47 protein-coding genes, 3 rRNA genes and 1 riboswitch (2 of these 51 only partly in view) are annotated in these 57,671 nt (G+C 72.4%); of the genes, 20 read left to right on the top strand and 30 right to left on the bottom strand.

Annotation, left to right across the window (positions count from 1 at the left end):
- The 4 genes from uca to I598_RS18095 form a co-directional block, all read left to right on the top strand.
- A protein-coding gene (uca, locus tag I598_RS11735; RefSeq protein WP_068203116.1) for an urea carboxylase crosses the window boundary here: on the top strand, positions 1 to 3,370 show its 3' portion. 242 nt of this gene lie to the left of the window's left edge; only the last 3,370 of its 3,612 coding nucleotides appear in the window; its start codon lies off the left edge, out of view; the stop codon is at positions 3,368 to 3,370.
- A complete protein-coding gene (atzF, locus tag I598_RS11740; RefSeq protein WP_068203117.1) occupies positions 3,367 to 5,028 on the top strand; it encodes an allophanate hydrolase in 1,662 nt (553 codons plus the stop codon). Before uca ends, atzF begins: the two co-directional genes overlap by 4 nt.
- 127 nt (positions 5,029 to 5,155) lie before the next feature.
- Positions 5,156 to 6,337: a ThuA domain-containing protein gene (locus I598_RS18090; RefSeq protein WP_068203118.1), complete on the top strand. Its 1,182-nt coding sequence runs from the start codon at positions 5,156 to 5,158 to the stop codon at positions 6,335 to 6,337.
- 139 nt (positions 6,338 to 6,476) lie between these two features.
- Positions 6,477 to 6,644: a response regulator transcription factor gene (locus I598_RS18095; RefSeq protein ID WP_418268494.1), complete on the top strand. Its 168-nt coding sequence runs from the start codon at positions 6,477 to 6,479 to the stop codon at positions 6,642 to 6,644.
- A gap of 28 nt (positions 6,645 to 6,672) precedes the next feature.
- Here the strand turns inward: I598_RS18095 and I598_RS11750 are convergent, their stop codons facing one another.
- Both I598_RS11750 and I598_RS11755 read right to left on the bottom strand, forming a co-directional pair.
- A complete protein-coding gene (locus I598_RS11750; RefSeq protein WP_068203119.1) occupies positions 6,673 to 10,011 on the bottom strand; it encodes a rhamnan synthesis F family protein in 3,339 nt (1,112 codons plus the stop codon).
- A 1-nt stretch (position 10,012) separates the two neighbouring features.
- A complete protein-coding gene (locus I598_RS11755) occupies positions 10,013 to 13,189 on the bottom strand; it encodes a CDP-glycerol glycerophosphotransferase family protein (RefSeq protein WP_157557222.1) in 3,177 nt (1,058 codons plus the stop codon).
- A 409-nt stretch (positions 13,190 to 13,598) separates the two neighbouring features.
- Here I598_RS11755 and I598_RS17430 point away from each other — a divergent pair, with 409 nt between their 5' ends.
- A complete protein-coding gene (locus I598_RS17430; RefSeq protein WP_083973224.1) occupies positions 13,599 to 14,990 on the top strand; it encodes a polysaccharide deacetylase family protein in 1,392 nt (463 codons plus the stop codon).
- Between the two features lie 10 nt (positions 14,991 to 15,000).
- Here I598_RS17430 and I598_RS11765 read toward each other — a convergent pair whose 3' ends face one another.
- Positions 15,001 to 16,044: a zinc-binding dehydrogenase gene (locus I598_RS11765; RefSeq protein WP_232314142.1), complete on the bottom strand. Its 1,044-nt coding sequence runs from the start codon at positions 16,042 to 16,044 to the stop codon at positions 15,001 to 15,003.
- A gap of 72 nt (positions 16,045 to 16,116) precedes the next feature.
- On the opposite strand from I598_RS11765, the gene I598_RS11770 reads away from it, so the two are divergent.
- Entirely contained in the window at positions 16,117 to 16,698 is a 582-nt protein-coding gene (locus I598_RS11770; protein WP_068203121.1) for a TetR/AcrR family transcriptional regulator, read from the top strand.
- 11 nt (positions 16,699 to 16,709) lie between these two features.
- Here the strand turns inward: I598_RS11770 and I598_RS11775 are convergent, their stop codons facing one another.
- The 3 genes from I598_RS11775 to I598_RS11785 all read right to left on the bottom strand — a co-directional run bounded on the left by I598_RS11775 (position 16,710) and on the right by I598_RS11785 (position 20,094).
- A complete protein-coding gene (locus tag I598_RS11775) occupies positions 16,710 to 17,369 on the bottom strand; it encodes a response regulator (protein WP_068203122.1) in 660 nt (219 codons plus the stop codon).
- The gene (locus I598_RS11780) at positions 17,366 to 19,345 is read right to left on the bottom strand and encodes a sensor histidine kinase (RefSeq protein ID WP_068203123.1); all 1,980 of its coding nucleotides are present in this window, start codon (positions 19,343 to 19,345) and stop codon (positions 17,366 to 17,368) included. The genes I598_RS11775 and I598_RS11780 overlap by 4 nt, the downstream gene beginning before the upstream one ends.
- 65 nt (positions 19,346 to 19,410) lie before the next feature.
- Positions 19,411 to 20,094, bottom strand: a complete 684-nt coding sequence (locus tag I598_RS11785) for a hypothetical protein (RefSeq protein ID WP_068203124.1) — start codon at positions 20,092 to 20,094, stop codon at positions 19,411 to 19,413.
- 297 nt (positions 20,095 to 20,391) lie between these two features.
- Between I598_RS11785 and I598_RS11790 the strand changes: the two genes are divergently transcribed.
- Positions 20,392 to 21,327, top strand: a complete 936-nt coding sequence (locus I598_RS11790) for an SDR family oxidoreductase (RefSeq protein WP_068203125.1) — start codon at positions 20,392 to 20,394, stop codon at positions 21,325 to 21,327.
- A 53-nt stretch (positions 21,328 to 21,380) separates the two neighbouring features.
- Here the strand turns inward: I598_RS11790 and I598_RS11795 are convergent, their stop codons facing one another.
- Positions 21,381 to 21,677: a hypothetical protein gene (locus tag I598_RS11795; RefSeq protein ID WP_068203126.1), complete on the bottom strand. Its 297-nt coding sequence runs from the start codon at positions 21,675 to 21,677 to the stop codon at positions 21,381 to 21,383.
- A 178-nt stretch (positions 21,678 to 21,855) separates the two neighbouring features.
- Here I598_RS11795 and I598_RS11800 point away from each other — a divergent pair, with 178 nt between their 5' ends.
- Together I598_RS11800 and chrA are read left to right on the top strand one after the other, a co-directional pair.
- On the top strand, positions 21,856 to 22,392 hold the full coding sequence (locus I598_RS11800; protein ID WP_068203127.1) for a TIGR03086 family metal-binding protein: 537 nt from the start codon (positions 21,856 to 21,858) through the stop codon (positions 22,390 to 22,392).
- Between the two features lie 61 nt (positions 22,393 to 22,453).
- Positions 22,454 to 23,656, top strand: a complete 1,203-nt coding sequence (chrA, locus tag I598_RS11805) for a chromate efflux transporter (protein ID WP_068203128.1) — start codon at positions 22,454 to 22,456, stop codon at positions 23,654 to 23,656.
- Here chrA and I598_RS11810 read toward each other — a convergent pair.
- From I598_RS11810 to I598_RS17665, 4 genes are read right to left on the bottom strand one after another with little or no spacing between them, the layout of a single operon-like run.
- Positions 23,640 to 23,885 (bottom strand): hypothetical protein, encoded by a 246-nt coding sequence (locus tag I598_RS11810; RefSeq protein WP_157557223.1) that lies wholly within the window; start codon positions 23,883 to 23,885, stop codon positions 23,640 to 23,642. The two genes, chrA and I598_RS11810, sit on opposite strands and share 17 nt — an antisense overlap.
- Complete coding sequence (locus tag I598_RS11815) at positions 23,882 to 24,106, bottom strand: hypothetical protein (RefSeq protein ID WP_068203130.1); 225 nt, start codon at positions 24,104 to 24,106, stop codon at positions 23,882 to 23,884. Before I598_RS11815 ends, I598_RS11810 begins: the two co-directional genes overlap by 4 nt.
- Positions 24,093 to 24,290 (bottom strand): hypothetical protein, encoded by a 198-nt coding sequence (locus I598_RS11820; protein WP_068203131.1) that lies wholly within the window; start codon positions 24,288 to 24,290, stop codon positions 24,093 to 24,095. Before I598_RS11820 ends, I598_RS11815 begins: the two co-directional genes overlap by 14 nt.
- Positions 24,287 to 25,201, bottom strand: a complete 915-nt coding sequence (locus I598_RS17665; protein WP_068203132.1) for a Rho termination factor N-terminal domain-containing protein — start codon at positions 25,199 to 25,201, stop codon at positions 24,287 to 24,289. Before I598_RS17665 ends, I598_RS11820 begins: the two co-directional genes overlap by 4 nt.
- Before the next feature lie 181 nt (positions 25,202 to 25,382).
- Here I598_RS17665 and I598_RS11830 point away from each other — a divergent pair, with 181 nt between their 5' ends.
- Positions 25,383 to 26,606 (top strand): alkaline phosphatase family protein, encoded by a 1,224-nt coding sequence (locus tag I598_RS11830; protein WP_068203133.1) that lies wholly within the window; start codon positions 25,383 to 25,385, stop codon positions 26,604 to 26,606.
- Positions 26,607 to 26,616: 10 nt separating this feature from the next.
- Here the strand turns inward: I598_RS11830 and I598_RS11835 are convergent, their stop codons facing one another.
- The 9 genes from I598_RS11835 to I598_RS11880 form a co-directional block, all read right to left on the bottom strand.
- On the bottom strand, positions 26,617 to 27,459 hold the full coding sequence (locus I598_RS11835) for an alpha/beta hydrolase (protein ID WP_068203134.1): 843 nt from the start codon (positions 27,457 to 27,459) through the stop codon (positions 26,617 to 26,619).
- A gap of 11 nt (positions 27,460 to 27,470) precedes the next feature.
- A complete protein-coding gene (locus I598_RS11840; protein ID WP_068203135.1) occupies positions 27,471 to 28,295 on the bottom strand; it encodes an alpha/beta fold hydrolase in 825 nt (274 codons plus the stop codon).
- 113 nt (positions 28,296 to 28,408) lie between these two features.
- On the bottom strand, positions 28,409 to 31,147 hold the full coding sequence (locus tag I598_RS11845; protein WP_068203136.1) for an AAA family ATPase: 2,739 nt from the start codon (positions 31,145 to 31,147) through the stop codon (positions 28,409 to 28,411).
- 129 nt (positions 31,148 to 31,276) lie between these two features.
- Entirely contained in the window at positions 31,277 to 32,128 is an 852-nt protein-coding gene (locus I598_RS11850) for a hypothetical protein (protein WP_068203137.1), read from the bottom strand.
- 104 nt (positions 32,129 to 32,232) lie between these two features.
- Entirely contained in the window at positions 32,233 to 33,141 is a 909-nt protein-coding gene (locus tag I598_RS11855; protein ID WP_068203138.1) for a M15 family metallopeptidase, read from the bottom strand.
- A 209-nt stretch (positions 33,142 to 33,350) separates the two neighbouring features.
- A riboswitch (cyclic di-AMP (ydaO/yuaA leader) is annotated at positions 33,351 to 33,505 on the bottom strand.
- 197 nt (positions 33,506 to 33,702) lie between these two features.
- A 5S ribosomal RNA gene (gene rrf / locus I598_RS11860) occupies positions 33,703 to 33,819 on the bottom strand.
- Between the two features lie 110 nt (positions 33,820 to 33,929).
- Positions 33,930 to 37,043 (bottom strand): 23S ribosomal RNA (locus I598_RS11865).
- A 530-nt stretch (positions 37,044 to 37,573) separates the two neighbouring features.
- Positions 37,574 to 39,092: ribosomal RNA gene (locus I598_RS11870) — 16S ribosomal RNA — on the bottom strand.
- Together the 16S, 23S and 5S rRNA genes form the textbook arrangement of a ribosomal RNA operon.
- Positions 39,093 to 39,742: 650 nt before the next feature.
- Entirely contained in the window at positions 39,743 to 40,183 is a 441-nt protein-coding gene (locus tag I598_RS11880) for a GNAT family N-acetyltransferase (protein ID WP_068203140.1), read from the bottom strand.
- A 53-nt stretch (positions 40,184 to 40,236) separates the two neighbouring features.
- On the opposite strand from I598_RS11880, the gene I598_RS11885 reads away from it, so the two are divergent.
- Both I598_RS11885 and I598_RS11890 read left to right on the top strand, forming a co-directional pair.
- Positions 40,237 to 40,989, top strand: coding sequence for a sulfite exporter TauE/SafE family protein (locus I598_RS11885; RefSeq protein WP_068203141.1), 753 nt, complete (start codon positions 40,237 to 40,239; stop codon positions 40,987 to 40,989).
- A 95-nt stretch (positions 40,990 to 41,084) separates the two neighbouring features.
- Positions 41,085 to 41,642, top strand: coding sequence for a dihydrofolate reductase family protein (locus I598_RS11890; protein ID WP_068203142.1), 558 nt, complete (start codon positions 41,085 to 41,087; stop codon positions 41,640 to 41,642).
- A 46-nt stretch (positions 41,643 to 41,688) separates the two neighbouring features.
- Here the strand turns inward: I598_RS11890 and I598_RS11895 are convergent, their stop codons facing one another.
- Positions 41,689 to 42,864 carry an AI-2E family transporter gene (locus I598_RS11895; protein ID WP_068203143.1) on the bottom strand — a complete coding sequence of 392 codons (1,176 nt, stop codon included), beginning with the start codon at positions 42,862 to 42,864 and terminating at the stop codon, positions 41,689 to 41,691.
- Positions 42,865 to 43,027: 163 nt separating this feature from the next.
- Between I598_RS11895 and I598_RS11900 the strand changes: the two genes are divergently transcribed.
- Positions 43,028 to 43,504, top strand: a complete 477-nt coding sequence (locus I598_RS11900) for an SRPBCC family protein (RefSeq protein ID WP_068203144.1) — start codon at positions 43,028 to 43,030, stop codon at positions 43,502 to 43,504.
- Here the strand turns inward: I598_RS11900 and I598_RS18100 are convergent.
- Both I598_RS18100 and I598_RS11910 read right to left on the bottom strand, forming a co-directional pair.
- Positions 43,467 to 43,841, bottom strand: a complete 375-nt coding sequence (locus tag I598_RS18100; RefSeq protein WP_083973228.1) for a lipopolysaccharide assembly protein LapA domain-containing protein — start codon at positions 43,839 to 43,841, stop codon at positions 43,467 to 43,469. The two genes, I598_RS11900 and I598_RS18100, sit on opposite strands and share 38 nt — an antisense overlap.
- A gap of 95 nt (positions 43,842 to 43,936) precedes the next feature.
- Positions 43,937 to 45,022: a fatty acid desaturase family protein gene (locus I598_RS11910; RefSeq protein WP_083973597.1), complete on the bottom strand. Its 1,086-nt coding sequence runs from the start codon at positions 45,020 to 45,022 to the stop codon at positions 43,937 to 43,939.
- Positions 45,023 to 45,204: 182 nt separating this feature from the next.
- On the opposite strand from I598_RS11910, the gene I598_RS11915 reads away from it, so the two are divergent.
- Entirely contained in the window at positions 45,205 to 46,005 is an 801-nt protein-coding gene (locus I598_RS11915; protein WP_068203145.1) for a transglutaminase-like domain-containing protein, read from the top strand.
- Positions 46,006 to 46,047: 42 nt separating this feature from the next.
- Here I598_RS11915 and I598_RS11920 read toward each other — a convergent pair whose 3' ends face one another.
- The 3 genes from I598_RS11920 to I598_RS11930 form a co-directional block, all read right to left on the bottom strand.
- A complete protein-coding gene (locus tag I598_RS11920; protein ID WP_068203146.1) occupies positions 46,048 to 46,752 on the bottom strand; it encodes a class I SAM-dependent methyltransferase in 705 nt (234 codons plus the stop codon).
- An 88-nt stretch (positions 46,753 to 46,840) separates the two neighbouring features.
- Positions 46,841 to 47,791 (bottom strand): SDR family oxidoreductase, encoded by a 951-nt coding sequence (locus I598_RS11925; protein WP_068203147.1) that lies wholly within the window; start codon positions 47,789 to 47,791, stop codon positions 46,841 to 46,843.
- Between the two features lie 48 nt (positions 47,792 to 47,839).
- Positions 47,840 to 48,583 carry a DUF3159 domain-containing protein gene (locus I598_RS11930; RefSeq protein ID WP_068203148.1) on the bottom strand — a complete coding sequence of 248 codons (744 nt, stop codon included), beginning with the start codon at positions 48,581 to 48,583 and terminating at the stop codon, positions 47,840 to 47,842.
- Between the two features lie 168 nt (positions 48,584 to 48,751).
- Here I598_RS11930 and I598_RS11935 point away from each other — a divergent pair, with 168 nt between their 5' ends.
- On the top strand, positions 48,752 to 49,597 hold the full coding sequence (locus tag I598_RS11935; protein WP_068203149.1) for a helix-turn-helix transcriptional regulator: 846 nt from the start codon (positions 48,752 to 48,754) through the stop codon (positions 49,595 to 49,597).
- 16 nt (positions 49,598 to 49,613) lie between these two features.
- On the opposite strand, the gene I598_RS11940 is transcribed toward I598_RS11935, so the two are convergent.
- Entirely contained in the window at positions 49,614 to 50,186 is a 573-nt protein-coding gene (locus I598_RS11940) for a hypothetical protein (RefSeq protein ID WP_232314143.1), read from the bottom strand.
- 169 nt (positions 50,187 to 50,355) lie between these two features.
- Between I598_RS11940 and I598_RS11945 the strand changes: the two genes are divergently transcribed.
- Together I598_RS11945 and I598_RS11950 are read left to right on the top strand one after the other, a co-directional pair.
- Positions 50,356 to 50,808, top strand: coding sequence for a hypothetical protein (locus I598_RS11945; protein ID WP_157557225.1), 453 nt, complete (start codon positions 50,356 to 50,358; stop codon positions 50,806 to 50,808).
- 39 nt (positions 50,809 to 50,847) lie between these two features.
- Complete coding sequence (locus tag I598_RS11950; RefSeq protein ID WP_068205249.1) at positions 50,848 to 51,891, top strand: S66 family peptidase; 1,044 nt, start codon at positions 50,848 to 50,850, stop codon at positions 51,889 to 51,891.
- Between the two features lie 123 nt (positions 51,892 to 52,014).
- Here the strand turns inward: I598_RS11950 and I598_RS11955 are convergent, their stop codons facing one another.
- The gene (locus tag I598_RS11955; protein WP_068205250.1) at positions 52,015 to 52,653 is read right to left on the bottom strand and encodes an AAA family ATPase; all 639 of its coding nucleotides are present in this window, start codon (positions 52,651 to 52,653) and stop codon (positions 52,015 to 52,017) included.
- A gap of 146 nt (positions 52,654 to 52,799) precedes the next feature.
- The gene (locus tag I598_RS11960) at positions 52,800 to 53,417 is read right to left on the bottom strand and encodes a TetR/AcrR family transcriptional regulator (RefSeq protein ID WP_068203152.1); all 618 of its coding nucleotides are present in this window, start codon (positions 53,415 to 53,417) and stop codon (positions 52,800 to 52,802) included.
- Between the two features lie 86 nt (positions 53,418 to 53,503).
- On the opposite strand from I598_RS11960, the gene I598_RS11965 reads away from it, so the two are divergent.
- The 3 genes from I598_RS11965 (at position 53,504) to I598_RS11975 (ending at position 56,541) form a co-directional block, all read left to right on the top strand.
- On the top strand, positions 53,504 to 54,028 hold the full coding sequence (locus I598_RS11965; protein WP_068205251.1) for a DnaJ family domain-containing protein: 525 nt from the start codon (positions 53,504 to 53,506) through the stop codon (positions 54,026 to 54,028).
- A 212-nt stretch (positions 54,029 to 54,240) separates the two neighbouring features.
- Positions 54,241 to 55,524 carry an MFS transporter gene (locus I598_RS11970; RefSeq protein WP_068203153.1) on the top strand — a complete coding sequence of 428 codons (1,284 nt, stop codon included), beginning with the start codon at positions 54,241 to 54,243 and terminating at the stop codon, positions 55,522 to 55,524.
- A gap of 33 nt (positions 55,525 to 55,557) precedes the next feature.
- Positions 55,558 to 56,541 carry a DNA polymerase III subunit beta family protein gene (locus I598_RS11975; RefSeq protein ID WP_068203154.1) on the top strand — a complete coding sequence of 328 codons (984 nt, stop codon included), beginning with the start codon at positions 55,558 to 55,560 and terminating at the stop codon, positions 56,539 to 56,541.
- Positions 56,542 to 56,774: 233 nt separating this feature from the next.
- Here I598_RS11975 and I598_RS11980 read toward each other — a convergent pair whose 3' ends face one another.
- Positions 56,775 to 57,671, bottom strand: partial view of a hypothetical protein gene (locus tag I598_RS11980; RefSeq protein WP_083973230.1) — the 3' portion only. Its footprint extends 453 nt past the window's final position; only the last 897 of its 1,350 coding nucleotides appear in the window; the start codon falls outside the window, past its right edge — the gene reads right to left on this strand; the stop codon is at positions 56,775 to 56,777.

The raw sequence follows: 57,671 nt of genomic DNA on the forward strand, positions 1-57,671 counted from the left end.
CCCCGGCTACGGCTTCCTGTCCGAGGACGCCGCGTTCGCCGAGCGCGTCGAGGCCGCCGGGATCGCGTTCGTCGGCCCGACGCCGGAGCAGCTGCGCGTCTTCGGCACCAAGCACACGGCGCGCGCCGCCGCGCAGGCCGCGGGCGTGCCCGTGTTCGCCGGGACCGGTCTGCTGGCCGACGCCGACGAGGCGGTCGCCGCCGTCGAGGCGCTCGGCTACCCCGTCATGCTCAAGGCGACCGGCGGTGGCGGCGGCATCGGCATGGTCGTGTGCCGCGACGCCGACGAGCTGCGGGACGCGTACGAGCGGGTGCGGCGCATGGCCGCCCACAGCTTCGGCTCCACGGGGATGTTCGCCGAGCGGTACGTCGAGCACGCCCGGCACGTCGAGGTGCAGGTGTTCGGCGACGGCGCCGGGTCCGTCGTGTCGCTCGGTGACCGCGACTGCTCGCTGCAGCGCCGCCACCAGAAGGTGCTCGAGGAGGCACCGGCGCCGGCGCTGCCCGACGACGTCCGCGCGCTCCTCCAGGACTCCGCGCGCCGCCTGGCCGCCTCGGTCGGCTACCGGTCCGCGGGCACCGTGGAGTTCGTGTACGACGCCGAGCGCCAGGAGGCGTCGTTCCTCGAGGTCAACGCGCGGCTCCAGGTCGAGCACCCCGTCACCGAGGCCGTGACCGGCGTCGACCTCGTCGCGTGGATGCTGGAGCTCGCGGGTGGCCGGACGGACCTGCTGGACCCGTACGTCGACCCCGCGACGGGGCTCGGTGCCGTGCCGGTGCGCGGGCACGCCGTCGAGGCCCGCGTGTACGCGGAGGACCCGGCGCTGGACTTCCGGCCGTCGGCCGGCCTGCTGACCCGCGTCGACCTGCCGACCGGGCCGGGCGTGCGCGTCGACGCCTGGGCCGAGACCGGCACGGACGTGTCCACCGCCTACGACCCGCTGCTCGCCAAGGTGATCGTGAGCGCCGCCGACCGCGACGCCGCCCTCGACGGCCTGCACGCAGCGCTGGGCCGGACGCGCGTGGACGGCATCGAGGTGAACCTCGGGCTGCTGCGCGCCTCCACCGAGCTGCCCGAGGTCCGGGCCGTGGAGCACAGCACGCGAACGCTCGACGCCGTCGGCGACCCCGAGCCCCGCGTCACGGTGGACCGGCCCGGGCTCATGACGACCGTCCAGGACGCCACCGGCCGCCTCGGCCTGTGGCAGGTCGGCGTCCCACCGAGCGGCGCGATGGACGACCGCTCCCTGCGGCTGGCCAACCTGGCGCTCGGCAACGACGAGAACGCCCCCGGCCTGGAGTGCACGGCCACCGGCCCGGCGCTGCGGTTCACGCACGCCACGACGGTCTGCGTGACCGGTGCCCCCGCCCTGGTGACCGTCGACGGAAGGCCGGTGGCGCAGTGGGAGCCGGTCGCGGTGCCGGCCGGCGGCGTGCTCGACGTCGGCGACGCGACGGCGGGCCTGCGCACCTACGTGGCGTTCGCCGGCGGCCTCGACGTGCCGGACTACCTGGGCAGCGCGGCGACGTTCACGCTCGGGCAGTTCGGCGGGCACGGCGGGCGGGCGCTGCGCCCCGGCGACGTGCTGCGCACCACCGGGGCCGAGGTCGCTCCGACAGGGCCGATCGACCCGGCGCGACGCCCACGGTTCGGCACCCACTGGGACCTCGCGGTGACCGAGGGGCCGCACGGCGCACCGGAGTTCTTCACGCGCGCCGATCTCGACACCCTCTACGGCACCCGCTACGGCGTGCACTTCAACTCGGCACGCACCGGGGTGCGGCTGGTCGGGCCGAAGCCCACCTGGGCGCGGCGCGACGGCGGCGAGGCGGGCCTGCACCCGTCGAACATTCACGACAACGCCTACTCGGTGGGGTCGTTGGACTTCACGGGCGACACCCCGATCCTCCTCGGTCCCGACGGCCCCAGCCTCGGCGGGTTCGTCTGCCCGGTGACGGTGGTCAGTGCCGAGCGCTGGAAGCTCGGCCAGCTCCGCCCCGGCGACACCGTGTCGTTCGTGCCGGTGCGCACCGCCGTCGCGCCGTCGCCCCGCTCTCTCGACCTGCCCGTGCTGCTGCCCGGCGGGGACGGCGACGACGGCGTGCTGCTGCGCCGCGACGGCGACCCGGCGGTCACGTACCGGCGGTCCGGTGACGACAACATCCTCGTCGAGTACGGCGAGATCGTCCTCGACCTGGCGCTGCGCGCCCGCGTGCACGCCCTGCACACCGCGCTCGTGGAGGCCGCACCCGCCGGGATCCTCGACCTCACGCCCGGCATCCGGTCGCTCCAGGTGCACGTCGACCCCGACGTGCTGCCGGTCTCGCGCCTGCTGGGGATCCTCGTCGAGCTGGAGGCCACGCTCCCCGGCGCCACCGACCTCGTGGTGCCGAGCCGGCGCGTGCGGCTGCCGCTGAGCTGGGACGACCCGGCCACCCGCCTCGCCATCGAGCGGTACATGGCGGGTGTGCGCGACGACGCCCCGTGGTGCCCGTGGAACATCGAGTTCATCCGCCGTGTCAACGGCCTGGACTCGGTGGACGACGTGTACGGCACGGTGTTCGACGCCGAGTACCTGGTGCTCGGGCTCGGCGACGTGTACCTCGGGGCGCCCGTCGCGACCCCGCTGGACCCGCGCCACCGCCTGGTCACCACCAAGTACAACCCGGCCCGGACGTGGACGGCGGAGAACTCCGTCGGCATCGGCGGCGCGTACCTGTGCATCTACGGCATGGAGGGCCCGGGCGGCTACCAGTTCGTGGGTCGCACGACGCAGGTGTGGAGCCGGCACCGCACGACGGCGCCGTTCGAGCCCGGGTCGCCGTGGCTGCTGCGGTTCTTCGACCGGATCAGCTGGTACCCCGTCTCCCCGGAGGAGCTGCTCGACCTGCGCGCCGACCTGGCCGCCGGGCGCGGGTCCGTCGACATCGTCGACGACACGTTCTCGCTCGCCGAGCACCAGCGTTTCCTCGACGAGAACGCCGCGTCCATCGAGGCGTTCCGCGAGCGCCAGCAGGCCGCATTCTCGGCCGAGCGGACGGCGTGGGAGGCGGCGGGCGAGTTCGACCGAGCGGAGGCCGCGGCCGAGGCCGTGGTCCCCGAGTCGGTCGAGGTGGAGGTGCCGGACGGCGGCGCCCGGGTCGACGCGCCGTTCGTCGCGACGGTGTGGAAGGTCGAGGTCGCCGTGGGCGACGTCGTGGAAGAGGGTCAGACCCTCGTGGCGCTGGAGGCGATGAAGATGGAGACGGCGGTGACGGCCCCGCGCTCCGGCGTGGTGACGGCGCTCGGTGCGGCGCCCGGCACCCAGGTGGCGCCCGGCGACGCGCTGGTCGTGCTCGGCCCGGTCGACGAGCAGGAGGTGGCGGCGTGAGCGCGCGGCCGGAGGCCTGGATCGCCCGCCGGGACGCGGCCGACGTCGAGCGGGACCTGGTGGCCGCGGCGGGCCCGCTGGCCGGGCTGCGACTCGCGGTGAAGAACAACGTGGACGTCGCCGGGTTCCCCACGACGGCGGGCTGCCCGTCGTACGCGACGGGACCGGCGGCGTCGGACGCCGTCGCGGTGGCCCGGCTGCGGGCAGCCGGCGCGACGGTCGTCGGGGTGACCAACCTCGACCAGTTCGCCACCGGGCTGGTGGGGCAGCGCAGCCCGTACGGCGGGGTGCGGGACGCCCGCCGCCCGGCGTACGTGTCGGGCGGGTCGAGCTCCGGGTCGGCCGTGGCCGTGGCGCTCGGCGAGGCCGACCTCGCGATCGGCACGGACACCGCCGGGTCGGGCCGCGTGCCCGCGGCGTTCCAGGGGATCGTCGGCATCAAGCCGACGCTCGGCGTGGTGTCCACCGAGGGCGTGGTGCCGGCGTGCCGGTCGTGGGACGCGGTGACGATCTTCGCGCGCGACCTCGACACGGCGTCGGTCGCCATGGGCGTCATGGCGGGCGGCCCGGGCACACGGGCGTGGCCGGTGGACGTCCCGCTGGCCGCCCCGGCGGCGGCGCGCGTCGCGGTCCCCGACGAGCTGCCGGGCATGGCGCCGGGCTGGGCGGAGGCGTTCGAGGCCGCGGCCGAGCGGCTGCGCGCCGACGGCTGCGTCGTCGAGGCGGTCCCGTTCACCTCGTTCCTCACCGCCGCGACCCTGCTGTACGGCGGTGCGCTCGTGGCCGAACGGCACGCCGCCGTCGGCGCGTTCGTCGACGCGCACGCCGGCGACCCGGCGCTCGACCCGACCGTCGCGGGCATCATCCACCGTGCCGGGACCCCGACGGCGAGCGCCCTGGTGCGGGACCTGGAGCGGCTGGAGGAGCTGCGGGCCACCTCGATGGCGCTGCTCGACGGGTTCGACGCCCTGCTGGTGCCCACGGCGCCCGGACAGCCGACGGCGGCCGAGGTCGCGGCCGACCCGGTGGGCGTCAACTCGTGGGTGGGGACGTTCACGAACTTCTGCAACCTGTTCGACCTGTGCGCGGTGGCGGTGCCCTCGGGGACGGCGGACGGCGCCCAGTTCGGCGTGACGGTGGTGGCGCGGACGTTCCACGACGCCGTCGCCCTGGACCTGGCGCGCCGGGTCGGTCTCGCCGCCGAGCCCGTCGCCGGCGCGGGGGCCGCGTCACCGCTGCCGGAGCCCGCGTCGCCGTGGCCGGTCGCGGCGGGCGTCGCCACCGAGCGCCTGCTGGTCGTCGGGGCGCACCTGCGCGGGCAGCCGCTCGCGGGCGAGCTCGAGTCGCGGGGCGCACGCTGGGTGGGCCCCGCGTCCACGGCGCCGCGCTACGCGCTGACCGAGCTGGACACCGTGCCGGCGAAGCCCGGTCTGGAGCGGGTCGGCACGCCGGGCGCCTCCGTGGCCGGCGAGCTGTGGGAGGTCTCGACGGGGGCGCTGGGCTCGTTCCTGGCGAACCTGCCGGCACCGATGAACCTGGGCCGCGTGGAGCTCGACGACGGCGAGTGGGTCGTCGGGTTCGGTTGTCACGCCGAGGCGGCGCGGGGCGGCCGGGACATCACGGACCACGGGGGCTGGCTCGCGTGGCTGGGACGGTGACCGGCACCGACACCACTTCTGCCATCGTGAAAACAAAAGATCGCTGGGCAGGTGCTGACATCTGACCCCGACGCGCTTAAAGTGAGTCGTGCCACACCGGCTACCGCCACATGCGCAAGGGAGCGTCATGAGCACTCGACACACCGGCCGTCGCCTCGCCGCGGCCACCGCCACCACCGCCGTCGTCCTCGGGGTCACCGCCCTGGGCGCCGTGCCCGCCACCGCCCACGGCGGCCACGGCGGCCACGGCGGCCACGGCGACAAGGACGACTACGAGATCCTCGTCGTCGGCGAGACCCTCGGGTTCCGCCACTCGCACATCGACGAGGTCACCGAGGCCCTCATCGGCCTCGGCCAGGACAACGGGTTCACCGTGGACGTCTGGGACCCGCCGAACAGCTCCGCCGGCTGGTGGGGCAGCGGCTCCCCCGGACAGCCCGACCTCACCCTGCCCTCCACCCCGTTCACCAGCACCGAGAACCTGTCCCAGTACTCCTCGATCGTGTTCGTCTCCCCCGTGGACAACACCAACAGCCTCAACCCGGCCACCCCGCGGCTCCTCGACGACGCCGAGCTCGCGGCGCTCCAGGGGTACGTGCACGACGGCGGTGGCGTCGTCGGCCTGCACGCCGCGACCGACACGATGCACACCTCCCCCTGGTACACCGACCTCGTCGGCGGCGGCGCCCGGTTCTCCGGCCACCCGCAGCAGCAGACCGCCACCATGCGCGTGGAGAGCCCCGCCCACCCGTCCATGGAGGGCGTCCCGCTCGTCTGGGAGCGCTGGGACGAGTGGTACAACTACACGCTCAACCCGCGCGAGAACGTCCACGTCCTCATGACCCTCGACGAGTCCACCTACACCGGCGGCACCATGGGCGAGGACCACCCGATCGCCTGGTGCCAGAACTTCGAGGGCGGCCGCTCCTGGTACCAGGGCGCCGGCCACGTCGAGGAGTCCTGGACCGACCCGACCTTCCTCACCTCCGTGCTGCGCGGTGTCGAGTGGACCGCCGGGAAGGTCAGCGGCGGCGGCAACTGCGTCACCTGGTCCGAGGTCGACGGCCTCGTCGACGACCTCGGCGACGGCCACGGCCGCGACCGCGCCGCCGCGAAGGTCATCGGCAAGCAGCTCGACAAGGCCGAGCAGCTCGCCGACGCCGACAAGCCGTGGAAGGCCGTCCTCGTGCTCCGCACGTCCGCGGTGCTCGCCGACGCCCTCGTGCGCGGCGACGCCGGCGACGTCCTGCACGACAAGATCGACGACCTCGCCGACTGGCAGAAGGGTCTCGCCCAGGCCGGTCTCTGACCGGTTCGCACCACGGACCGCCCGGCGCCCTCGAGGCGCCGGGCGGTCCGTCGTCAGCGGGTTGCCCACGGGTCGAGGACCCGGACCCCCAGCGGCTCGACGTGCCGCGCTCGACACCCTGACCGCGCGCGAGACGGACGTGCTGCTCGCCGTCGCGCGCGGCCTGTCCAACGCGGAGGTCGCCGCCGCCCTGTTCATCGGCGAGCAGACGGTGAAGTCGCACGTCTCCGAGGTGCTGCGCAAGCTCGGCTGCCGCGACCGCGTCCAGCTCGTCATCACGGCCTACGAGTCCGGGCTGGTCCGCTGAGCCGTGCCGGGCGCGGGCGGGCCGGCGGTCAGGCCATCCGCTCGCCGAACGGCTTCCCGACGCCGTAGACCTCCGTGAGGTCGCGGATCTTCTCGACCGCCCGCGCCGCGCTCGCACCGTCGAGGTGGTCGTGGAACAGGCGCCGCTTGAACGTGTACGTGGCGTCGGGCTGTGCGGTGAGCAGCCCGTCCAGGGCCGCCCACAGCTCGTCGAAGGTCCGGGTCACCGCGCCGGGGAACACGTCCTCCAGGTCGGCGACGCGGCGTCGGGAGACCGGTGCGACGTCCGGGACGAAGGTCAGCACGGGTCGACCGGTGACGAGGAAGTCGACGAACGAGCCCGACACGTCGGTGAGCAGCGCCGTCGCCTCCCGGTACAGCACCTCCGGGTGCGTCACCCCGGACAGGTCGAGGAACGGGATGCCCTCGGGGGAGGACGCCGGCAGGCTGCCGGGCAGTCGCCGGGACCGGATCCCGAGCACGCACCCGTGCTGCACGAACCACTCCCCGAGCCGTGCCCGCTCCTCGGACGAGAGACCGTGGTCGCGCTCGAGGTCGTCGTCCGTCACCAGGAGCAGCAGTCGACGGCCCGCCAGGGTCGCCCGGAGGTCGGCGAGCTCGGCCGCCAGGTCGGCGGGCAGGCTCGGCTCGTCACCCAGGATGAAGTCGGTCCGCGGCGACCCGGTGTTCCACACCTGGTGGAACGTCATGGGGTAGGACGCGGCGGTCAGTGCGAGGGTCTCCACCTTGGACGAGCTGAGGAGCGCGCGGTAGCGGGCGTCGTCCGCCGGGTTCTCACCGTCGGCGACCTCGAGGCGCTTGTCCCGCCCGGAGGAGCCCAGCCGGACGATGTTGTGGAACTCCCCGGAGACCGGGTAGAGGACCTCGGACCGCAGGTCGACGTCGACGAGCACCGTGCCCGCCTGCAGGAGCCGTTCCTGGCCGGCGGGGCTCGCGAGGGCGACGACCTCGACGTTCGCTCCGTCGAGGTCGATCGGCGTGTCACGGCGCAGGACGACCTTGCGGATCGTCGGTTCCTGCCGGACCTGTTCGAAGACCGCCCGGACGTTGCCCGTCAGCTCCTGCGTCGTCGGGTCGACGGGGAAGACCCAGAGCTCCGGCCGTCGGACGGTGCGCCGGTCCGCGACGCGGAACTCGTCGTCGGTCAGCAGGTCGGCCGGGGTCTCGGGCTCGGTGCGGTCCGTGACCGCGGAGACGTCGTCGACCGTGGCTCGCAGCGCCGCCGGGTCGACGACGCGTCGGAGGTTCCGCTCGAACAGGTCGACCTGGGCGTCGGGCACCTTCGCCAGGATGCGCTGCTTCCAGGTGCCCAGATCCTTGACACGGAACGGGTTGGTGGCGAGCAGCTGCCGCTTGAGCAGCGGGAAACCCTGGTCCAGGAGGCGGAAGTACCAGCCGTTGCCGGCGGGATCGTACGGGTAGACGTCGCCCACGAAGGTGTCGAACCGGTGACCGTGGGTCACGAGCCAGCGGCTGAGGCCGATCTCGTACCGGAGGAACAGGTTCGACCTGACAGGCTGCCCGACGACGGTGCCCAGGTAGCGGCGGAACTCCGGGTCGCGGACGACCGGCGCACGGAACGCCATGAAGAAGGACGACACGTGGACGTGGTCGATCTGCTTCGGCTCCACCCGGTCGACCAGCACGTCGAGGGCGGCGCGGGAGATCGGCGCGCGGTGCGGGTCCCACGAGGCGTGCTTGCGGGTGGACGCCTGCAGGCCCCACCAGTCCGCGGGGCGGGCGTCCATGCGCGCGAAGACCTCGTCCAGCGGCCGCAGCAGGTAGCAGCTGTCGTTGACCAGCAGGAGCTCGTCGTAGGTCTCCAGGACGTCCCAGCCCACCCGCTCCGCCAGCCGACGGTACGACCCGAAGTCGTACTCGCCGTGCCGCTGCGCCCAGGCACCCTTCGTCACACCCTCGAGCTTCGCCAGCTCCGACGCCGCCATCGCCGAGTCCGCCAGGTAGTACACGTCCGCGAACCGCGACAGCTCGCGCACGTAGTCCACCACGTAGTCGTCGACGATCCCGTCCACGTCGTACGCCGCGAACAGGCACACCCGGCGCACCGCCCGGTCCGTCGGGAGCACCTGCCCGGTGCCGAACCGCCGCGAGGGGAAACGCTCGGGGCGGGTCGACAGGTTCGCCGACCTGCCGACCTGCTCGTAATGCGTGAGGGGAGCGACGCTCTCGTCCGGCAGCGTGAGGTGCTTCGACCAGTACCACCAGGTGTCGAACTGGGGCGACGGGTTGCGCAGCTCCTTCCAGCCGAACTCGCAGTAGTGGGCGAACGGGTTGACGGCACGGACGTCAGGGTTCGCGCGCCAGTAGTACGTGGTGTCGAACATGGTGGACGGGTCGAGGCCCTGCGCGGCCCCGACGCGGACGTAGTGGTCCACCGGGTCCTCGTCCGGCGCCAGGTCCGGGCCCTGGGCGCGGTAGTGCGCGTCGTCGAACGCCCCGGCGTCCCGGATCACCTCGGCCGCCGTCTTGCGCCGCAGGCTCGCCATGTTCTTGCGGGTCGCGTACGGCGTGCGGGAGTCCGCGCTCGTCACCGCCACGGGGACGTCGTCGGCGGCCACGCGGACGGCGTCGCCCGTCTCACCCTCGTCCGCGACGAACAGGTCGACGACCTCGCCCCCGAAGGCGCGCAGCTGCTCCGTCGTGACCTCGGCCTCCCAGCCCGGGGAGCCGGAGCGGAGCGGGACGCTCACAGCGATCTTCGTCCGCTCGCGGCCCCGGGCGACGAGCCGCGCACCGCGCCGGACGCCGGCACCGTCGACGAGCAGGCGCCACACGCCGTCGACGAAACGTGCACCCGTCAGGGTCGGGCGCAGTCGCGAGGAGCCGACCGGCGGTGCGAGACGGACGCTGAGGTTGCCGTGCTTGGTGGCGTACCAGGTGGCCCCGTCGGTCCCGGCGCCGTCCAACGGCCCGGTGCCGAGCTCCGCGCACGACACCCGACGACGCACCCCCTCGCCCGCGTCGTCGTGCACCCAGAGGTCCACGACCTCCGGCCCGAAGACGGCAAGGTCCTGGCGCCGGACCTCGGCGACCAGCGTGTCGTCGCCCGCCTCCACGGGGAGCGCGAGCCGCGCTCCGCTGGACCGACCGGCCAGGACGACGCCGACCCGGCCCGGGGCGTCCGGGCCGGGGCCCGCGACGGTGACCCGCCAGGTGGCGTCGTCGGCGGTGAGACCGACCGCCTGCCAGACGCCGCCGTCGGTGCCCGCCCCGTCGCCGGTCGCCGACGCCGCCGCCACGTCCTTCTCCTGGAACCCCTGCACGCGCGCCGTCCCGTCCACCTGATCGTTCTCGCCGCCCGCCAGGGCGGTCTCTCGTCCGGGCACGTCACGCCACCCGCTCGCCGGACCACGTGCCGAGCCCGCTCTGCTGCCCCAGGTCACGGATCCGCTCGACGACGCGCGCGGAGCTGTCCGCGTCGACGTGGTCGTGCAGCAGCTTCCGCTTCAGGGCGTAGGTCGGGTCGGCCTCCCTGTCGAAGACGTCCTCGAGGGCCTCGCGCAGCTCGCCGAAGTCCCTCGCGATCGGCCCGGGGAAGACCTGGTCCAGGTCGTAGTAGCCCCCACGCTCGATCTCGTACGACTCGAGGTCGAACGCGAAGCTCACCGCGGGCTTGCCGGTGAGCATGTAGTCGATGAAGGCGCTCGAGTAGTCCGTGATCAGCAGGTCCGCCGCCCGGTAGAGGAGCTCGGGGTGCACGAAGTGCGCGTCCGACAGGTCCAGCACGGGGAGGCCGGCGAGCTGCGTGCCGTAGACGCGGGCCGAGTCGGCCATGTGCTCCCGCAGCCCGAGGACGCAGTTGTTCTCCTCCAGCCAGCGGCCCAGCCACTCCAGCTCGGAGGGCTCGAACCGGTAGTACGCCTCGGCCTGGGCGTTGCGGAACGTCGGCATGAACAGCACGAGCCGGCGGCCGGCCAGGAGAGCGCGCAGCCTGTGCAGCTCCGCCGACAGGTCGGGGGCGAGCTCCTGCTCGTCCTGCAGGACGAAGTCGTTGCGCGGCAGGCCCGTGGTCCACACCTGTCCGTGCGTCAACGGGAAGAACGACGCCGCCATCGCGAAGGAGTCGATCCGGGAGGACGCGATCACGGCGCGGTACTGCGACTGCTCCGCCGCCACGGCGTCGAGCATGTGCTTGAAGTCCTCGGAGGCGTAGGCGATGCGCTTGAAGGGCACGCCGTGCCACACCTGGATGATGTTGTGCAGCTCGGCCGACACCGGGTGCACCGCGTTCCTCGCCACGCTGTGCTTGACGAGGATGACGCCCGAGCGCATCAGCAGGTGCTGCCCCTCGGGGCTCTCCAGCGGCACGACGTCGACGTTCACGCCGTCGACCACGATCTCCTTGCCCCGGGTGAGCACGATCTTGCGGATCGCCGGGTCGTCCTTCACCTGCTCGAAGACGGCACGCTCGTTGCCGGAGAAGTTCTCCGTGAAGGCGCAGACGGGGAAGGCCCACCAGTCGGCGTGCTTGGGGCTCAACCGGTCGGCGACCACGAACTCCGACGGGGTGAGCCGCTGCTCCGGGACGGGTGGGTCCTCCACGCCCTCCTCGGTGCCGATCCACAGGCTCGCGCGGAGCTTCTGCGGGTCGGTGATCCGCCGGAGGTTGCGTTCGAACGTGGCCACGGGGGCGTCCGGCGCGACGGCGAGGACGCGGTCGGTCCAGTCCTTGAGCCGGGGGACGTAGTAGTGGTTCTCGGTGAGGAAGAACCGCTTGAGCAGCGGGAAGCCCTCGTCCAGGAGCGTGAAGTGCCACCGCGAGAAGATCGGGTGGAACGGGTAGAGGCTCGTCACGAACGTGTCGAAGGCGTGGCCGTGATGGACCAGCCAGCGGGTGAGCCCGATCTCGTACTTCTGGATGATCGCGATCTTGCTGCGCTGCGCCGTCACCGAGCCCAGGTAGCGGCGGAACTCGGGGTCGCGGAGCACGGGCGTGCGGTACGCGAGGAAGTAGGACGCGACGTGGAAGTCGTACGTGTCGTCGTCCTCGAACCGGTCGATCATCGAGTACCGGACGGAGTCCATCGGGATCGGTGCGCGGAACAACCGCTCCGCTGCCGTCCGGGTGCGCGCCAGACCCTTGGTCGCCTGCAGCCCCCACCAGTCGCAGGCACGGGCGTCCATGCGGGCGAAGACCTCGTCCAGCGGCCGCAGCAGGTAGCAGCTGTCGTTGACCAGCAGGAGCTCGTCGTAGGTCTCCAGGACGTCCCAGCCCACCCGCTCCGCCAGCCGGCGGTACGACCCGAAGTCGTACTCGCCGTGCCGCTGCGCCCAGGCACCCTTCGTGACACCCTCGAGCTTCGCCAGCTCCGACGCCGCCATCACGGAGTCCGCCAGGTAGTACACGTCCGCGAACCGCGACAGCTCGCGCACGTAGTCCACCACGTAGTCGTCGACGATCCCGTCCACGTCGTACGCCGCGAACAGGCACACCCGGCGCACCGGCCGGTCCGTGGGCAGCCGGTAGCCCGGGCCGAGCTCGCGCGAGGGCGTGCGGGACGGCCTCGTCGACAGCCCGGCGGCACCGCCCGACGCGGCATGGTGGGCCAGCGGGTTCACGTCCTCGACGGCCGGGTCGAGGTGCTTGGACCAGTACCACCACGTGTCGAACTGCGGGGACGGGTTCCGCAGCTCCCGCCAGCCGAAGTCGCAGTAGTGGGCCAGCGGGTTGACCCGGCGGGCGTCCGGGTAGGCCCGGCGGTAGTACCGGGTGTCGAACATCGGCGACGGGTCCAGCCCGTCGGCCGCGCCGCGAGCCACGTAGTGCTCGACGGCGTCCACGGTGGCCGGCAGCCCGGGCACCTGCCGCCGGTAGAACTCCTCGTCGAAGATCCCGGAGTCCGCGATGGTCTCGGCGGGGGTGGCGCGGCGGACGCTCAGGCGTCCTGCCGCGTCGGCCGACCAGCGCCACAGACCGTGCGACGCGCGGGCCGGGTCGAGGTCGGTGTCGACACGCAGCCGGCGCCGCAGGACGGCACCCCCGGGTGCCGGGGTGGAGAGGAAGAGGTCGCCGAGCTGCCGACCGAGCGGGAAGACCTCCGGGTGGGCGACCTCGACGTCGAGGGACTCCGGCACGGGGATCTCGACGGCGAGACCGCTCGTGCGCCCGCGGAACGTCAGAGAGAGCTCGTCGCCGACCACGTCACCGAGCCGGAGCGCGAGCTCGACGGCGCCGGGCGCGTCGGCGAGACGGGCCACCGACGGACCTCCGTCGACCCCGACGCCGGCGCCTGCCACCGCCACGCTCAGCCGGCCGTTCACGGTGCGGTACCAGCGCGCCTCCGCCGTGGACACCGCCGCGAGCTCGGTGTCCCACCCTTCGCGGTCCACGGCGACCCGGCGCCGGACGGGACCACCCTCCTCGGGCATCACCTCGACCCACAGGTCCAGCACCTCGGCACCGAGCAGGGTGAGGGCGGCGGCGGAGAGCTCGGCGGACGCCACGTCGTCGGCGATCGTCATCCGTACGACGAGCTCGTCGGCCGCGGACCGGTCGACCAGCACCAGACGCCCCTCGCCGAAGTCCCGGGAGGCCGGGAGCCGGACGTCGAGCCGCACCGCCCGGCGACGCGCATCGAGGCCCGTGACGCACCAGTCGGACGGACGGGGCGGATCCTCACCCCCGCCGAGGGCCCGTGCGACGCGTCGCGGCGCCCATCGCCGTGTCAGCCTGTGGATGGCTGTCCGCATCGTCCGGTCCTCCTGTAGAGCAATCTGCGCGGCACAGCATAGCCGCCGCCCCGAGCCCGTCCCGGCGCCGCCCAGGACGTCCGGGTCGGCGGCGGCCCGGTTCCCACCGGAATGCCGGGCCTGTCCACCCGGGCGGGTGAAAACCGATTCACGTCGGCCGGATCCCGGCCCGCAGGAGCGGCACGCGTTCGACGCGGCGCCCACGACACCGCAGGATCGGAGGATGAGCACCCCGGGCACGACGCCGACGCCTCGCCACCGGCGGTGGTGGGTCGTCGCGCTGGTCGTGGTGCTGCTCGCGGCGGTGGTCGTGGTGGCGGGAGTCCTGGAGCACCGGGCCTGGGAGGACACGGTCGCTCGGTACGAGGCGGACGTCGCCGCGCAGGCGGCGGAGGCCCAGGGGTCGCGCGCCGCGGCGGAGGCGGCCTACACGGCGGGCCACGACGACCTGACGGCGGCGATCGACGCGGGCGTCCCGGTGCTCGCGGCGAGCGAGGACCAGGTCGCCGACGACGACGTCCGCCGGTCCCTCGTGCAGGCGCTGGACCATGCCGAGACGCTGCGGGACACGCCGGTCACGTACCCGGTGCACACGAGCGTGGTGGCGGCGGTGAGCCGCCCGAACCCGTTGCGGTCGCAGACGCTGCCCGCGGTCGAGGCGGAGGTCGTGGAGGCGTCCGACCCGAGCCCGGACGACCTGGACGCCTCGGCCGCCGCGGTCACCGACGCCACGGAAGCGGTCGTCGAGGCCCGGAGGCAGTGGGCGTACGACGCCCTGGGCCCTGCCGTGACCGACGCCCGGGACGCCCTGACCGACCTGACCGGCGAGTCCGTCGACGCCGCGACGGAGCAGGAGCTGGTGGAGGCCGTGACCGCGGCCGGCACGATCCTCGACGCCGGGCCGGACGCCGTCGACGCGGAGGCCGCCGTCGAGCTGCGCGACACCCTGCTGGACACCACCGAGGCCCTGTGGACGGACCGGATCGACCGGGTCGTCACGGCCCGGCGCGCGGCCGCGCAGGCCGACGGCGTCGACTGCACGGTGGACCGGTGCGTCGCCCTGACCTTCGACGACGGCCCCGTCGCGGACACGCGGCGGCTGCTGCGGGTCCTGGAGCGCAGGAAGGCTCCCGCGACGTTCTTCCTGGTGGGCGCCAACGTCGAGCGCAACCCCGAGATCGCGCGCGCCGTCGTCGACGCCGGTCACCTCGTGGCGAACCACTCGTGGAACCACCCGCAGCTCACGACGCTCGACGACGCCGAGGTCCGCGAGGAGCTGCGCAGCACCACCGACGCGATCGTCGACGCCACGGGATTCCGGCCCTACCTCGTGCGCCCGCCGTACGGCGACGTCGACGACCGGGTGCGCGGCATCTCCCTGCGCAGCGGCCTCGACACCGTCCTGTGGTCCCTCGACTCCGACGACTGGCGCACCCGCGACGCCGAGCAGGTGCACGACGACGTGATGGCCCGCGTCGAGGACGGCAGCAACGTCCTGCTGCACGACATCCACCCGACGACGGTCGACGCCGTCGGGAAGCTGGTCCGCGACCTGCGCAAGGAGGGCTTCACGCTGGTCACGGTCGACCTCCTGGTCGAGCCCGAGCAGTCCTGAGGGTGGACCCTCAGGGGTGCAGGACGAGCTTGCCCACGTGGGTGCGCCGCGCCAGGTCCTCCTGGGCGCGCGCGGCGGCGTCGAGCGGGTAGGTCGCGGCGACGACCGGTCGGACGGCGCCTTCTCGCGCGAGGTCCATCAGGAGCGCGAAGTGGTCCCGGGTGTGCATCGACGAGCCGACGAGCCGGAGGTTGTGCAGGTAGAGGCGACGGACGTCGAACGCCACCTCGTACCCGCCGAGGGCGCCCGCGACCACCCAGCGCCCGCCCTCGGCCAGGAGCGGGAGCCCGTCGGCGAGCAGGTCTCCGGCGACGACGTCGAGCACGACGTCGACGCCGTCGGGGGCCGATTCCCGGACCTGGGCGGCGAGGTCGGCACCGCGGTCGAGCACGACGTCCGCCCCGGCCGCGCGGACGTCGTCGAGCTTGGACCCGCTGCTCACGGCGAGCACCCGCGCACCACGGGCGTGGGCGAGCTGCACGGCCGCCAGCCCGACGCCGCCCGACGCCCCGGTCACGAGGACGGTCTCCCCCTCGGCGAGGTCCCCGCGCTCGATCATCCCCAGCGCGGTCCCGTAGGCCGTCGGGAGGGCGGCGAGCTGGTCGTCGGTGAGCGGTGAGGACTCCATGTCGTGCACCTGGTCGGCGGGAGCGGTGACGTACTCGGCGTAGCCCCCGTCGCGCTCGCTGCCGAGGAGCCCGACGGGATGGGCGGCCGGCCCGTCACCGTCGTAGTCCGCGGGGTCGACGACGACGCGTCGGCCCACCAGGTGCGCGTCGACGCCTGCGCCGACGGCGTCGACGCGTCCGGCGACGTCGGCCCCCTGGATGCGCGGCAGGTCGAGCGGTCCGCGCCAGCCGGCGAGCGCCTCCGGCTCGCCCGGCAACCCGTAGGAGCCTTCACGCGTCCACAGGTCGGTGTTGTTGAGCGCGACCGCGTCGACCCGGACGAGCACGTCACCGGCCGCCGGTGCGGGGACGGCCACCTCCACGAGCTCCAGGACCTCGGGGCCGCCGTGGTGGGCGAAGCGGACGGCCTGCATGGTGCTGCTCACGAGAGATCACTCCTCGGTATACTGATCGGTGAACTTCCGCCCCACCGTAACCCGATCGGCGAAGGACCCGCCATGGCACCGGAGCCCGCCCTCTCCCCCGCCGCCCGCCGCATCGTCGAGACGGCCGAGGCGCTCTTCCACGAGCGCGGCATCACCGCCGTCGGCGTCGACCTCGTCGCCGAGCGGTCCGGCGTCACCAAGCGGACCCTCTACAACCGGTTCGGGTCGAAGGACCGGCTCGTGGCTGCGTGCCTCACCGCCCGCGCGACCCGCTGGCGCACCGACGTCCTCGACGCCGTGGCCGCGGCCACCGATCCCGTCGACGCCCTCCTCGCGCCGTTCGAGGCGCTGCGGGAGTGGACCGCGGCGAGCACCCGCGGTTGCGGGTTCGTCAACGCGCTCGCCGAGCTCCCCGACCCTGAGCATCCCGGGCACGGCGTCGCCGTGGGTCAGAAGGCGTGGCTGCTGGACCTGCTGACCGACCTGGCGGCCGCCGCGGGGTCGCCCGATCCGGGCGCGCTCGCGACCCGGCTGCTGATCGTCCACGAGGGGGCGCTCGCCACCAGGCCGACGGGTCTGGACACCCTGGACGCCGCCGTCGGCCTGGCCCGGTCGCTCGTCCGCCAGGACCGTCCGCCCGCCGCGACCGGCTGACCCGCCAGGGTTCAGCCGCCCAGCCCTTCCTCCCGGGCCCGGACGATGGCGGCGGAGCGGTCGCGGAGGGCGAGCTTGGTGAGCACGTTCGCGACGACGTTGCGGACGGTCTTGGGGCTGAGCGCGAGCCGCCGGGAGATGGCGGTGTTGTCGAGGCCGGCGGCGACGAGGTCGAGCACCTCCCGCTCCCGGTCGGTGAGCTGCGGGAACGGGACGCGGGCGCTCGCGCGGCCGCCGACGACGTACGCCATGGCGCGCTCGGCGACGGTGGGCGACAGGATCATGGCGCCCCCCGCGACGGCGAGGACGGCCCGCTCCACCTCCTCGGGCGACGCGGACTTCACGAGGTAGCCGCGCGCTCCGGCACGGACGGCGGCCACCACCGCGTCGTCGGTCTCGTGCATGGACACCACCAGCACGCGCACGTCGGGCCGGCTGCGGGAGAGGTCACGGGTGAGGTCGACGCCGGAGCCGTCGCCGAGGTCGAGGTCCGCCAGGACGACGTCGACGTCCACGCCACGGTCCCCGTCGAGGCCGAGGAGGGCGCGTGCCGCGGCGACGGACGCCGCCTCCCCGACGACGTCGATCCCGGCGAGCGACCCGAGCAGCGCGACCATGCCGAGCCGGAACACGGGGTGGTCGTCCACGACGACGACCCGCACCGCCGTCACCGCGCCGCTCCGGGCGCGGCGAGCGTCACGCCGCCGGGCACGAGCGGCAGCACGGCGTGCACGCGCGTCCCGGGCCGCGGCTCCCCGGGGTGGACGACGTCGACGGCGAGCGTCCCGCCGAGCTCGGCGGCCCGCTCCCGCATGGACCGCGAGCCCACGCCCGCGGTGGCGTCGTCGCCGAGACCACGCCCGGCGTCGGTGCAGGTCAGATGGAGCACGTCGGCGTGCGCCTCGACCGTGAGGCGGCACTCGCCGACGCCGGAGTGCCGGGCGGCGTTGACCACCGACTCGCTCGCGATGGCGTACGCGGCGGCCGCGACCCGCGGGTCGAGCCCGACGAACGGGTCGCACCGCAGGTCGACGACGAACCCGCCGAGCGCCTGCCGTCCCGCGAGCTCGCCGAGGGCGGCCTCCAGGCCGAGGTCGTCCAGCGCCGGCGGGAGCAGGCTGCGCGACAGCGCGCGCACGTCCTCCATGCGCTGCCCCACCTCCTCGCCGAGCGCGTCGAGCACCTGCGCGGCGGCGACCGGGTCGGCGGCGACGACGTTGCGCGCCCCCTGCAGCCCGAGCCGCAGGCCGCTCAGCCACGGGCCGATGCCGTCGTGCAGCTCGCGGCGGATCACCCGCCGCTCGGCGAGGCGGGCCCGGGTGGTGGCGTCCCGCGCGACCTCGAGGTCGCGCGCGGTCTGCGCGAGCGCGAGTCCCGCGCCGAGCACGGGCAGGAGCTGGTCGAGGGCGTCCTGGGTGCGGCGGTCCAGCCGCTCCCCCGCCCGCGGGGCGACGTGAACCCGGCCGAGGAGCCGGCCGCCGTGCACCACGTCGCGCACGTCGTCGCGCACCGCAGCGGGCGTCGTCGCGTCCGGGGCGGGGGCCGCGTCGAACCGCTCGACCGTCACGGAGTCGAGCCGCAGCGCCTCCCGCACACCTGCCGCGAGCGCCGTGACGAGCTCGTCGGCGTCGGCGGCCGAGGCGAGGTGCTGCCCGAGGCTGATCGCCGCCCGCCCCGGGTCACGACCGTCGCCGTAGACGAGGGTGCGCACACGGCCGCGCAGCCACGCGTGCAGCGGCTGGACGGCGACCGCGACCCCGACGGCGGCGACCACCTGCGCCGCGGGACCGTCGACGACCGTGGTGGCGACCACGACGACCACCGCGTAGACGAGGGCCAGGCCGAGGGCGAGCATCGCGGCGACGGTCGCGCGGGACAGGACGAGGTCGATGCCCCACAACCGGTTGCGCAGGACGCACACGAGGATCGCGGCGGGGAACAGCGCCTGGCAGGCGAGGTGGGTGAGGGGCAGCAGGTAGGTGACCTGCGTCGATGCCCAGGTGGCGAGCAGCGGCAGGAACGACAGCGCCATGAGGGCGACGCCGAGCGCCAGCAGCCCGAGACCGCGGCGGTCGGCGACGGGGCCGCGGCGCCAGCGCCAGGCCGTGGCGGCCGCGGTGACGAGCCCCATGACGACGACGGCGAGGATCGCGGGGCGCGGGTCGTCGGGCGGAGCGAGGAAGAAGGCCGCGATGACGGCGACCCCGCCGGCGACGCCGCACCAGCCGCCGATTCCGGGACGTCCCGACCTGACGAACCACGGCACGAGGACGAACAGACCGATCGTGCCCGGGACCCAGGCCCAGCCGTACGCGGCGGTGAGGGTGTCCAGCGGCGGCAGGCCGGGCCGGGAGGACGCGAAGCTCCGCCAGGCGCCGCCCAGCGCGGCGATCCCGCCGCCGAGCGCGGCGAGCGCCACGAGCCAGCCGACGACGTGCGGCCGCCGGGCGAGGATCACGCCGGCGACGGTGCCGTAGACGATCGCCACGGTCGCGTCGACGACGACGAACAGCAGGTCGCCGAGCAGCATCGTGACGCCGGAGGCGAGCTGCAGCACGATCGCGGACACCCCGAGGGCCCACGCGATCCCGGCCACGGTCCACGCGGTGCGAGGCAGCCCGGCGCGGCCGGGCCCGGGCTCGGCCACGGTCCCACGGTAGGGCCGTGACCAGGCCCGGGCCAGGTCGTCGTCGCGAAGTTCACCCACCGGCGTCAGCGGCGGTCGCCGAGGGCGAAGCCGAGCGCGGTGACCAGCAGCCAGAGCGGTCCGGTGAACCCGGCGAGGTACTGCAGCGGGGACACGCCCGCGAGCAGCGTGATGCCGCCGAGGACGAGGCCGACGATCCCGATCCACGTCGGGGCGGCACCGTGCTTGAGCGCGGCGACGCCGAGGGCGACGCCGGTCACACCCGCGCCGACCCACAGCCAGGGGATGGTCGCGACCCAGTCGCTGTAGAAGGCGCCGGACGACGCGACGAGCAGGTCGGGCTCGGCGAAGCCGAAGATGAACTGCGTGTCCAGCCCGGTGCCGAGCAGTCCCGCGACGGAGACGAGCACGAGCCCCCACCCGGCGATCGTCGGGACGAGCGACCCGGCCGGCGCCTGCGCGTCGAGGCGGCGCTTGAGCCCGGCGGCGAAGACGAGCACGAGCAGCGCTGCGGCGATCGTGGCGGTGTGGAAGACGAGGAGCTCGGTGGTGCGGGTACCGAGGTCGGCGACGATGGCGTCCGGGTCCCCGGCGACGGCCTCCCAGTTGACGCCGACGGCCATGGACGCCTGGATGCCGGCCATGGCGAGCGCACCGGCGGCGACGCCGGTCCACGCCCAGGCGCGGGGCGTGCGCGGGCGGGGGGTGCGGGTGGGCGGGGCCGGTGCGGTGGCGGGTGTGGTGTGCACGGTGGTTCCTTCCGGTTCGGCCACGGCCGGTGCCGTGGTGCTGGGAGGAATCTGCGCCGGGCGGCGTCCCGGGCACCAGGGACGGGTGTCCCGGGTCGTCGGGCGGTCTCCGGACGGCCGTCCACCCCCGCCGAGCGTCTCTGAACGTCGCGACTCCCGGCCTGACTCCCGACCTTCAGAGACGCTCGGCGAGGTGTCAGCCACGGATCGTCAGGCCCTGGATCAGGGGGCGCGGGTGCGAGACGGTGGACCCGGGCGCCGTGCCGGCGACCCGGCCACGACGACAGGAGCGACCAGATGGCACCCCGGCAGCACGACGTCGAGATCCCCGGCCTGGCGGGACGGAGGGCGTTGGTCACCGGCGCGAGCGACGGCGTCGGGCTCGAGATCGCCGCGCGGCTCGCCGCCGCCGGGGCCGAGGTGCTGATGCCCGTGCGCAACCAGGCCAAGGGAGCGCACGCCGCCGAGCTGATCCGTGGGCGTACCCCGGACGCCGAGCTCGTGCTGCACGACCTCGACCTCTCGTCGCTGGCGTCGGTCGCCGCCCTCGGCGGCAAGCTCGTGGCGGACGGCGCGCCGATCCACCTGCTCGTCAACAACGCGGGCGTCATGACACCGCCGACCCGGCAGACCACGGCCGACGGGTACGAGCTCCAGCTGGGCACGAACCACCTCGGGCACGCCGCGCTCACCGCCCACCTGCTCCCGCTGCTGCGGGCCGGCCGGGCACGCGTCGTGTCGCAGACGAGCATCGCGGCACGGCGCGCGACGATCGACTGGGACGACCTGGACGCGGAGCGCTCGTACGACGGCATGCGGGTGTACGGGCAGTCGAAGCTCGCCTGCGCGTTGTTCGGGCTGGAGCTGTCCCGGCGCAGCCGGGCCGCGGGCTGGGGGATCACCAGTGCCGTGTCCCACCCCGGCGTGGCCCCGACGAGCCTGCTCGCCGCCCGCCCCGAGGTGGACCGCGCGCAGGACACCCGTGAGGTCCGGGTCATCCGGTGGCTCTCCGCCCGCGGGCTGGTCGTGGGGACCCCCGCGACCGCGGCCCTGCCCGCGGTGCTGGCCGCCACCGCCCCGGACGCGGACGGCCGGTTCTACGGACCGCAGGGGATCGGGCACCTGGGCGGTCGTGCGGGCGAGCAGAAGCCGTGGGCTCCGCTGCACGACGTCGAGGATGCGGCCCGCCTGTGGACGGTCACGGAGGAGCTGACAGGGGTCCCGTTGGCCTGACCGCGCCGGGGACGCCGTCGGGACGTGCCCGACGGCGTCCCGGTCGTCCGTCGTCAGGCCGTGCAGCCGGGCGTGACCGTGGCCGACGCGGTGACGACGTGCCACTCGCCGATGCTCTGGCGTCCGGTGATCACCTTGTAGGTCGAGCCCGACCTGAACGAGGAGTAGACCGTGCCCGGGTTGGACGTGAAGTAGACGCGCACCGAGAACGGCTTGGCCGAGCTGAAGGACACGACCCGGCCCGACGGGCACGTGAAGCCGGGTGCGGCGTTCGCCGCGCCGACAGGGGTGACGACGGCGCCGAGCGCCAGGACCAGGCCGACCAGGCCGCTCAGGAGCTTCTTGTTCATGCTTCCTCACCTTCGACGGGCCGCCCGTCGTCGGACGGCGTGCTGCGATCGTGGCAGCGGCGGCCCTTCGCCGGAAGGGGTTTGTCAGGTTGTCTCACATACTGATTGCCCGCACAGCGATGAGCACGGCACGGGCGGGCGGTCCACCTGGGAGAACCCACGACTCCCCGGAGGGCCCATGTTCGACCTCTCCCCTGCGACCCACGAGATGCTCCGGCTCGTCACCGGCGTCCGCGACGACCAGCTCGACCTGCCCACGCCGTGCGCCGAGTGGTCGGTCGCCGAGCTGCTCGCCCACGTCCATCAGCTCGCCGCCGTGTTCACCGCCAACGCCCGCAAGGCACCGGCGCGCCCACCGACCACGCTCGTCGACGGCTGGCGCGCCGCCGTCCCCGTGCAGCTCGACGCGCTGGCGTGCGCCTGGCGCGAACCGTCCGCCTGGGAGGGCCGGGTGACGGCCGGCGGCGTGCCCATGGCGGCACGGGACAACGCCGTCGTCGCCGTCGAGGAGCTGACGGTGCACGGCTGGGACCTGGCCCGGGCCACCGGGCAGGAGATCGTCGTGGACGACGACCGGCTCGACCACGTGGACCGGTTCTTCGAGCTGTTCGGCGACGACCCGTTCGGTCCGGCGGTCCGCGCGCCCGACGACGCGTCCCGCCTGCAACGGGTCGTCGCCCGCACCGGCCGCGACCCGCGGTGGTCCCCGGCCTGACCGAGCGGCTCCGGCGACGACGCCCGCTAGGGTCGGTGCCGACCGCGACACGGAGGCCACGATGGACGATGCGACCCCCGCCCGACCGGGCACGCCCGGCGAGGTGCTCCGCGCCTTCCTCCGGCTGGGGGTGACGTCGTTCGGCGGCCCGGTCGCGCACCTCGGGTACTTCCGCGACGACCTGGTGGCCCGACGGCGCTGGGTCGACGACCGCGCGTACGGCGAGCTGGTGGCGCTGGGCCAGTTCCTGCCGGGGCCGGCGTCGAGCCAGGTCGGGTTCGCCCTGGGCCTGACGCGGGCGGGGTGGGGCGGCGCGCTGGCGGCGTGGACGGCGTTCACGCTGCCGTCCGCGCTGCTCATGGTGGCGTTCGCCCTGGGCGCCCCGGCGTTCGGCACGACCGTGGGCGCGGGGCTCGTCACCGGCCTCAAGGTGGTGGCGGTGGCCGTGGTCGCCCATGCCGTGCAGGGGATGGCGCGCACGCTGGCCCCCGATGCGCGGCGCGCGACGATCGCGGTGGTCGCCGCCCTGGTGGTGCTCCTGACGGACGGGCCGGTCGCCCAGGTGGGCGCCGTCGTGCTGGGCGTCCTCGCCGGTCTGGTGTGGTGCCGCACCGCCGACGCGGCACCGCCCGCCGACCTGCGCACCCCGGTCTCGCGCCGCACGGGCGCCGTCGCGCTCGCGCTGTTCGTCGGCCTGCTGGTGGCGCTGCCGGTCGCGGCGGCCGCCACCGGCAGCCGCCTGCTCGACGTCGTCGACGGCGTGTACCGGGCGGGGGCGCTCGTGTTCGGCGGCGGGCACGTGGTGCTGCCGCTGCTGGAGGCCGAGGCGGTGGGCGGCGGCTGGGTGACCGCGGAGGAGTTCCTCACCGGGTACGGCGCCGCGCAGGCGCTGCCGGGTCCGCTGTTCGCGTTCGCCGCGTACCTGGGCGCGCTGGCCGTGCCGGGTTCGGTGCTGCTGGGCGCGGCGGCCGCCCTGGTGGCGGTGTTCCTGCCCGGGATGCTCGTGCTCGTCGGGGTCCTGCCCTTCTGGGACGTCGTCCGGACCCGACCCACCGCGCAGGCCGCCCTGCGCGGCGCGAACGCCGCCGTCGTCGGCGTCCTCGCGGCCGCCCTCTACGACCCCGTGTTCGTCTCGGCGGTGACCGACGGCGCCTCGTTCGGCCTGGCGCTCACCTGCTTCGTCCTGCTCACGGCGTGGCGCATGCCGCCATGGGGCGTCGTCCTGGTCGGCGCGGCGGGCGGGGTGCTCATCGCGGTGCTGTGAGCCCCGACGACCGCCCCAGCTCCGCCATGATCGCCTCGGCGACCGCCAGGTCGCGGCCGTACGTGCCGACCCGGCCCGGGCCCCGCGCCAGCACGGTGCGGTCGGGCGGGCCGCCGACGGCGACGCCGTCCGGCAGGTCGCGCACGGCCACGAAGCCCTCGACCCGCAGCAGCGGGACGCGCAGCAGCCGGGCCAGCAGCCGGATCTCGACGAGCATCGCCCGGCTCACGACCTGCCGAGCGTGATGTCGGCGTACGGGTCGGCGGTCCCCCGGCCCGACCCCTGCGTCGACGCGGTGCCGTCGCTCCCCGCGGAGCGGTCCCGCAGCGCCGACACCACCGACCTGAACCCGGCCTCGATCTGCGCGTACCGCTCCCGGCCCGCCCGTGTGCCCGCCACGTAGCCGAGCCCGAAGAACAGCGCGCGACCCAGCGTCCTACGCCTGATCACCCTGGTCGCCCTCCTGCCGACGTTCGCGGATCGCGGAGGCGGCGGCGCTGGCGGCCACCACGCCCGCCGCGGTGCCGAGCGCGACCAGTCCTGACCGCACGGCCGTGCCGGGGTGCCGGGGGCGACGGCCGAACGCCTCGCCGATCCGGGTGGCGACCGTCTTCTTCCGGAACGGGCCGATCATGACGCCCTCCTTCGCTTGTCCTGCGGTGTGCTGCGGCGGATGGCGATCACGATGTCCTGCTTGCGCGCCGACCGGTTGAGCCCGAGGCCCATCTCCGTCGCGAGCGCGAGGAGCTGTGCCTTGGTCATATCCTCCAGGTCGAGCGGGTCGGTGTCCGCGTCGGCACCCAGGTCACGGCCCTGTGCGGCCACCGCGTCCTGGCGGCTCTCGGCCTCCTCGACGCGGCGGCGGGCCTCACGGGCGTCCTGGTCCGCGTCGTCGGCCAGCTGCCGCGCGCGCTCCGCAGCCTCGTCCGCCGCCTGCCGGGCCGCCGTCGCGGCCTCCTCGGCGAGCTCGCGCGCCTGCCGCATCTGCTCACGGGCTCGTTCGATGGCGCGCTCGGCCTGGACGCGCGCCTTGTCGGCCTGGTCCCGCAGCTCGTCCACGCGTCGCCCGACGTCGTCCTCGACCGACGCGACCCGGCGCCCCGTGATCTCCTCGGCGCGGGCCTGCTTCGCCGCGACGTACTCGTCGGCCTCGCGCCGGGCCTCGGCGGTGACGTCGGCCACCTCGCGCTCGGCGTCGTCACGCGCCTCGTCGACCGCCCGCTCGCCGGCGTGCCGGGCCTCCTCGACGGCGTCCGCGGCCTCCTTGGCCTGCTGCGCCTCCTCGTGGGCCCGGGCCTCGAGCTCGTGCGCCCGCTCCATCGCGGCGTCCACACGGTCCAGCCGGCTGCCGGCCCCGTCGGTGAACGGGTTGACGTCGGCCACGGTGGTCGCCGCACGTCTGCCGACGGCGCGGAGGCCGTCCCCGGCCGCCTCGACCGGTCTCTTGGCCGCGGTGTCGACGGCCCAGCCGATGTTCCGCGGCAGGTCGGTCAGCCCGCGCCCGATCTGGCGCCCCAGCCATGTCAGCGGTCCCGAGTTCGACATGGGTGTCCTTCCTCGACGGACGGCGGACCGCGGACCTCTGCTCGAGCCGCGGCACGGGCGCCCCGTCCGGCCGTCGTCGGCCGACGGTGCGCTCACCGTCCTGCCCTCCCAGGGAACGCCTCGCCCGCCCCGCCCGCAACCCGGTTCGGCGCGACGCCGCAACCAGGGCCAGCATGGGGCCATGGAACCGACCCGGCCGCGCGCCGACCACGTGGTGCTCGTCGCGCTGGACGGGTTCGACGCCGGCTACCTGGACCGCCACGCGGACCTGCCGACGCCGCAACTGGACGCGTTGACGGCCCGCGGCAGCCTCACCACCGGCACCGGGGTGCTGCCGAGCGTGACGAACCCGTCGTGGGCGTCGGTCGCGACGGGAGCGTGGCCGGACCACCACCTCAACACCGCGTACTTCTACGACCCGGGTTCCGGCGCGGCGCAGGGTCAGCGGCGCGACCTGGCGGTCCCGACGATCGCCGAGGCGGTCCGGGAGGCGGGCGGGACGGTGGCGTCGGTGCAGTGGCCGATCGTGCAGGACCACGGCACCCGGTCCGGTGACCCCGACGCCCTGTACACCCAGCCGGGCGGCAGCTGTACGCGACGCTTCGACGACGCCGTGGCGGTGCTCCGCGGCACGCCCCTGCGCAGCGGCAGGCGCACGGTCACGGTGCCGCGACCGCCCCGCCTCCTGGCCGTGTACAGCGACGTCCTCGACGGTCTCGGGCACGCCGGCGGGCCCGAGCACCCGCGGATCCCCGCCGCCCTGCGGGAGATCGACGCGCAGCTCGGCCGGCTCGTCGCCGTCACCGAGGAGGTGGGGATCGCCGACCGCACCGCGTTCGTGCTCCTCGGCGACCACGGCATGACGGCGTTCCGGCGGGGGTTCGGCCGCCCCCTGCGACGCAGCCTGGCGCGCGCCGGGCTGCGCACCGAGATCCTCCGTCCCGGGCAGCGGCCGTCCCGCCGCACCGACGTGGCGGTCGTCGTCGGCGGTGTGGCGAGCCTGCACCTGCTCGGCGCCGCCCGCACCGACCCCACGGCCACGGCCCGGGCCCGGCGAGCCCTCGAGGCGCTCCCGCAGGTCCGCGCCGTGTGGGACCGGGCCGAGCAGGCCGAGCGCCGGATGAGCCCGCGCCTGGGCGACCTCGTCGTCGAGCCGCAGCCGGGGTGGACGCCCGGCCCGGGCAGCCGGTGGCCGGTGCCGCGCCGGGCGCGGGGACGGCACGGCACCAGCGACGAGCTCGACGTCGCGTTCCTCCTCGCCGGGTCCGGCGTCCGCCCCGGCGTCGCACCGGACGCGCCGCGGCACGTCGACGTCGCCCCCACGGTCGCGGCCCTCCTCGGCATCGCCCCGCCGCCGGGCTCGCAGGGGCGCGTGCTCACCGAGGCGCTGGACCCGCCCGCCTGAGCCGGCCCGGTCAGGCCGACGCGGGCTCCGCGCTGGCCGCGTGCTCCAGCGCCCAGGTGAGGGCGTGGTCGGCGACCTCCTCCCAGCCCGGGGCGGCGCACGTCCAGTGGTCCCGGCCGGGGAACTCGTGGTACTCGGTCAGCGACGGGGACTTCGCCCAGTGCTTCGCGTTCGAGCGGTTCACGGCCGGCGGCATGATGTGGTCCAGCTCGCCCGCGACGAACAGCAGCGGTGCACGCTCCGTGCCGTAGTCCACCCAGGTGTCCTGGTGGCCCGGCTTGAAGTTGGCGAACAGCCCGAACTCCCACACCCAGAAGCCGGGCGCCGCGATCGCGTACCGCTCCCACGCCGCCCGCGACTCCTCCGCCGAGAGCGTGTTCGTGAAGGCGTAGTGGAACTCCTCGGGCGTGAAGCCGACGGCGCGGTGCCGGTTCGCCGGGTTCTTCAGCGCCGGGAACAGCGACCGCGCCTGCGACACCGGGTTGACGCGCACACCCTCGGTCGGCGCGGAGTTGATCACCACGCCCGCCGTACCGAGCCCGCGCGCCAGCAGGAGCTGGGTCAGGGTGCCGCCGAACGAGTGGCCCATGATGATCGGCGGACGGTCCAGACCCTCGATGACGGACGCGAGGTGGTCCACCGTCGCCGGGACGGTGAGGTCCGCGATGACCTGCGGGTCCTCCCGCAGCGCCTCCACCTCCACCTCGAACCCGGGGTAGGCGGGAGTCACGACGGTGAAGCCCTTGCTCTCGTAGTGCGCGACCCACCCCTCCCAGCTCCGCGGCGTCATCCACAGGCCGTGGACGAGGACGACGGTGTCGGGGGCGGTCGGCTCGGATCCCTGTGCGGTCATGGCGGTGCTCCTCAGGCGTCGATGAAGGCGAGCAGGTCGGCGTGCAGGCGGTCACGGTCGGTGTCGGGCAGGGCGTGGCCGCTGCCCGGATACGTCAGCAGACGGGCGTCGGCGAGCAGCTCGACCGAGCGGGCGCCACCGACGTCGTACGGGACGATCTGGTCGTCGTCGCCGTGGATCACCAGGGCGGGGACGTCGACCTTCGCGAGGTCGGGGCGGAAGTCCGTGGCGGAGAACGCCGCGATGCACTCGTAGGCGGCCCGGTGCCCGCACGCCATGGACTGCAGCCAGAACGCGTCCCGGAACCCCTGGTCGACGTCGCCGGCGCGGTTGTGGCCGAAGAACGGGCCGTCGGCGAGGTCGCGGTAGAGCTGCGCGCGGTCCGCCTTCTCCCCCGCACGGATCTGGTCGAACACCTCGATCGGCAGCCCACCCGGGTTGTCGTCCGTGCGCAGCATGAGCGGCGAGACCGCGGAGACCAGCACGACGCGCGCCACCCGCTCGGTGCCGTGCCGCCCCACGTACCGCACGACCTCGCCGCCGCCGGTCGAGTGCCCCACCAGCGTCAGGTCGCGCAGGTCGAGGGTCTCGACGAGGCACGCCAGGTCGTCGGCGTACGTGTCCATCTCGTTGCCGTCCCACGTGCGGCTGGAGCGGCCGTGGCCGCGCCGGTCGTGCGCGACGACGCGGTGCCCGTGCTCCGCCAGGTACAGCGCGGCCGCGGCCCACGCGTCGGAGCTCAGGGGCCACCCGTGGCTGAGCAGCACCGGCGTGCCACCGCTGCCCCAGTCGGTGTAGTAGATCTCGGCCCCGTCGTCGGTGGTGACGTACGGCATGGCGACCCCCAGGCGGTCTGTCGGGAACGGCGTACCCCCGACCCTGCCCGCGGGACGCGACCACGCGGACCACGTGCCGCACGTAGTCCGTCGGGGGGCGGTCCAGGACGGGGTCAGTCCGCGCGGCGGCCGAGCCGGTCGGCGAGCTGCCGCCGGGACGTGACACCCAGCTTCTGGAACACCTTGCGCAGGTGGTAGTCCACCGTGTTGGGGCTGATGAAGAGCCGAGCCCCGATCTCCGCGTTGGTGCGCCCCGCCGACGCCAGCCGCGCGACGGTGCGCTCCTGCGTCGTCAGGTCGAGGCCGTCCCCGGCAGGTGCCGGCCGCTCGGCACCCCCGGCCGCGGTGAGCTCGGCCGCGGCCCGGGCGGCGAACGTCGTCGCACCCGAACGCTCGAACAGCACGAGAGCCTCCTGGAGCCGGACGGCTGCCTCGCGCCGGCGCCGCGCCCTCCGGAGCCACTCCCCGTGCACGAGGAGCGATCGGGCCAGGTCGATGACGGCCGTCGTGTCCCGCAGCGCGGCGACGGACGCCCCGTGGTGCGCCTCGACGTCGTCCGACGCGGTGAGCGCGAGCGCCCGCTCGGCCAGTCCCCGGCACCACGACGACCCGTTGGCGTCGGCGCGGGCGACGAGGTCCGCTGCCGAGCGGGCCGCGTCGTCGAGATGCCCGCTGCGGGCCGCCGCCTCCGCGTGGTCGGCGAGGAACAGAGGGCTGGTCTGCAGGAACGGCTCCTGGATGACGAACGGGTGCAGCCGGGCGTACGCGGCGGCGTGGTCGCGCTCGGCGATCTCCCGCACGGCCAGCGCGCACAGCGTCGACGACGTCACGCCCCCGAAGCCGGTCGCGTCCGCCCCCGCGGCGACAGCCTCCACGAGCGCGGCCGGGGCACCCGTCCAGGCGAGGACCGCCCCGTTGACGACGTTCTCTCCGTCGTACCCCATGGCCCGGCGTACCTCGCGCACGCCGTCGTCGAAGCCCTGCGCCCGCCGGACGGTCCCGCCGCAGAGCTCCCCGAGCGCGCTCACCCACAGCAGCGTGTCGAGCTGCTGGAGGTCGCCCAGCCGTCCCGCCGCCCGGCGCGCCCGGTCCAGCCCGCGGTCCCGGCCGCGCTCGTCCCACAGGAACGCCCCGACGGCGGCGACGAGGGTCCCGCGGTACCGCAGGACCTCGTCGGGCTGGGAGACGACGGCGTCGAACGCTGCCCGGGCCGGTGCGACGGCGCGCTCGTACGGCTCCAGGATCAGGCCCGCGATACCGCGCAGGACGGCGGCATCCGCTCCGTCGGCCCCGGCGGCGCCCTGCGCGATCCGGCGCCCGACCACCTCCAGCGTCGTCCCCGTGATCTGCCGCTCCGCCGTCAGGCACATCTCGAACGCGCGCAGCAGGGCCTCCTGCTCCCGGGCGGCGTCGTGCCCGCGGAACGCGTCGGCCGCCCGCAGCAGGTCGGCCGTCGCCGACCGCACGCCGTCGGCGTCCGCCAGGAACATCGACGCCGCGGTCCGGACGGTCGCGACGCGGCCACGGGACACGGGGTCGAGCCCGGCGTCGTCGACGGCGGCCAGCAGGCGACGGGCGACGTCCGCGCCCCCCGCCTCCAGGGTCGCCTCCGCCGCGGCGACCTGTCGCGCCCCACGCAGCGGGCCGGGTGGGGTCAGCTCGGCCGCCCTGGTGAGGATCCCCGCGCGCGAGGACGCCCCGCCGCGGCGGGCCGCGAGCTCGGCGGCACGGTCGAGCCGGTCCGCGACGTCAGGGTCGACGCCGGTGACCGTCCGGGACGCGTGCCAGGCCTCGGCCTCCACCAGCCCGAGGGCGGCCGCGGCCTGCGCCAGCGCGCCGTGCACCCGGCGCCGCTGCGTCCCGGACGCCGACCGGTAGACGGCCGACCGCACCAGCGGGTGCCGGAACCGCACGCCCGGATCGAGGACCACCAGGCCGGCCCCCTCCGCCGCCTCGCCGTCGGCGACCTCGACCCCGCACCGCGGCGCGGCCTCGGCGAGCAGCCGCGGGTCGCCCGACGAGTCGGCGGCGGCGAGCAGCAGCCAGCCCTGCACGGCAGCGGACGTGTGCATGACACGGCGCAGGTAGTGCGCCTCGAGATGACGGCCGATCGGCACCGGCTCCGGGCCGAGCCCCAGCCCGTCCAGCTCGCGCAGCAGGGGGTCGGCGGCGAGGTCGGTGAGGGCGAGGGGGTTGCCGCCCGTGGCACGCACGATGGCGGCGGTCATCGTCGGCGGGAAGGGCGTGGCCGCCGCGCGGTGGAGGACCGCAGCGGCGGGCTCGGGCGCGAGACCACCGACCTCGAGCACGGGCATCCCGGCGAGCCGCTGCTCGAGCCCGCTCTCGACCCGTCCTGCGAGCAGCAGGGCCACGTGCTCCGCGCCCAGCCGGCGGGCGACGAACGCCAGGACGTCGAGGCTCTCCGCGTCGAGGTCGTGCGCGTCGTCCATCACGCACAGCACGGGGTGCGCGTCGCCCGCGGCCGCGAGCAGGCTGAGCACGCCCAGGCCGACGAGGAACCGGTCCGGCGGGGGCCCGTCGGCGCGGCCCGACGCGACGAGCAGGGGTGCGACCTGCCGCTCCGGGAGCGCGTCGAGATGCCCGTCCAGGCGTCCGACGACACGTTGCACCGCGGCGTACGGCATCGAGGACTCTGCCTCGTACCCGTCCGCCCGCACGACGTCGAACCCGGAGTCCTGCACGGCGTCGGCCAGCAGCGACGACTTGCCGACGCCCGGCTCCCCCAGCAGGAGGAGAGCGCTACCACGCCCGTTCCGGGCAGCACCGAGGACGTCGGCGATCCGTCGCCGCTCGTCGTCACGGCCCAGCAGGCCGCCGGTGCTGCCGTGCACGGTCTGAGGATAGGGCCCACTGACCTGTCACGCGCGGGCAATCAGCCTTCTCACCTGGAAGGATGCCCAGATGCGGGCGTCCCGACCAGCGGCGACGCCCCCGGCCCACGCTCCGACGCTTCCGGTCGGTCAGAAGAGGTCGCGCGGATCCAGCCCGCGCGCGAGGTCGGACAGCGACCCGCCGGCCTCGGAGAAGGTGTCGCCGAGACCGCCCAGGGTGCCTTCCGCGGCCGTCGTGACGCCGTCGAGCCCGGCACCGACGTCGCCCAGCGCGTCGACGCCGAGGTCGGAGGCACCCGCCACGAGACCCTCGACGTCCACCCCCGCCGCCAGGGCGTCGAGGTCGACGCCCAGGTTCGCGGCCTCCGCCAGCAACGGCCCCGCGACGCTGCTCACCGCGGCCCCCGCCGCGACGACGCCGAGCACCCCGACCGCTCCGACGGCGACGCCTGCCGCCGCGCCGCCCGCACCGACCTTCGCGAGGACCGACCGCATCGACCCCGGCCGCCGCGCCTCGGTGCGCGCCGCGGCCCGCGACAGGTCGGCGACGTCCGCCGAGCGGGGCTGCTCGTGCGGCGGGAGGTCGGTCTGCATCCGGTCCCGCACGGCCTCCCGCTGCGCGGGTGTCAGCCGGGCGAACGCGTCGGCATGGATCTGCTCGACCTGGTGCGGGTCCGCGGTCTGCATCAGGTAGTCGTAGCGGGCGATGGCACGCCGGTCGGCGTCCGACACCTGCGAGGGCGCCGACTGCTGCGCGTGGCCCCCCGTCGACGCCGGGTACGCGCGCTGCGTCGGCGGCGTCGCGGGGCCCTGCGGCCTCGATCCGCCACCGAACGACGCGACGGCGTTCTCGATCGTCGACCGCAGGGACGATCCCGAGCTCGCGCCGGACCGCGACGGACCGGAACCCTGCTGCCGCGACGATCCCTGCGCGTCGACGACCTGCTGGGCGACCTTGAGCATCTTCGAGAACTTGGACATGGCGATCCTTCCGTCGGCGGACCACCCCACCCTGCCAGCAACAGATGAGGACTTCATGAGAGCGTCCGCCCCGGGACCTGCTGCGTCCCGGGGCGGCTGCGACCTCAGGAGCCGTTCTGCACGGCGACCGCCGCGGTGAACTCCCAGTGCCACGGCTCGTACTTCGAACCGCCGGCGCGCGCCCAGTCCGGGTTGTCCCAGCCGTAGGCGGGGCCGTGCGCCGCGAGCCACGACCACCGGTCGCCCGAGTACGTCTCGGGGCAGAGGTCGACGGCGAGGCCCCAGCCGTGGTTCGACGTGCCGGGCGTCGCGGCGAGGTATCCCTTGGCCGCCTTGGTCGCGACCTGCTGGCTGTAGCTGCGGTAACCGTCGGTGATGCACATGTCCTCGCCGAACACGGCCCGGTACTGCTGGTTGAGCCGGGCCAGGGCGACGGCGGCGTCGGCACGGATCGACGGCCCGCCGTCCCACAGGACGCACATCTCGCTCAGGGAGATGTTGCCGTTGGTGCCGGCGCCGGTCGCGACGCCGTCGCAGCCCGGCAGCACCGGCGGCTCGGGCGCGGACTCGACGTCCACCTCCACCTTCTCCGCGGGCAGCGTCGCGTCCGCCGCGACGACGACGCCACCGGGCACGGTTCGCGCGCCGTTGCGTGACGCGGAGGCGTCACGGGCGCCGATCTCGCCACGGGTGGCGGACGAGCCCCGTGACGCGGGCTGGTCACGGTCGGCGAGCAGCGTCGCGGCGTGCGCGACGTCGATGCCCAGCCCGGTGCCCGCGGTGTCGACGACGGGCTCCGAACCGTCGGGAGCGCTGCTGAGCAGCGGGACCGGCGTGCCGGAGGCGGCGGCAAGCCCCGTCGTGGTGGCCATCGTCACCGCCAGGCCGACGCCGACGCTCAGGCGCCAGCTCGTCGGGGCGAGGGAGGACCAGGTCGGCCCCGGGCGCCGGCGACGTCGAGCCGGCTCGGCGAAGTGCCGACCTCGGCTGCGCGCCATCTCGGCGCGCGTCATGGGCGCGGTGGTGACAGGAGCGGCACCTGACGACGCGGGCGGGCGGGCGTCGATCGGCGACGTCGCCCGGGTCACCGAGCGCCTGCCGAGGGCAGGCGGCGCATCGGGACGGCGCAGGAGGGGCGGTGGTGCGAAGCCGACGACGGGATGCTCGCGGTGGCGTCGGACAGGCGGGGCGTCAGAAGGCGCCCGCAAGAACGGATCGGCATGCAGTATCTCCTGGCGCCCACGAAGTTAGCTGTCGGGTTCGGGTCGGAGACTGACCCGGCCGGCGGGACGAATCCCGCACGACTTCACCCCGAGGACACCGCAGTGTCCGGAAGTGGTTCCCCCGCCCCTGTCGTTCGTACGTCGGAGATCCGGAGCGGCGACAGGGCTCGGCGCCCGCCCGGATGCCCCTCGTGCCCGAGGGGTCACTGGACACTATCCCGTCCGGCGGGAAATGTCACGAACAGATCACGAGAGCTCCTGACCTGCAGGAACGTCGGTCTTCGGGTGGCCCGCCGGGCAAGGCAAGCAGGCCCCCCAACCTGGTGGTTGGGGGGCCTGTTTGTGAAGGGTGTCCGGCGGCGTCCTACTCTCCCACCCCGTCTCCAGGGCAGTACCATCGGCGCTGTAGGGCTGAGCTTCCGGGTTCGGGATGGGACCGGGCGTTTCCCCTACGCTGTGACCGCCGTAACGTTGTCGAGTTGTTCGGGTTCCACACCGGTCCCCTTGGTCTGAGGGGGTGGTGTGGGTGGTGCCCGTTTCTCGGGAACCGCACAGTGGACGCGTGCATGCAAGGAGTGTGTGTGAAGTTGTTGGCTGATTAGTACCGGTCAGCTGCGACAGTCTTTGGTCCTGTCTTCCACTTCCGGCCTATCTACCCAGTGGTCTAGCTGGGTGCCTTCACAGAATAGTTCTGTTGGAAACCTCATCTTGAAGCAGGCTTCCCGCTTAGATGCTTTCAGCGGTTATCCCTTCCGAACGTAGCGAACCAGCGGTGCTCCTGGCGGAACAACTGGCATACCAGAGGTTCGTCCGTCCCGGTCCTCTCGTACTAGGGACAGCCCTTCTCAAGTTTCCTGCGCGCGCAGCGGATAGGGACCGAACTGTCTCACGACGTTCTAAACCCAGCTCGCGTGCCGCTTTAATGGGCGAACAGCCCAACCCTTGGGACCTACTCCAGCCCCAGGATGCGACGAGCCGACATCGAGGTGCCAAACCATCCCGTCGATATGGACTCTTGGGGAAGATCAGCCTGTTATCCCCGGGGTACCTTTTATCCGTTGAGCGACGGCGCTTCCACAAGCCACCGCCGGATCACTAGTTCCGACTTTCGTCCCTGCTCGACCTGTCGGTCTCACAGTCAAGCTCCCTTGTGCACTTGCACTCGACACCTGATTGCCAACCAGGCTGAGGGAACCTTTGAGCGCCTCCGTTACATTTTGGGAGGCAACCGCCCCAGTTAAACTACCCACCAGGCACTGTCCCTGGTCCGGATCACGGACCGAGGTTAGATGGTCGATGCGGTCAGAGTGGTATTTCAACGGCGACTCCACTCGCGCTGGCGCGCGGGTTTCATAGTCTCCCACCTATCCTACACAAACCGCACCGAACACCAATACCAAGCTATAGTAAAGGTCCCGGGGTCTTTCCGTCCTGCTGCGCGTAACGAGCATCTTTACTCGTAGTGCAATTTCGCCGAGTTCGCGGTTGAGACAGCGGAGAAGTCGTTACGCCATTCGTGCAGGTCGGAACTTACCCGACAAGGAATTTCGCTACCTTAGGATGGTTATAGTTACCACCGCCGTTTACTGGGGCTTAAATTCTGGGCTTCGCCGAAGCTGACCCGTCCTCTTAACCTTCCAGCACCGGGCAGGCGTCAGTCCGTATACATCGTCTTGCGACTTAGCACGGACCTGTGTTTTTAGTAAACAGTCGCTTCTCCCTGGTCTCTGCGGCCCTCACCGCGTCCCACCGCTAGGGTGTTGACGGATCAGGCCCCCCTTCTCCCGAAGTTACGGGGGCATTTTGCCGAGTTCCTTAACCACGATTATCTCGATCGCCTTGGTATTCTCTACCTGACCACCTGAGTCGGTTTGGGGTACGGGCGGCTAGAACCTCGCGTCGAGGCTTTTCTTGGCAGCATAGGATCACCCGTTTCCCGCATACGCGGTCACTGTCAGCTCTCACCCTGGTGCTTCGCGGATTTGCCTACGAAGCGGGCTACGGCCTTGGACGTGGTCTACCATCGCCACGCCGGGCTACCTTCCTGCGTCACCCCTGTTAATACGCTTACCTACTACCGGTTCGGGTCACGCGCCGCCGGCAGCGGTGTGGTCCGAAGACCACTGTGCTGCCCTTGGGGCGTTTAGCATCACCGGGCTCGGTATGGGCGGTTCTTCGCCGGTAGGAGAATATCAACTCCTTGTCCATCGACTACGCCTGTCGGCCTCGCCTTAGGTCCCGACTTACCCAGGGCGGATTAACCTGGCCCTGGAACCCTTGGTCATTCGGCGGACGGGTTTCTCACCCGTCATTCGCTACTCATGCCTGCATTCTCACTCGTGTGGTCTCCACCGCTGGATCACTCCGCGGCTTCACTGCCCACACGACGCTCCCCTACCCACCCACACGCCTGAACACAGATCAAGTCTGTGCTGGGCAAAGTGTGAGTGCCACGGCTTCGGCGGTGTACTTGAGCCCCGCTACATTGTCGGCGCGGAATCACTTGACCAGTGAGCTATTACGCACTCTTTCAAGGGTGGCTGCTTCTAAGCCAACCTCCTGGTTGTCTGTGCAACTCCACATCCTTTCCCACTGAGCACACGCTTAGGGGCCTTAGCCGGTGGTCTGGGCTGTTTCCCTCTCGACTACGAAGCTTATCCCCCGCAGTCTCACTGCCACGCTCTGGCTTACCGGCATTCGGAGTTTGGTTGACGTCAGTAACCTGGTGGGGCCCATCGGCCATCCAGTAGCTCTACCTCCGGTAAGGAACACGTGACGCTGCACCTAAATGCATTTCGGGGAGAACCAGCTATCACGAAGTTTGATTGGCCTTTCACCCCTAACCACAGGTCATCCCCTCAGTTTTCAACCTAAGTGGGTTCGGTCCTCCACGCCGTCTTACCGGCGCTTCAACCTGCCCATGGCTAGATCACTTCGCTTCGGGTCTAGACCCGGCGACTGAATCGCCCTGTTCGGACTCGCTTTCGCTACGGCTTCCCCACACGGGTTAACCTCGCCACCGAGCACTAACTCGCAGGCTCATTCTTCAAAAGGCACGCCGTCACCCCTGCTAGGGAGGCTCCGACGGATTGTAGGCACACGGTTTCAGGTACTATTTCACTCCCCTCCCGGGGTACTTTTCACCTTTCCCTCACGGTACTTGTCCGCTATCGGTCACTAGGTAGTATTTAGGCTTAGCAAGTGGTCTTGCCAGATTCACACGAGATTTCTCGGGCCCCGTGCTACTTGGGATCCCCTCCACCAGGCCGCACCATTTCGTCTACGGGACTCACACCCTCTACGGTCCGCCTTTCAATGCGGTTCGACTATGACACGGCTTTCTTACTGGCTGAAGAACTGTCAGATTCCTCCAGAAGGTCCCACAACCCCGTACGCGCAACGCCTGACAGCTTGACACGCGCACGGTTTGGCCTCATCCGCTTTCGCTCGCCACTACTCACGGAATATCTCTTCCTGCCGGTACTGAGATGTTTCACTTCCCGGCGTTCCCTCCACTCGCCCTATATATTCAGGCGAGGGTGACCAGGCATGACCCTGGCCGGGTTCCCCCATTCGGACACCCTCGGATCACAGCTCGTTTGCCAACTCCCCGAGGCTTATCGCAGGCTACCACGTCCTTCTTCGGCTCCTAGTGCCAAGGCATCCACCGTGTGCCCTTAAAAACTTCGGCACACACTACAAATATGCTACAGAAATCCAAGAAAACGCCTCACCACCTCGCAAGAGGAAGTGATGCGTCTTTGAACATCTGGGATGCTCGCGTCCACTGTGCAGTTCTCAAGCAACGGACGAACCCGCCGGCGCGGACGCCACCAACCCCACCACCACCAGAAGCCCCACACCTTCCGGTGCGAAGACCCTGCAGCAGCCAGGCGGTATGACACCCACCGACGACCCGCGTCGTGAAACCCCCGACCCATGGCCGGTTGCCTCAGGACCCAACAGTGTGCTCTCCCGACCCCACTCACGACACCGACCCGACTTTCCAACCACCCACCCACCCCGAAGGGCAGCGCAGCGGCGTACTCGCGAGCCGGCCCACGAACGGGACCGTACGGTCAATGTTCCACCCAGAGCAGCCACCAGACGCACGAACGGCGCCTCGAGCAGCCTGCATGGACCCCAGCTGAACGATCCCACCAGCACCCACCCGAACGGGCGAGCAACACCGGTGCGACCACCAGGGCCACGTGCTCCTTAGAAAGGAGGTGATCCAGCCGCACCTTCCGGTACGGCTACCTTGTTACGACTTAGTCCCAATCGCCGGTCCCACCTTCGACCACTCCCCCCCAAAGGGTTGGGCCATGGGCTTCGGGTGTTACCAACTTTCGTGACTTGACGGGCGGTGTGTACAAGGCCCGGGAACGTATTCACCGCAGCGTTGCTGATCTGCGATTACTAGCGACTCCGACTTCATGGGGTCGAGTTGCAGACCCCAATCCGAACTGAGACCGGCTTTTTGGGATTCGCTCCACCTTACGGTATCGCAGCCCTCTGTACCGGCCATTGTAGCATGCGTGAAGCCCAAGACATAAGGGGCATGATGATTTGACGTCATCCCCGCCTTCCTCCGAGTTGACCCCGGCAGTCTCCCATGAGTCCCCGGCATAACCCGCTGGCAACATGGGACGAGGGTTGCGCTCGTTGCGGGACTTAACCCAACATCTCACGACACGAGCTGACGACAACCATGCACCACCTGTGCACCGACCTTGCGGGGCACCCATCTCTGAGTGTTTCCGGTGCATGTCAAGCCTTGGTAAGGTTCTTCGCGTTGCATCGAATTAATCCGCATGCTCCGCCGCTTGTGCGGGCCCCCGTCAATTCCTTTGAGTTTTAGCCTTGCGGCCGTACTCCCCAGGCGGGGCACTTAATGCGTTAGCTGCGGCACGGAACTCGTGGAATGAGCCCCACACCTAGTGCCCAACGTTTACGGCATGGACTACCAGGGTATCTAATCCTGTTCGCTCCCCATGCTTTCGCTCCTCAGCGTCAGTTGCGGCCCAGAGACCTGCCTTCGCCATCGGTGTTCCTCCTGATATCTGCGCATTCCACCGCTACACCAGGAATTCCAGTCTCCCCTACCGCACTCTAGTCTGCCCGTACCCGATGCACGCCCCAGGTTGAGCCTGAGGTTTTCACACCAGACGCGACAAACCGCCTACGAGCTCTTTACGCCCAATAATTCCGGACAACGCTTGCGCCCTACGTATTACCGCGGCTGCTGGCACGTAGTTAGCCGGCGCTTCTTCTGCAGGTACCGTCACTTGCGCTTCTTCCCTGCTGAAAGAGGTTTACAACCCGAAGGCCGTCATCCCTCACGCGGCGTCGCTGCATCAGGCTTTCGCCCATTGTGCAATATTCCCCACTGCTGCCTCCCGTAGGAGTCTGGGCCGTGTCTCAGTCCCAGTGTGGCCGGTCGCCCTCTCAGGCCGGCTACCCGTCGACGCCTTGGTAGGCCATTACCCCACCAACAAGCTGATAGGCCGCGAGCCCATCCCCCACCGAAAAACTTTCCAGCACCCACCATGCAGCAGGCACTCATATCCGGTATTAGACCCCGTTTCCAAGGCTTATCCCGAAGTGGAGGGCAGGTTGCTCACGTGTTACTCACCCGTTCGCCACTGATCCACCCAGCAAGCTGGGCTTCACCGTTCGACTTGCATGTGTTAAGCACGCCGCCAGCGTTCGTCCTGAGCCAGGATCAAACTCTCCGTAAAAGAGAGAAAAACACCACGAACCCCGAAGAGCCCGCGATGCCAATCGATACTGGCCAGACAGCTAGCATAAAACCTAGATGTCCGATCCAAAGGAACCAATGAAGGTTCAATAAATTTGGCATTGACTATCAAGCACACTGTTGAGTTCTCAAACAACCGACACACACCATCCAGAACCGGAACTCACCGCTCCGGCCCCATCCGGGGCAACCCCTCTAACTTAGCGCCCCCGCCATTCCCATGCAAATCCGCCCCGCTCCGAAGAACGCCACGAAAAAACACCAGAAAACACAGACACCCCACCCCGACCAGAGCGCACAAAACACCCCGACCCAGAAGGAAGATGGTTCCCAACCCCCGGCCCGGCCACCGGTACCCAGCCACGAAGGCCGTCTCTACGGTGTCCGACTCGCCGAGCGGGCTGAACTCCGAGAACATTACCCACCCACCCGCCCCACGTCAACGCACCCCCACGTGGCCTGCACCACTCGCGGACCCGGCGTCGTCCGGTCGGACCTCACCCTGCTCGCGGCGACGGAGCGCCCACCTGTGGGGACACGGGGCATCTGCCACCGACGAGGTCCCGCACCGTTCGAGCGCGGACGGCCTCGGACGCCGTCGGCCGGTCCGGTCCCGGTACTGCTCACGGACTAGCCGGAGCCGGTGAGCGTCTGCTTGAAGAAGACGGCCGAGTCCTCGAAGCCGAGCGCACGGTAGAAGTCGCCCGCCCGGCGGCTGGCGAGCGAGACATAGGCGCATCCTTGCTGTGCGGCCCAGTCCCTGGCGCATGCCATCAGGGCGGCGCCGGTGCCGGCCCGCCGTCGTTCAGCGTCGACCATCAGCTCCTCGACCGAGCAGACCGGTCCGTTCGCGAGGAACGTCAGGTGGGTGGAGGCGAGGAGGTAGCCGGCGAGCGTGTCCGGGTCGTCCTGCGGCGTGGCGACGACGACGAGGGTGTCGGGTCGTGCCGTGAGCTCGCGGAACGTCGACCACAAGACGTCGCGTTCCGGCGTGAACGACGTGGCGAAGTCTCGCGCCAACGGCCACACCCGGTCGACGTCCTCGGGGCGGGCACGGCGGACGGCGACCATGCTCGTCACCCTACCGAGACGAGCGAGCAGCCGTCCGCGGATACGCTTCCCCGATGCTCGAGCCCGCCCCCCTCGTCGCCGGTCTGCCGTGGACCGGCTGGGCCGTCGTCGTCCTGGTGGCGCTGCTCGTCGGGTTCGCGAAGACCGCGCTCGGCGGCCTGGGGATGGTCGCCGCGGCGCTGATGGCGCTCGTCATCCCGGCGAAGGACTCGACCGGCGCGGTGCTGCTGCTCCTGATCACCGGCGACGTCGTCGCGATCTGGGCGTACCGCCGGCATGCCGACTTCCGCGTCATCGGGCGTCTCCTCGCACCGGTGCTGTGCGGCGTCGCGCTCGGCGCCGTCTTCCTCACGTCGGTCGGCGACGACGCCGTGCGGCGCACGATCGGCGCGATCCTGCTGGCCCTGCTGGTCCTCAACCTGTGGCGCGACCGGCTGCGTACCGACACGCGCCTCGCCACGGTCGGCTACGGCGGCCTCGCCGGGTTCACGACCATGGTCGCCAATGCCGGCGGGCCCCCGATGAGCCTCTACCTGCTCGGCTCCCACTTCGAGAAGTGGCGGTTCCTGGGCACGACGGCGTGGTTCTTCTTCACGGTGAACGTCATCAAGCTGCCGGTGGCGGTCGGCGTGGGCATCGTCGGCACCGACACCGTCGCCCTGTGGGCGGTGCTCGCGCCCGTCGTGCTCGTCGGCACGTGGATCGGGCGTCGGGTGATCGGCCGGATCGACCAGCGACTGTTCGAGCGGCTCGTCACCGGGTTCGTGGCCGTCGCGGCACTCAACCTGCTGCTCGTCCCCGCCTGACCCCGGCCCCGGCCCGCGCCCGGGTCGATGAGTTGTCCATCGGCCCCGGGTCGACCCTGTGACGGAGGACCACCGGCACGGACGAGGGGACGACCATGGCCAAGGTGATCGCAGGGGCGACGGTGTCGCTCGACGGGTACTGCCAGGACGCGAACGGCAGCAGCGCCGCCCTGTACGCGGACTTCGAGGAGCTCACCGGCAGCGGATACATGCAGCGGGTCGCGGACGAGACCGGCGCGGTGCTCATGGGTCGGCGGACGTTCGACGGCGCGGAGGACCCCGACGACTACGCGGACAGCTACGAGTTCCAGGCACCGATCTTCGTCGTCACGCACCGCCCTCCTACGGTGGAGCCGAAGCGCAACGAACGCCTGTGGATCACGTTCGTGCCGGACGTCGAGGACGCCGTCCGACAGGCCGTCGCCGCGGCGGGGGACCGCGGCGTCACCTTCGTCGGGGGTGCCGACCTCTTCCGTCAGCTCCTCGCCGGCGGCCTCGTCGACGAGCTCGCCGTGGACGTCATGCCCGTGCTGCTCGGTGGCGGCGTCCGCCTGTTCGACGACGGCACCGCGGCGACGCTGGAGAAGATCAGCGTCGAGGAGGTCGGGGTGCGCACGTGCCTGCGCTACCGCGTCGTCCCGGCCACCACATGACGGCAGGACCGGCGGACGGCGGCGGACCCTGTGGACGCCGGCAGGGTCAGACCGTCTCGTCGCGCTTCTGACGGGCGAACCGCGCCGGGAGGTCCGGACCGTCCCACACCTGGATCACGCGCCAGACGGACGCGGCGATCGGCACGGCGAGCACGGCGCCGGTGATGCCGGCCAGCACCGTGCCGGCGGTCAGGGCGACCAGGATGACCAGCGGGTGCAGGCGCAGGGTCCGGCCCATGACCACGGGCTGGAGGAACGTGCCCTCGAGCTGGTTGACCGCCACGACGATCGCGACCACGACCAGCGCCTCGACGGGCCCGACGGCGACGAGCGCCACGAGAGCGGCGAGGGCGCCGGCGAGGGTGGCGCCGACCAGCGGGATGAACGCGAGCAGGAAGACGAGCACCGACAGCGGGATCGCGAGAGGCACGCCCACGATCGCCAGGCCGACCCCGATGCCGACGGCGTCGACGACCGCGATGATCGCGGTGCCGCGCACGTACCCACCGAGGGTGGTGACGGCGGCGGCGCCGGCGCGGTGCCCGCGCTGGTGGGCCTTCCCCTCGAAGGGCCGCAGCAGGAACTCCCACATGGCCGGGCCGTCCTTGAGGAAGAAGAACAGCACCACGACCATGATGAAGAAGCCGGTGACGAAGTCGGCGGTCTGGGAGACGCCGGCGAGCGCACCGGATCCCACGGCGCTGGACTGCAGCAGGCCGGCCGCCGACTCACGGACCGAGGAGATCTGCTCCTCGGAGATCTGGAAGGGCAGGTCCTGGACGTACGTCTGCAGGGAGTCGAACCCGTCGAGGGCCTGGCTGCGGAGCTCGTCCCACTGGTCGACGACGGCCAGCACCACGAGCCACACCACCGCGGCCAGGATGGCCACCAGGGTCAGGAGCGCGATCCACGTGGCGAGCAGCGACGGCACGCCCCGATGACGCATCAGGGAGACCAGCGGCGAGATCGCCGCCGACAGCACGAGCGCGATGAGCACGGGGATCACGACGAGCGTCAGGCGGGTGCCCACGAACAGCAGCACCGCGACCAGCGCGAGGACCGCGAGGGTCTGCACCGATCGCGTGCCCACCCGGCCGAACCCGTCGGCCCACAGGCGGGAGGCGCCCTGCGCCTCGGCCCGGGGGGCGGGGCGGGGCTCGACGCGGGTCGGCTCGACCTGTCGACTGTCACGGCGCGGCCTGCTGCGGCCGAATAGACCCATCGTCTGTTCCCCTTCGCACGTCCGGCGGGTGCCGGACGTGACGACGCTAGTGCGGATCGTGCCGTCGTCCGAGCCGACACGGCGACGTCCGACCTCTTCCGCGCGGCGCCTGGACGACGTCGGTCCCCGTGGGGCACGTGCCCCACGGCCCTAGGCTCGACGCATGCCGACCATCGTCCTGACGACAGCGATCCGCGCGACCCCGGACGCGTGCTTCGCCGCGAGCCTCTCGGTGGAGGCCCACACGGCGTCGATGGGGGACTCGGGCGAGCGCGCGGTCGCCGGGCGGACGACGGGCGTCCTGGGCCCTGGCGACACCGTGACGTGGCGGGCACGACACTTCGGGCTGCCCTTCCGGATGACGGCGCGCATCGGCGTCCACGAGGCGCCGCACCGGTTCATCGACGAACAGGTCTCCGGTCCGTTCAGGAGCTGGTGGCACGAGCACAGGTTCGCGGCGACGCCCGACGGGACGTCGATGACGGACACGGTGCGATACACGTCCCCCGCCGGGCCGCTGGGGCGGCTCGTCGACCGGCTCGTGCTCGTCCGGTACCTCACGCGGCTGCTGGAAGCCCGCAACCGCTGGCTCGCGGCCGAGCTCAGCCGTGGTCGTGGAGACGCCGGCGCAGCTGGGTGATGCGGACGGTGCCGACGACGAGCGCCACGACGCCCACCCCGACCCCGGCGACGAGCAGGGCCACCGCCAGGGGCACCGTCCCTTGCAGACCGAGGAACGTGACCTGCACGAGCTGGGTGTTCTGGAGCATGAGGACGATCAGCGCCACGAGGACGAACGCCGCGACGCAGATGCCGATCCACAGCGCTCCGACCCGGCTCCGGGGAGACCTTCTGCTCCTGCGGGTGGCGCGGCGACTCCCGCTCCCGTCGAGGGAGATCGGCGGGGTGCCGGTCACCGATCGGCGAGGACTGCCGTTGACCGCGGAGGTGAGCCGCGTCGGGGGGACGGTGGCCATGACGGCCTCCTTGCGTCTCCGGGGCCGCGCTCCTCGAACGAGGGCGTTCACCCGGATGTCTCGACACTACGCCTGGCCGCACGGGGCGGGGCCCGTCACCGCCCGAGCTGTGCCGCCAGCGGACACCCGAACGGGTCGCGCGCCCGGTGCTCGACGTCATTGAGGTAGCCCACGACGATCCGGTACGACGTGAAGAACCCGACCTCGGTGTAGGTGACGTCGAGCTGTGCGCAGTACTCGCGCACCAGGGGCTGGACGCGCCGCAGGTTCGGGCGGGGCATGCTCGGGAACAGGTGGTGCTCGACCTGCCGGTTCAGACCACCCATGACGAAGTCGACGACGACGTTGCCCCGGATGTTGCGCGACATCAGCACCTGCCGCCGCAGGAAGTCGACCTCGCCGTCCGCGGGCACGATCGGCATCCCCTTGTGGTTGGGGGCGAAGGCACCGCCGAGCAGGATCCCGAACAGCCCCAGCTGTACGGCGAGGAACGCACCGGCCATCGCCGGGGGCAGCAGCACGACGAGCACCACAACGTTCAGGACGAGGCGGCACAGCAGCACCGGGATCTCCACGCCACGGTGGACGACGGGCCCCCGGCCCAGCGCCCGGCGCACGCTCGCCACGTGCAGGTTCAGCCCCTCCAACGTCAGCAGCGGGAAGAAGAACCACCCCTGGCGTCGGGCGAACCACCCACGCCACCCCTGGCGGCTCGCCAGCACCGCCGGCGTGAACGCGATCACCCCCGGCGAGATGTCCGGGTCGCGGGACTCCTGGTTCGGGGCGGCATGGTGCGCGTCGTGCTTCGCCGTCCACCACGCGTGGCTCAGACCGACGAAGCCGTTGGCCAGCACCCGACCGGTCCAGTCGTTCCACGCCCGCGACCGGAAGACCTGCCGGTGCGAGCTGTCGTGCCCGAGGAACGCGAGCTGCGCCAGGACCACCGCGAGCGCCGCCGCGAGCGCCAGCTGCCACCACGACTCCCCCACGAGCACGACGCCCGCCCACACGAGGCCGAACGCGAGGACCGCCGCGACCAGCCGGGTCCAGTAGTAGGCGTAGCGCCGCCGGAGCAGGCCGGACTCGCGCACGATCTTCGCCAGGACGGAGTAGTCGCGCACCGCGCGGGGGGCCGGCCGGCGGACGGACAGGTCCGGGGCGACGGGACGTTCGCTCGACACGGACACGGTCCACCTCCGACGCCGGGCATCGCCCCGGTGCGTCGTCGGTCCCCCGTCGACACGGGAGACCGTCTGCGGGGCGACCTGCCGGCCGCCCGCACCTTTCACAGTACGCCTGCCCGGCGCAGGTCCCGGGCGTGGTGCGACGGTCGGCGCGTCGACCATGGCGCATCATGGCTCGCATGCGACGCGACGTCTCCGCCCATCTGTCCGTCGACGTGACGTCCGCGGCCACCCTGGCCTTCGCCGTCGAGGTCGCCCCCGGCCACGAGGCGGACGAGACGCTGGAGGTCACGCTCGACGGCGCGACCCTCGCGTCCGAGCGCGTCGACGACGCCGACGGGACGCGGCTGCGCGTGGTGCGGGCCGGCCCCGGGCGCCTGGTCGTCGACTACACGGCGCAGGTGACGGGGCGCCACGGCGACGCCGTCACCCCCGCCCCGACCACCGCCGACCTGCTGCGGTACCTGCGGCCGAGCCGCTACGCCGAGTCGGACTCCCTCGGGCCGACGGCGAGCGCCGAGTTCGCGGGGCTGCACGGGTCCGACCTGCTCGCCGCGGTGAGCTCGTGGGTCGGCACCCGCCTGAGCTACGTGCCCGGGTCGAGCCTGCCCACGGACGGGGCGGTGCAGACCCTGCTCGCCCGACAGGGCGTGTGCCGGGACTACGCCCACCTCGTCGTCGGGCTGCTGCGCGCCCTCGACGTGCCCGCGCGTCTCGCCGCCGTCTACGCGCCGGGCCTGGACCCGATGGACTTCCACGCCGTCGCCGAGGCGTACGTCGACGGCGCCTGGCACGTCGTCGACGCCACCACGCTCGCACCGCGCTCGACCCTGGTGCGGATCGCGACCGGGCGCGACGCCGCCGACACCGCGTTCCTCAGCGTCTACGACGGGACCGCGACCCTCGACGAGATCGAGGTGACGGCGGTCGTGGACGACCTGCCCGACGACGACGTCCACCAGCTCGTCCGGCTCGGCTGAGCGCGCCGACGGCGCCCCCGGCCCCGGCCCCGGTGGCGGGGCTCAGGCCGCTTCCAGCACGAAGAAGAGGAAGCAGAAGAAGCGCGTCCGCTCCCCGCTCGCGATCCGCGGGGTGAGGAGCTCGGCCGGCGTGTCCGGCGACGGCGCGGGCTCGTCGATCACCGCGATGCGGAACCCCGCGGCGGAGAACTCCTGCGACATCGTGCTCAGGGACCGGTGCCAGAACGTCAGCACCGCGGGTTCGCCGTCGAACTCGAAGTCCTCCGCGTACTGCCGGGTCGCGAAGTTGTCCTCGTCCGGGTAGCTGAAGGCGTGCACGAAAGGGTGGTTGACCGAGAGGATGAGCCGGCCGCCGGGCTTCAGCACCCTCCTGATCTCCGCCAGCGGCCCGGACCAGTCCTCCAGATAGTGCAGGACGAGCGAGGCCGTGACGTCGTCGAAGGTGTCGTCCGCGAAGGGCAGCGGCTCGGCCAGGTCGGCGACGTGCAGCGGCACGTCGTCGCCCAGCCGCCGACGCGCCAGCGCGATCATGGCGGGGCTGCCGTCGAACCCGGTGACGACGGCACCCCGGGCGAGGAGCTCGGCCGCCAGGGGGCCGGTGCCGCATCCCGCGTCGAGGATCCGGCGGCCGGTCACGTCACCCGCGAGCCGGACCATCGCCGGTCGTTCGTAGTAGGCGTTCAGCAGGCTCGAGTCGTTCTCCGTGCCGTAGCTGTCGGCGAAGGCGTCGTAGTGGTCGGCCTGCATGCGGTTCCCTCCGTCGGACGTCCCGACGACGGACGCTACCGGCCGCAGCGCGCCTGGGCGCGAGCCCGCGGGCCCGGCGCGCCGCGGATCAGGCCGGGGTGGTCAGGGCGAACGGCACGCCGGTGAGCTCGGTCGACACCCGCCAGACGCGGTCCGCCTCGGCTGCATCGCGCAGGGGACGGAAGAGGCGGTGCTCGGCGGGGCCGCCGCCGAGGTTGCCCGGCCCGTCGGGCCCGTAGAGCCGCCCGCCGTGCGCGTGCGGCGACGTGGCGGCGTACAGCGCGGGCAGGGCGGCGCTCTCGGGCGTCCCGAGGAGGATCCCGGCGCGTGACAGCCGGCGGATGACCGCGATCTGCGGGGTGTCGCGGTCCCGGCCGATCTCGGGCCGCGCGACGAGCAGGCTCGTCGGGGCGACGCCGGGATGCGACAGGTTGCTGGTGATGCCCCAGCCGCCCGCCCGGCTCCGGCGGTCCAGCTCGAGACCGAAGAGCCCGAACGCGATCTTCGACCGGCTGTACGCGCGACGAGCGTCGTACAGCGACTCGGAGTTGACGTCGTCCCAGCTCATGGCGCCGTTCCGGGCAGCCACGCTGATCTGCGACGTCACGCGCGCCCGGCCGGCGGCCAGCAGGGGCAGCAGGTGCCCGACGAGCGCGACGTGGCCGAGGTGGTTGCTGCCGAGCTGGAGCTCGAACCCGTCGGCCGTCGTCTGCCGGTCGGGGGGCGTCATGACCCCGGCGTTGTTCACCAGCAGGTGGACGGGTCGGCCGTCGGCGCGCAGCTCCTCACCGAACGCCGCCACGGAGCGCAGGGACGCGAGGTCGAGGTCGTGGAGCGTGACCCGGGCTGACGGGACGGCGTCGCGGATCCTGGCGGCGGCGGCCTCCCCCTTGGCGCGGTTGCGCACCGGGAGGGCGACCTCCGCCCCGGCGGCGGCGAGGCGCCGCGCGATGCCGAGGCCGATCCCGTCGCTCCCTCCGGTGACGACGGCGCGGCGGTCGGTGAGGTCGGGCAGGTCGAGGTGGGGTGTGCGAGGCATGGTGGGCTCCTGTGGACGGGCTGGGTGTGCTGGGTGGACGGGGACGGGTCAGCGGTGGGCCGGTGCCGCGGCGGCCGGCGCGGCGAGCGGCGCGGCGACCGTCCGGCGGGCCACGACGAGGGTGACGGCGAAGTGCACCGCGAACAGCGACGTCGCGACGACCTGGATCGCGGCGAGCACCCCGGGGGCGTCGGCGAGGTAGAACACGACCCGGACGACGAGGTTCGCCGTCGCCATCGCCAGGCCGACGACCGACGTCGCGACGTACACGCGCCGCAGCGCCGTGTGTCGGGGCCAGTCGCGCGGACCGCCGGCGAGGCGGTTGACCATGAAGCCCGTCAGGGGCCGGCCCGCGGCGAACGCGACGACGTAGGCGAGCACGAAGACGACGGGCAGCATCATCGAGGGCAGGAAGAACGCGCGCGCCTCCCCCGCGAGCGCCGCGACCGTCGCGCAGACCGCGGCGACCAGCAGACCCGCGATCGCCGCGCCGGGCGGCTCACGACGCGCGAGCCGGACGCCGGACGCGACGACGGCGGTCACGCCCAGCGCGACGAAAGCCGTCCCGAGGCCCGCTGCGGCGTCGGCGACGACGAACGCGACCGTCGGCGCGGTGGCGACGGCGAGCCCGACCGGACCGCCGACGCGTTCCAGTGTCCGGCGCGCGGCGGCGCGCCCGGCGGACGGCTCCTCGATCTCCGGGAGGCCGAGCACGCGGCGGGCGTCCGCGCTCCACGACCTGTGAGGGGCGTGCGCGGTCGGCACGGGGGCGGTGTCGGGACGAGCGGTCATCGGATCCTCCAGGGTCGGCGGGGACGTGCTCCCACCCCACACCGCGGCACGGACCGGAACCAGGGCCCGGCGATCCGTCCCTCGTGCCCAGCGGGGGATCGCCAGGCCGTGGTTCCCGGACGCCTCGCGGGGTAGAACGGAGACCGACGAGCCGAGGAGAGTGGACCGATGATCGACAGGACAGGGCTCGCGGAGTTCCTCCGCCGACGACGCGAGGCGCTGCAGCCCGAGGACGTCGGCCTGCCCCGCGGCCGACGGCGCCGCACCGCCGGGCTGCGCCGCGAGGAGGTCGCCGCGCTGTGCCACATGTCGACCGACTACTACGCGCGGCTGGAGCGCGAACGCGGGCCGCACCCGTCCGCGCAGATGATGGCCTCGATCGCCCAGGGGCTGCACCTCAGCCTCGACGAGCGCGACCACCTCTTCCGGCTCGCCGGCCACCAGCCGCCGCCGCGCGGCACCGGCGGCGACCACGTCAGCCCCGGGCTGCTGCGCATCCTCGACCGGCTCACCGACACCCCCGCCGAGATCGTCACCGAGCTGGGCGAGACGCTGCGGCAGACGCCGCTCGGCGTCGCGCTCACCGGGGACGCCGCGCGCCACACCGGCCCGGCACGCAGCGTCGGGTACCGCTGGTTCACCGACCCCACGACCCGCGACCTCTACCCGCCCGAGGACCACGACCGGCTGTCCCGCGTGTACGCCTCCCAGCTCCGGCAGGTCGTGACCCTGCGCGGCCCGGGATCCCGCGCGGCGCACCTCGCCGAGCGGGCCCTCGCCGACAGCGACGAGCTACGACGGCTGTGGGACGAGCACGAGGTCGGCCGACGCCACCCGCCCGAGCACACCAAGCGATTCCTCCACCCCCAGGTGGGCGCGCTCGAGCTGCACTGCCAGACCCTCCTCGACCCGCAGCAGGCGCACCTGCTGCTCGTCTACACCGCCGTGCCCGGCAGCGAGAGCTACGAGAAGCTGCAGCTGCTCGCGGTCGTCGGGGCGCACGCGCCGGCCTGACGCCGTCGCTGGGTCGTCAGTCGTCGCCGAACAGTCCGCCGTCGAGCACCCGGCTGTACCGCAGGCGCAGCGCTCGCTCGGTGCTCGCGAGGAGAGTGGCGACGATCAGCGCGACGTTCGCCGTGCCCGACAGGTGGAACGGCGAGGTGAACGTGCCGACGTGCTCCGCCACCGGGGGGATCTCGGTGATCTGCTCGATGATCTGCGGCACGCCCAGCACCAGGGCCACCCCGAGGACGAGCAGGGTCACCGCCCCGACGAAGCGGCTCACCCCGGGCCGGTCACGGTCCAGGCGCGCCCGCCGCCCCTCCGCCGAGGCCGGGTCCGGCGTGAGCTGGCGCTCCTGCCCGTCAGGAGTGACGTAGTGGCAGCGCTTGAGGCCGTACCCGCTGTTGTCCACCTCGATCGCGCCGCCCGTCACCGGGAACCGGGCGGGCAGCTTCGACGTCGCCTGGTGCACGCCGTCGCGGTACAGCCGCGCCCGCACCTCGCCGTCATCGGAGTCACCCCAGAGCCGCACGTCGACGGACCAGGTCTCGGGCTGCCCGGCCTCACCCGTCAGCCGCAGGTGGAACAGCGTGCGCTGCAACGGCTGCCACCACCGGAACCGAGGTAAGGCGTGACCGTCCCCGGCCTTGATCCGACGGGCGGCACGGCGACGCTTCCGATCCGAGAACATCTCCAGCAACGTAGCAAGCCGTCCGCCGCCTGTCCCGGGGTGCGGCCGCCGTCGGCGCCCGGCCCACTACAGTCCGACCATGTCGACGTTCACAGGGCGGCACCGCAGCGTGGCCGGCGCGCTGTTGTTCGGTGGTGCGGCCTTGGGAGGGTGCGCCGGAGCGCCCGCCGGTTCACTGGTCGCCACACCAGCACCTGACGCCGCGCCGGCCCAGGTGGTCCAGGCGGTCGTCGACGCCATCAACGACCGCGATGCGGAGCTGGTCGCAGAGATGACGACGTCGGGCTTCCACGACCACCTGGAACAGACCTGGCTGGCGCGCGGCTACCTGACCGACGCGACCATCGGCGCGACGCGCGACCGCGCCGGCCCAGGAACCGCCTACAGCGAGGCGAACACTGCCGCGGTGAACCTGACCTTCACGCCCGAGCAGGCCGACAGCTCGATGACGAACGGGGAGCCGACCACCTGGTCCGTCCTGCTCGTGGAGCAGGACGGCCGCTGGGTGGTCTTTGACATGGGCGCCGGCTGAGGATCGCGATCAGGCGGAGCCGTGCGGCAGGCTGTCGCCATGGAACTCGTCTCGCCCCGCAAGGCCGCGCCCGGGGACAAGGTCGCCGTCGTCTCGCCGTCGTTCGCCGCCCCGGGGTTCGCGTCGGCGGTCCACGAGCAGGCGATGGCGCGCCTCACCAAGGTCACCGGCCTGATCCCCGTCGAGTACCCCACGACCCGCCGCCTCGACGCCACCGCGCAGGATCGCGCCGCCGACCTCAACGCCGCGTTCGGCGACCCCGAGATCCGTGCCGTGCTGGCCACCGTCGGCGGTGAGGACCAGATCACCGTGATCCCCCACCTCGACGCCGAGCTCATCCGCGCCGACCCGAAGCCGTTCCTCGGGTACAGCGACAACACCAACCTGCTGAACTGGCTGTGGACGCACGGCGTCGCCGGCTTCTACGGCGGATCCACCCAGGTGCACCTCGGCCCCGGGCCGTCCGTCGACGCCGTCCACGCCGCGTCCCTGCGCGCGGCCCTCCTCGCCGGTGGACGCCTCGAGATCACCGAACCCGGGGAGTCCGAGGACTACGGCAAGGACTGGCTCGACCCCGCAGCGCTCACCGACCACGGGGACCGCGAACCCACCGAGCCGTGGACCTGGGCTGGACCTGCGCGCTCCGTCACCGGCCGCACCTGGGGCGGCTGCATCGACGTGCTGCAGTGGATCCTCACCGCCGGGCGCTTCCCCACCGACCCCGGCGTGCTCCACGGCGGCGTCCTGCTGCTGGAGAGCTCGGAAGAGCTCATCCCCGCACGCGAGTTCGGCTGGATCCTCCGCTCGCTCGGCGAACGCGGCATCCTCGACGCCGTCGACGCCGTCGTCGTCGCCCGCCCGCCGACCACGAACTTCGACGTGCACCGCACCGCCGGCGAGCGCGCGGTCGAGCGGGCCGCGCAGCGCGACGTCGCCGTCGAGACCGTGCAGCGCTACCACCCGGACGCCGTCGTCGTGGTCGGCGTGCCTTTCGGCCACACCCGGCCGCAGTGGATCGTGCCCTACGGCGGGACGATGACGGTCGACGGCGCAGCCCAGCAGGTGTGGGCCGACTTTGGCTGAGCGCTGGCACCCGGCGCCTGGTTCGGCGGCCCGCCGCCCTACCCAGGTCCTAGGTCCGACCACCCCTGGGCACGGGCGGCCACAGGAGCCTGTCCACGTCGTTGCGGGACGACCTGCAACTCGTCAGCGGGGACGCACGTGCTCCCAGGTGGTCGCCAATCGTCGCGCCGCGCGGCGCACCGGCCCGGCGTCGTCGGGGGCGAGCTGCACCGCGCACAGCGCGGCGACCTGCTCCGCGGCCTGCGCCACCGTCAGGTGATCGGTGGCGACGTGCTGCGCGAACCCCGGGGCACCGAGCCGCTCGAGATTCGGGACCACCCTGTCGACGGCCCACTGCTCGCGACGCAGCGCCAGACGCCGCAGGCCCACCGCGTCGGCCAACCGGCCACCGCCCAGACCCCGGCCGGCCAACCTGGCGACGACCGTCTCCGGGGCGGCCATCAGAGCGATGTGCCGGACGTCGTGCCCGACCTCTCGCAACCGGCCGACCGTCTCGTCGAAGTAGCGCCGATCCGTCACCGTCATCGGGACGAGGACGTGCCCGTCGTGCCGACGCAGGATCAGATCGAGCACCTCCACCACGCCGGTCCGCCATGCGACGAAGTCCTGGAAGTCCGGGCGGTACGACGCCGGGACGAGCTTCTGCATCCCGTAGCCGACCTGCTCGGGATCGACGACGAGACTCCCCGGAAGGCGGCGGTGCAGCTCGGCCACCGTGTGCGTCTTGCCGACGCCGAACGTCCCGTTCACCCAGATCAGCACGGCGTCAGCGTAGTTCCGCACTCCATCCTGCGAGCGAGCCCACGCCTTCGACGAGATGATCCCCGGCCGCGACGAGCACGACCTGGACACTGCGCGAACGTGCGCGGGCGCGGCCAGTCCTGCGGATCTCGCCGATCTCTGCACCGCTACCGGGGACCTGACCACGCCGCATCGGTGAACAGGCGGTTCAGATGCTGGTCGATGGCAGCCAGCGCGGCGTGGGGCGTGATCACCTCAAGATCGAGCAAGGGGGTGAACCCGGTCAACGCCAAGATGAGGTCCGTCTCGACGTCAGGGTCGCGGCCGGGGGCGATCTGGCCCTGCGCGATCGCCTGTCGCACGAGGCCCTCGATCATGGCGCGACCGTCACGGAGTCCCAGGGTCGCCTGCTCGCGCAGCGCCACGTCGTGCAGAGCCTCCAGGACGTACGCGGCGCTCATCCGCGACGAGGCGCGCGCGTCGGGATGCAGGGGCAGCATCTCGACGAGCACCAGGCGCAGCACGTCCCTGGGGTGCGGAGGCTGATCGACCTCGGCCAGCCCGCGGGCGACACGGTCGGCGGTCCGCTCCGCAGCGAAGTCCATCGCGAAGCTCAGCATCGCCGCGCGGGACGCGAAGTAGTGCTGCAGCTGCCCCAAGGAGACGCCCGCCTCGCGGGCGACCTCACGCAGGGTCGCCCGGTTCCAACCGCCGTGGTCGACGACCCGCCACAGCGCGAGGGCGATCGCCTCACGTCGTTCCTGGTGGTCCACCAGCTTCGGCACCCTGCCCCCTCCCGTTGGCAATACGCATGACATAGTACAGTTGTATGGCAACGTACTGTTGTATGGCAACGACGGACGGAGTGCCGATGGCCGACCCGCACCTGCCACCCGCGTTCTTCAACCCCTACGCAGTCGCCATCGACGACGAGGTGGCGATCGCGCTGCTGGCGGACATGCACATTCGCCAGGCGATCGAACGAGGCGAGTTCGATGATCTGCCCGGCAGCGGCAAGCCGATCGACATGCCTGACCGCCACGATCCCGACTGGTGGCTGAAGAGCCTCCTGAAGCGCGAGAAGCTCGTGCTGCTGCCTCCCTCGATCCAGCTGCGCAAGGACGACGCCGCCCTGGATGAACGCCTCGACCAGATGGGAAACGAGGCGGACGTCCGTCACGAGATCGAGGAGTTCAACAGGCGGGTGCTTCGTGGCCGCTACCAGCTGCCCGCCGGGCCGCCCCTGGTCACCATGCCGCGGGACGTCGATGCGACCGCGGCTGCCTGGGCGGATCGCCACGCGAAGCGGGCCGCGGAGACACGGACGAAGCCGCGTACGGAGGCTCCTGATGAGGAGCGGCGCCACCGTCGAAGCATCCGTCGGCGCCACCGGTAGTTCCCGTCGTCGAACGGGAACATCGGCCTCAACAGGGGTGTCGACGTGCAGCGCAGATTGCGCGGACACGCCTGCCTACCGTGCGTGATCTCGGGCGTGTCGCGGTGGGTGCGCAACGTAGCCCGCCACGCCCCGACGTGCGCAAGGGGTGGCGGGTTTGCCCACGTTGAGGCCATTGACTCTCGACTCGATCGAGCCATGACCGTGCCGACATGAACGTCGTCGAAACCAGAGAACTGAAGCTGCCCCGCCCCTACCTCGCCTGGCTCGCCGGCGTCACCGTCTCCCAGCTTGGAAGTGCCGTCCTCATGTTCGCGCTCGGGTGGGCCGCGGCCGGGCTCGGCGGCACGACAGCGGCAATGGTCCTGACCCTCAACGGCCTGCCACGCGTCGTCTTGCTGGTAGTGGGGGGCGCGGTCGCGGACCGCGCCGGAGCGCGACGACTCCTCATCGTCGGGGAGGCGACGCTGCTCGTGCTGACAGCCACGCTGGCGCTGACGCTGGCCCGGTTCGGCACCCCGACCTGGTTGCTCATTGCGTCCTCCCTGGCGCTCGGGACGGTGACCGCGTTCTGCCTGCCCGCCACCGGTTCCATGCCGCGCCGTCTCGTCCCCGACGACCAGCTGTCCCGTGCGCTCGCACTGCGGCAGAGCGGGAACCAGGCCGTGTTGATCGCTGCCGCGCCGTTGGGTGGTCTGCTCGTCGGCACGGCTGGTCTTCCGGCGATCGCCTGGGGTGACGTACTGACGTTCGGCGTCTCGCTGTGTGTCCTCCTCCTGGTGCGCGAGCTGTCCGTTCCGTCGTCGGACAAGATGCCCGACGAGCCTGCGCGCGGCAGGACTCGGCTCGAACTGCTCGACGGCTTCCGCGTCGTCCGACGCACTCCCGCCCTTGGTGAAGCTCTCCTCGTCGTCGGCGTCGGCGCAGCACTGATGCTGCCGGTGCCGTCACTCCTGGTTCCGCTGATCGGCCGAGCATCGGACTGGGGACCGGGTGTCACAGGTGTCGTCTCCGGCTCCGTCGGCGTCGGGATGATCGGCGCGGCCCTGCGCGCGGCCCGACGGCGGACGCCTCCGGCAGGCGTTGCATCCTCCGAGAGCATTGCTTCGCCGGCAGGTACCGTGGTGACCGCCCTAGCGGTCAGCGCGAGCGGGGCGGCCGGGCTCACGACTGGCGTGATGCTCGCAGCCGCGCACGGCAACGCGGGAGCCGTAGCCACCACCGTCGGTGCACTGGTCTTCGGCTTCGGCAACGGCATGTTCGTGGCGCGGATGGCGCCCCTCGTCCTGGGCACTGCGCCGCGGACGCACCCGGCACGCGTGCAGGCGCTGGTGGGACTGGTGCAGCTCGTGCCCGTGATGGTGACCAACACGTTTCTCGGCGCACTGGCGGAGCACACGTCACCGGGCTGGGCACTGGGGGCGATAGTGATCGCGCTCGCGGCTTGCACCATCTGGGCACGCCGCATCTCGCCTGAGCCGCGGGAGGCCGATTGACCCTCCAGTCGGTCGAGGGGCCACAGTGGGTCCGTGCACGACGATCTGCTCAGCATCGGAGCCCTCGCCCGCGCCGGTGGTCTGCCCGTGACGGCGCTACGGTTCTACGACGCCGCCGGGGTACTTCGGCCCGCCCACGTCGACCCGGTGACCGGCTACCGCTGGTACACCTCCGCGCAGGTCCACACGGCCCGGCTGGTCGCAAGCCTGCGTCAGGCGGGGCTCCCGGTGGCAGACCTGCTCACCGTCCTTGCAGCACCCCATGAGGCCAAGTCCGTCCTGGACCACCATCGCCGTCGCCTCGAGATGGACCTGGCCACGGCCGGCGCACACCTCGACGCCGCCGCAGAGATCCTCTCCCGGCCCGGCCGCTGCACGGTCGCCGCCGCGGACCTCGCCGCCGCGTTCAGGTCCGTGCGACACGCCGTCGGCGCCGATGAAGACTGGCCCGCCCTGGCCGGCGTGCTGCTCCATCTCGACGGGCACACCCTCCGTCTCGTCGGCTGCGACCGCTACCGCCTCGCCGTCGCGACCGTAGCCGTGCGCCAGCACGCAGGCCCACAGGCCCGCGTCGTCGCACCACTGAACCTCCTCGACGAGATCATGTCCGCGACGACGCTGCCCGACGAAGGTCAGGTCGTCCTCGGCGCGAACACCCTGGAGGTGCTGGGTTTCCAGGGTGACCCCGTCGATGCCCCCTACCCCGACTACGAACGGCTTCTGGGATCGGCGACGTCGCGCAGCCTGACGATCGAGTCCGAGACGCTGATCAGGGCCGTCGCGGAGGCTGGAGACGCCGTCGTCGTGCGGCTCGCCGGCGAACATGTGGACCTGGTCGCGCCGTCCGCTCCTGACACGCTGGGCTTCTCGCGCACGTTCGTCCTCGACGCTGTCCGTGCAGCCCGCGCGGAACACGTCGCACTCGCTCTCGACGACGAACGGTCAGCGCTCAGCATCTCCCCGGCGGGCCGTCCGCACGACGTCAGCCTCGTCATGCCGATCCGCCTGCGCCCCTAGAAGATCGCGTCCAGTCGCATAGACGCAGAATGGAGAAAAATGGACTGCACGTCGACAAATGTCGACGTGCAGCGCAGATTGCGCGGACACGCCTGCCTACTTTGCGCGATCTCGGGCGTGTCGCGTCGGTCGCGCTATGTAGGTTGCACGCTCGACCGGAGACCGGCCGGTCAATCGTGCCGGGAGGCGTTGGTGGCGGCCAGGTCCAGGACTCGGTGCAGCCGCTGGTCCCCTCACGTCTTGACTACGATCGCCGTCCGTGAGGCGATGAGCGGCGGCTTGCGAGCTTTCGTCTCCAGCTGCCCGTCCGCGCGCAGACGATGGTGGGCCGCGTACGGAAGGACTCGCGGGTCCAGCGGGTGCAGCGGGTGCGGGTTGTGGAAGACGTGCATCCCGTCGCCCCACATCTCCTTTGACTGCATCGAGACGACCTCTCGAAACATCTGCGGGGCGCCGGCATCGGCATCAGGATCGGCAACGGTGCCGACGTGGACCAGCTCGACGTCGTCGCGGCCGAACCCCGCCTGCACACCCATCCGGTCGAACTTCGAGATCGTGCCGAGCGCGTTGAAGATCACCGCGCTGACGTTCTCGGCGTCGGGCTGGTTGAAGAACCCCGAGTCCACCTTCTTGTTGTTCCAGCGGTGCTGCTTCACGCGCACCGGGGTGACGTCGAGGTGGCCGCTGGGGTCGGTGTGCGACTCGTGGCGCAGGCCGTAGAGGTACTCCGGCAACGCGGAGCCGCTGTAAGTCATCGACATGTAGTCGTGGAAGTCCTGGATCGCGATGGCGAACGGATGCCCGGCCGCATCGCTGTGCAGCCAGTCCTTCTTGCCGAGCTTGAACGTCAACGGACCGGCGTACCGGATTGGCAGGTAGTGGTGGCGATAGGCCGACGCGTCCTCCGCGGGCGCTGGACGAGCCGACGGCGCTGGCTTGCCGTCGACCACGCTCGGGTTGATGGTCGTCGCCTCGACGGCGAGGGTGCCGGCCAACCCACTCGCGAGGAAGTCGGGGGCAGGGTTGGGCCGGTCGATGGCCAGGTTCGACTCTTTGAGCGCAGCAAACAGATACAACTCCCACATGCGAGCGTCGAAACCCGTCGTCTGGAACTGCTCCACGAAGTTCCC

The sequence above is a fragment of the Isoptericola dokdonensis DS-3 genome (assembly GCF_001636295.1).
Classification (GTDB): domain Bacteria; phylum Actinomycetota; class Actinomycetes; order Actinomycetales; family Cellulomonadaceae; genus Isoptericola; species Isoptericola dokdonensis.

What these genes read in the sequence shown, in the direction of transcription:
- I598_RS18090 (WP_068203118.1), top strand. Translation starts at nt 5,156, where the DNA reads ATGAGCACTCGACACACCGGCCGTCGCCTCGCCGCGGCCACCGCCACC.
- I598_RS11840 (WP_068203135.1), bottom strand. Translation starts at nt 28,295, where the DNA reads ATGCCGTACGTCACCACCGACGACGGGGCCGAGATCTACTACACCGAC.
- I598_RS11915 (WP_068203145.1), top strand. Translation starts at nt 45,205, where the DNA reads ATGCGACGCGACGTCTCCGCCCATCTGTCCGTCGACGTGACGTCCGCG.
- I598_RS11830 (WP_068203133.1), top strand. Translation starts at nt 25,383, where the DNA reads ATGGAACCGACCCGGCCGCGCGCCGACCACGTGGTGCTCGTCGCGCTG.
- I598_RS11965 (WP_068205251.1), top strand. Translation starts at nt 53,504, where the DNA reads ATGGCCGACCCGCACCTGCCACCCGCGTTCTTCAACCCCTACGCAGTC.
- I598_RS11850 (WP_068203137.1), bottom strand. Translation starts at nt 32,128, where the DNA reads ATGTCCAAGTTCTCGAAGATGCTCAAGGTCGCCCAGCAGGTCGTCGAC.
- I598_RS11770 (WP_068203121.1), top strand. Translation starts at nt 16,117, where the DNA reads ATGGCACCGGAGCCCGCCCTCTCCCCCGCCGCCCGCCGCATCGTCGAG.
- I598_RS11835 (WP_068203134.1), bottom strand. Translation starts at nt 27,459, where the DNA reads ATGACCGCACAGGGATCCGAGCCGACCGCCCCCGACACCGTCGTCCTC.
- chrA (WP_068203128.1), top strand. Translation starts at nt 22,454, where the DNA reads ATGGACGATGCGACCCCCGCCCGACCGGGCACGCCCGGCGAGGTGCTC.
- I598_RS11935 (WP_068203149.1), top strand. Translation starts at nt 48,752, where the DNA reads ATGATCGACAGGACAGGGCTCGCGGAGTTCCTCCGCCGACGACGCGAG.
- I598_RS11885 (WP_068203141.1), top strand. Translation starts at nt 40,237, where the DNA reads ATGCTCGAGCCCGCCCCCCTCGTCGCCGGTCTGCCGTGGACCGGCTGG.
- I598_RS11900 (WP_068203144.1), top strand. Translation starts at nt 43,028, where the DNA reads ATGCCGACCATCGTCCTGACGACAGCGATCCGCGCGACCCCGGACGCG.
- I598_RS17665 (WP_068203132.1), bottom strand. Translation starts at nt 25,201, where the DNA reads ATGTCGAACTCGGGACCGCTGACATGGCTGGGGCGCCAGATCGGGCGC.
- I598_RS11880 (WP_068203140.1), bottom strand. Translation starts at nt 40,183, where the DNA reads ATGGTCGCCGTCCGCCGTGCCCGCCCCGAGGACGTCGACCGGGTGTGG.
- I598_RS11790 (WP_068203125.1), top strand. Translation starts at nt 20,392, where the DNA reads ATGGCACCCCGGCAGCACGACGTCGAGATCCCCGGCCTGGCGGGACGG.
- I598_RS11970 (WP_068203153.1), top strand. Translation starts at nt 54,241, where the DNA reads ATGAACGTCGTCGAAACCAGAGAACTGAAGCTGCCCCGCCCCTACCTC.
- I598_RS11920 (WP_068203146.1), bottom strand. Translation starts at nt 46,752, where the DNA reads ATGCAGGCCGACCACTACGACGCCTTCGCCGACAGCTACGGCACGGAG.
- I598_RS11890 (WP_068203142.1), top strand. Translation starts at nt 41,085, where the DNA reads ATGGCCAAGGTGATCGCAGGGGCGACGGTGTCGCTCGACGGGTACTGC.
- I598_RS11895 (WP_068203143.1), bottom strand. Translation starts at nt 42,864, where the DNA reads ATGGGTCTATTCGGCCGCAGCAGGCCGCGCCGTGACAGTCGACAGGTC.
- I598_RS18100 (WP_083973228.1), bottom strand. Translation starts at nt 43,841, where the DNA reads ATGGCCACCGTCCCCCCGACGCGGCTCACCTCCGCGGTCAACGGCAGT.
- I598_RS17430 (WP_083973224.1), top strand. Translation starts at nt 13,599, where the DNA reads ATGAGCACCCCGGGCACGACGCCGACGCCTCGCCACCGGCGGTGGTGG.
- I598_RS11795 (WP_068203126.1), bottom strand. Translation starts at nt 21,677, where the DNA reads ATGAACAAGAAGCTCCTGAGCGGCCTGGTCGGCCTGGTCCTGGCGCTC.
- I598_RS11950 (WP_068205249.1), top strand. Translation starts at nt 50,848, where the DNA reads ATGGAACTCGTCTCGCCCCGCAAGGCCGCGCCCGGGGACAAGGTCGCC.
- I598_RS11925 (WP_068203147.1), bottom strand. Translation starts at nt 47,791, where the DNA reads ATGCCTCGCACACCCCACCTCGACCTGCCCGACCTCACCGACCGCCGC.
- I598_RS11800 (WP_068203127.1), top strand. Translation starts at nt 21,856, where the DNA reads ATGTTCGACCTCTCCCCTGCGACCCACGAGATGCTCCGGCTCGTCACC.
- I598_RS11930 (WP_068203148.1), bottom strand. Translation starts at nt 48,583, where the DNA reads ATGACCGCTCGTCCCGACACCGCCCCCGTGCCGACCGCGCACGCCCCT.
- I598_RS11820 (WP_068203131.1), bottom strand. Translation starts at nt 24,290, where the DNA reads ATGATCGGCCCGTTCCGGAAGAAGACGGTCGCCACCCGGATCGGCGAG.
- I598_RS11945 (WP_157557225.1), top strand. Translation starts at nt 50,356, where the DNA reads ATGTCGACGTTCACAGGGCGGCACCGCAGCGTGGCCGGCGCGCTGTTG.
- I598_RS11855 (WP_068203138.1), bottom strand. Translation starts at nt 33,141, where the DNA reads ATGACGCGCGCCGAGATGGCGCGCAGCCGAGGTCGGCACTTCGCCGAG.